The following is a 53,378-nucleotide window of genomic DNA, read 5'->3' on the forward strand; positions in this document are numbered from 1 at the left end:
TGATCTGCCTGATCTCCGGCGGCGGCTCGGCCCTGCTGCCGCTGCCGGGGGAGGGCGTCAGCCTGGAGGATAAGCAGGCCATCAACCGGGCCCTGCTCAAGTCCGGCGCCACCATCTCGGAGATGAACTGCGTGCGCCGCCACCTCTCGGCCATCAAGGGCGGGCGCCTGGCGGCGGCCTGCCACCCGGCCCGGGTGCTCAATCTGCTGATCTCCGACGTGCCCGGCGACAACCCCATGGACATCGCCTCCGGCCCCACCGTGGCCGACCCCACCACCTGCGCCGATGCGCTGGAGATCGTCCGCCGCTACGCCATCGACCTGCCGGCTGGCGCCCGCGCCCTGCTGGAGAGCGGCCGGGGTGAGACGGTGAAGCCGGGCGACCCGCGCCTGGAGGGCGTCGAGACCCACCTGATCGCCACCCCCCAGATGGCCCTGGAGGCCGCCGCCGAGGTGGCCCGTGTGGCCGGCATCACCCCCGTGCTGCTGGGCGACAGCATCGAGGGCGAGGCCCGTGACGTGGGCAAGGTGATGGCCGCCATCGCCCTGCAGGTCAAGCGCCACGGCCAGCCGGTGGCGGCACCCTGCGTGCTGCTCTCCGGCGGCGAAACCACCGTCACCGTGCGCGGCAACGGCCGCGGCGGGCGCAACGTGGAGTTCCTGCTGTCCCTGGCCGTGGCCCTGGACGGCGCCGCCGGCATCCACGCCGTGGCCGGCGACACCGATGGGGTGGACGGCCTGGAGGAGGTCGCCGGTGCGCTGATCGCCCCCGACACCCTGTCCCGCGCCTGGGCGAAGGGCATTCGCCCCCGGGACAGCCTCGACAACAACGACGGCCACGGCTTCTTCGAGGCCCTGGGCGACAGCCTCGTCACGGGGCCGACCCTCACCAACGTCAACGACTTCCGCGCCATCCTGATTAGCTGACGCAGCCGTGGGCTTGAATTCACTCGACCAGAACACGCCCCATCAACCTCTCACCCGGAGACCGCCATGGGCCGCTACGCCGAACTGCGCTGGCCGAAAAGGGCAGCTTCGCCGCCGCCGCCCTGATCGAGCAGGTCTCTCCAGTCGTCATGGGGCGCCGCCACGTGGCCCCCCACGGCCCCGGCTTCCAGGCCCTGCACCCGGACATCAAGCTGTCCTTCGACCTCACCGACAGCGTGGTGGACCTGGTGCGCGAAGGCTACGACATGGGCATCCGCATCGGCGAATTCACCGACCCCAACTACGTGGCCGTGCGCCTCTACCCTAACTTGAACCAGACTCACCCAATCACCCCACCAACTCATACCCCGTACTCCGCCCACCCCCCGCAGCCTTCCGCAGCACCCCCAATTCCAGCAACTGCGTGATATTCCGCAATGCCGTGTCCGGCGATCACTTGGCGATGGCCGCCCATTTGCTGCTGGTGAGCTTGCCGTCGAACCCGTCGAGCAGCTTGATTTGACGCTCGTTCAGGCGCACCTCCACCCAGCGTTGCCAGAAGCGAGCTTTCAGCAGCACGTCATCCAGGGTGGTCTGGGCGCTGGCAATGGCTTGACCCAGGGTGTTCAGGAACCACGTCAGCCAGCCGGTCACGTCCAGCGTGCCTTTCTGGGTCCGTTCGAGCACTGCGTAGTAGTCCTTGCGCTCCCGCTGGATCTGCGCGGACAGGCTGTAGAAGCGTTGGGGGCTGCCATCGGCGCGGGCCAGGAAGTGGTCGCCCACGGCGCGGGCGATGCGTCCGTTGCCGTCGTCAAAGGGGTGCAGGGTGACGAACCAGAGGTGTGCCAGCCCGGCCTTGATGAGTGTGGGTTCGCCGGTTTCGGCATTGGCCCAGGTCAGAAAGCGCTCGATTTCGGCGGGAAGCCTGTCGGCGGGTGGGGCTTGAAAGTGGTCCTTCCGCCTGATTCCATGCCCGGAGACGACCTGCATGGGGCCATCGGCATCGGTGCGCCACTGGCTTTTGGCGATCCGGGTCATGCCGGAGTAGCCAGTCGGGCCAGTCGTCGTCCTGCCAGATGTAGAGGTTTTCTCCGCTGTTCATGCGGAGATTAAACGCCCGATTCTCCGCAGCGGCAAGTGATTCTCCGTGTTGCGTGCGGTGAATGTGCCTGCCTTTTCCAGCGCCGTCTTCATGGGGGGGAAGGGGTAGGGACTGTGGGGGCGACTTCAGTCGCCCGCGGACTTTGATCAAGGGTGTGCCGGTGATCAATGCGTGGATGGGCGACTGAAGTCGCCCCTACAAGTCGCCCCTATGAGTCGACTCTGTGGAGAGGCCGCGTCGATCGTCAGACGACGCGTCAAACGGAGGAAATCAGGATGAACTCGACCCCGTAAGGGAGTCGAGTCGGTTGTGCTCAAGGGCAGGCCTGGCCTCAGTCCGGTTTGCGCGCCACCATGCCGATCAGGGCGGAGCGGCCGCGGTGGCCGCTGCCTTCGGCGATGTCTTCCTCGTACTCGACGAGTTCTTCTATCACCCAGTCGGCGAAGGCGTCATGCAGGGTCTCCGGGGTGTACAGGTTTTCGATGGCGGAGGGGCCGCCGGTGCGGTATTCGTGCTGCTTCGGGGTGTAGCCCTGCAGCAGGATGCGGCCGCCGGGGCGGGTGAGCTGCTTCATCACCTCGAACTGGCGCTCACGCCATTCCGGCCCGACGAACTGGATGAAGATGCCCACCACCCAGTCGAAGGCATCGTGCAATTCGGCGGGCGGCCAGCCGGGGGCGAGCATGTCCACCTGCATGAAGCGCACGTCCATCTTGCGCCCCGCGGCCAGGCGCCGGGCCTTCTCGACGGCGACGGCGGAGATCTCGATGGCGGTCACATCCAGACCCTGCTCGGCCAGCCACACCGAGTTGCGGCCTTCCCCGTCGGCGACCGACAGGGCGGTGCGGCCACTCTCCAGCAGGGTCGCCCGGTGGGCAAGAAATCGGTTCGGCTCGGTGCCGAACAGGTATTCCTCGCCGGCATCCCGATAGCGGGTGCTCCACAGTGTCTCCTGACTCATGGGTTGATCCTCATTGTTCATTGGGCGTGAGCTCCCTCTCCGGGAGCGTGATTGACATCCGGATACCCCGCCAAAGGCAGGACATCCGGGTGTAGGGACAGGGGCGCGAGCGCTCGGTTCAGAAAATCGATCACCTCGGCCATGACGCTGTCGAGCTCGCTGCAGTCATCGTGGCCGCCTGGCAGGAGGAACAGGCTCACCGCTTCGCTCTTGCGACCGGCATGGATGGCCCGCGCGTCGTCGGCGGGAACCACCTGGTCGTCGGTGCCGTGGATCAGCAGCACCGGGCAGTGGATCAGGCCGATGGTGTGGCCGGGGGCGATGTCGTCGAAGCGCCGGCCGATGGTGCGCTGCACGTACCACAGGATGTAGGCGCCCAGGGGAAAGTGGGGAATGTGCATCGATCGCAGCCAGCGCCGCATCATGGTGGCGGGGTGGGCGAAGGCGGCCAGGCTCACCACGCCCGCCACGGAGGGGGTTCGGGAGGCCATCAGCAGCGCCGCCCCGGCGCCAACCGAGTGGCCGATGACGCCGAGCCGACGGGCATCCACCTCGGGGCGGGCCTGCAGCCAATTCACCGCGCTGGTGAGGTCTTCGGCAAAACGCGGCAGGGAGGCGAAGCTGTCGCCGTCACTGCGCCCGTGGCAGCGCGCGTCGAAGAACAGAATTGCGAAGCCTGCCTCGTGCAGCGGGCGGGCCAGGGGCAGCATCATCTGCGCATTGCCGCCCCAGCCATGGAGCACCGCCACGGCCGGGGCCCGCGGGTCTGCGGGGATGAACCAGCCGAAGAGGGACTTGCCCCCGGCGCCCGGAATGGTCACGGCTTCCCAGGGCAGGCCGTCGGGCGCCGCCGTCTCCACCACCCGCGGCGCAGCCAGGCCTTTTCGGATCAGCAGGTTGAGCCCGAGCACCGCGAGCACGGCAAGGGCAGGGAGCAGGATGGGGGCCAGGGGCATCGGGGTGAGGGCGTCTTCAGGGTGTGGCGATGTGTGTGCAACTTCATCTGCCGCGGCGCTGCCGGCTTTCGCGAATAGATGGATATCAATATAATTTTACCCATGAACGCGACTTCCCCCGCCACCCTTTCAGACGGCGCACCCACCGATACGCTCGCCTTTGCCGTCCTCAAGCAGTTTCGCCTGATCTACGGTTCGGTCAAGCAGCATTTTCGTGAAGTCGAAAATAGCTGCGGTGTGTCGGGGTCGCAATTGTGGCTGCTCCACGAGATCGCCCACACCCCGGGCGTGGGGGTGTCGGCCTTGGCCGAGCGTCTGTCCATCCACCAGTCCACCTGCAGTCAGCTGGTGGATAAGCTCGAAACCCGCGGGCTGGTGAGCAAGCAGCGGCGCCAGGATGATCAGCGCCGGGTGGGCCTGCTACTCACCGACAAGGCCGCCGCCGTCCTTGTCGCCGCCCCCGGGCCGGTGGAGGGCGTGCTGCCCCAGGCCCTGCAGGGCCTGCCCGATGACACCCTGCAGCAGCTCCACGCCAGCCTGGCCGACGTCATCGCCCAGCTGATGGTCCGCGACGAGCGCAGCGCCGACAGGCCCCTCGCCGACCTCTAGCCGGTCTCCACTCACTCCGCCGGAGTGCGTTTTCCGCCAACCCGGTTGCACATCCTGCCGATCTGCAGCGGGGGCCGCCGGGGCATGGTGTTGCGCCGCTACACTGGCCGCACAACAACACCTGGAGACAGCCATGAGCACCCTTCCCGTCAGCCGCTACCCCGTTCCCGAACTCGCCAACCTGCCCGCCGACATCCGCGACAAGATCCTCGCCGTGCAGGAGAAGGCTGGCTTCGTGCCCAACGTCTTCCTCACCCTGGCCCACCGGCCGGCCGAGTTCCGCGCCTTCTTCGCCTACCACGATGCCCTCATGGAAAAGGATGAAGGCCTCACCAAGGCCGAGCGCGAGATGATCGTGGTGGCCACCTCCGGCGCCAACAACTGCCTGTACTGCGTGGTCGCCCACGGCGCCATCCTGCGCATCCGCGCCAAGAACCCCCGGGTTGCCGACCAGCTGGCCACCAACTACCGCAAGGCCGAGATCACCCCGCGCCAGCGCGCCATGCTCGACTTCGCCATGAAGCTCGCCCTGGATTCGGGCGCTGTCGGTGACGAAGACATCGCCGCCGTGAAGGCCCACGGCTTCGACGACGAGGCGGTGTGGGACATCGGCGCCATCACCGCCTTCTTCGCCATGAGCAACCGCCTGGCCAACCTCACCGGCATGCGGCCGAACGATGAGTTCTTCCTGATGGGGCGGCTGCCGAAGGGCTGAGGGCGCGGCCAACCGGAGAGCCCGGTGTAAATGGATGTCGTGTTTGAGGCCAAGAACCTGCGCCGTATGGCGCGGCTTGCCCAGGTCTCTTCGCTGCCGAAATTGTCGCGTCACTGATGCGACAATTGGGCTGTACTCACTTCCTGTGACTGCTGCCGCTCAAGGCGGAACGGGAGCAGCGCCTGCATGGGGCGCTGGTAAATGGCCGAGCCGAAGGCCCCCCTGGCGTGCGGTAAAATTCGGGCTGCACCGTCACAACACACCAGCCCCTTCGTCTTCGCTTGCCCGACCATGCCTCCGTCGTCCCGCACCCGCGCCCTTTCCCCCAGCCTGGTCCTCACGAGCAGTGCGCCGCTCAGCAAGGAGCAGAAGGCGTTCAATACCCTGATCAAGAAGATCGACGCCCGGCGCGCCGAACTGACCGACTGGGGTCAGGAGATCGTGCAGTTCAGACAGCGGTATGTCAGCGATCTGTTGCCCCTGCAGGACGAGGAAGCGGATCAGCACATCCAGCTCGCCCGACGCCTGGACCTCGCCCATGGGCAGAAGGGGGTGACGAAGGGCGAGAAGCGCAAGCTGTCCGTCTTGATTACCCAGCTTGCCCAGTTCATCCTCGGTCGCAGGGAGGATGACGAGGTCAAGGCCTTGTACAACCGGCACAGCCAGTCCGACTTCGATGAGGAGGAGGCTGAACAGTTGGACGGCATGAAGTCCATGCTGGAGGAGATGCTGGGTGTGGAGCTCGGCGACGATGTCGACCTGAGCTCACCGGATGAGGTGGTACGGCGGATACAGCAGCAGTTTGAGGCCCAGGGAGAAGCCGGGCAGGCCGAGCCCAAGCCACGCAAGAAGACCGCCAAACAACTGGCGCGGGAGGCGCATCAGGAGGCGGAAGAGAAGCAGATGAGCCAGTCGATCCGGGAGGTCTATCGCAAGCTGGCCAGCGCGCTGCACCCCGACCGGGAGCCGGACCCCATTGAGCGCGAGCGCAAGACCGCGCTGATGCAGCGGGCCAATGAGGCCTACGAGAAAGGCAATCTGCTGCAACTGCTTGAACTGCAGCTCCAGCTCGAACACATTGACCAGGCCCACCTGGCGACGCTTGGAGGGGAGCGGCTCAAGCACTACATCAAGATCCTGAAGGGTCAGCTGGAAGAGCTGGAGATGGAGATCCTGCACGTCGAGCATGGCTTCATCGCCGAGTTTGGCCTGTCGCCCTTCGAGAAGATCCGCCCGAAAGACCTCATGGCAATTCTGCAGGCCGACTTGGCGCAGTGTGAGTGCAGCATCCGGCAGGCCAAGGCCGACCTGGACATGACCAACGATCCGAAGCAGCTCAAGGCGTGGCTCAAGACGGTCTCCTTGCGCCAGCAGCGTGCCCCGGATTTCGACTTCTTCTGAGGCTGGATGCTGGCGGAAAGGGGGGACGGGCGCTGCCGGTGGATCCTCTCCCTGGCTCCCTAGACGGCAAGAAAAGATGAACCACTCTCCTTCTTCACCCACTCTTCGTCACTCTTGACGTGCTTTTCGGCCCTCTGGGCGAGCTTGATGGCAATGGCGATTGACCGTTCGACGAGCGCATCTTCGTTGGCCGCGCTCAGTTCAACCTTCTGGATCAAGCCGGCGAAGATGGTGGCGGACATGCTCGCCACGACCGATTCGCTATGTTGCAGATGCAGGAATTCTTCATTGGCCATGGGTGATTCTCCGGTTTGATTGAAAGACGGCTGACGCTGCCACAGTATGCGCCTTGACTGCAAGCTCGCCGGTGCGTTGCAGGCGCGTGCTCAAGCGGCGCTGAAGTCCCGTATCATTTTTCGATGGACTCCGTGATCCCGAATTTCACGCGCCCCCTGAGGCAGCGTCACGCCGTGCTCGGAGCGCTCGCCGCGGCGCTGCTGGCGGGCTGTGCCTCGGCGCCGCCCTTGCCCCATCGCGTCGACGCGGATCCGCAGTTGCGGCTGCCCGCTGTGCACGGGGCAGGGCAGGACCGGCGCGGACGTTTCCGGGAATTCTTCTGCGCTGTGCTGGACGCTCGCAAGGATGCGCTGCCGGACCACCGGGCCTGCGATCTGGCCTTGACCCGGCTTGAGCCGGAGCCCCCGGGTACGGGCGTGGGGGTTGAACTGGGGGCGGTGCAGCGCAAGCTCACGCTGCTCTTCGTGCCCGGTGTCGGCTGGGACTGCTTTGCGGACTGGCTGGCCATGGAGGACACGATTCCCCGGCATCTGGGGCAATTCGGGTTCGACATGCATACGGTGCCCATCGACGGTCTTGGCAGCAGCGCATCCAATGCCACGCGGATCCGGGATTCCGTTCTGGCGATGCCCCGGGATGAGTCAGGGCCTCACCTGGTATTGATGGGCTACTCCAAGGGGGCGGTCGATATCCAGGTGGCCCTTGACCGCCACCCGGAGATTCACCACCGGGTGGCGGCCGTGGTCAGTCTGGCGGGTGTCATCGGTGGTTCGCCCCTGGCGGAAGCGATGGGCGAAGACGAACTCGACTTGCTGCAGTATTTTCCCGGCGCCCGTTGCGCCCCGGTGGATGGCGGCGTGATCAACGACATCCGGCCGGCGACGCGCCGGGCCTGGCTGGACAGCCATCCCCTGCCGCCCGGGATTGCCTACTATTCGCTGATCACCGTCCCGGCACCCGGGCAGGTTTCGCGCTTGCTGCGCAGCAGCTACAGGACGCTGGCGCTGACCGATGCAAACAACGACAGCCAGGTGATTCTCGCCGATCAATACCTGCCCGGCAGTGCCCTGCTCGGCTTGCTCAATGCCGATCACTGGGCTGTCGCGGTGCCGATCGCCCGCACCCACGGCATGATCGGTACGCTTCTGGTCAATCGTAACGCCTATCCCCGCGAGGCCTTGTACGAGGCCCTCATGCGCCTGATTGCCGAAGACGTGCATCAGGCTGGCACGCGCCTGGCGCGTTGAACCCCGAAACGGGCCTGAAGCCTTGTGGGCGGGGGATGGCGAAGTCGCCCTAGTGCATGCCCTCACGGGCGTCTGCGTCGCCCATGGCGACCCGCTTCCCGATGGCCACCAGCCGCGCCGGATCGGTGCCGGCCAGGTCGATGCTGAGCGTGAGCACCCCCACGCCGGCGTGGGCTTCCCGTGCCAGGGTCAGGATCAGGGACTTGATCAGCATGGCTTCGTCGTGGATGCCTTCGGGAGGGGCGACGGCCTCGCGGGGGCCACGGGGTTGGTGGAGGGTGATGCGCATGGCGGATCCCGCGGGGGCGATGAAGACGGGCCCAGCCTAGCGGATGGCCCGTGACCGTGCTTGACCCGGGCCGCCACTGAGCATGACATTTTGCGCCAGGGCCGGCAGTCTGCGGTTTAGCTGCCGGGGGACTGGCGGTATTCGGAGGGTGCCTTGCCGTTCCAGCGTTTGAAGGCGCGGGTAAACGCGCTCTGTTCGGAAAAGCCGAGAAGGAAGGTGATTTCGGTGACGCTTTTTCGCGGGTCGTCCAGATAGCGCAGGGCAAGCTCATAGCGGGTCTTCTCGAGGAGTCCGCGGTAGCTGAGCCCCAGGGCGGCCAGTTTGCGTTGCAGGGTCCGGGTGCTGAGGCCGAGGGATTCGGCCAGTCTGGTGTCGCTGGGTTCGCCCGAGGTCAGCTCGTGCAGCAGGTGTGCCCGGCAGCGGCTTTCCAGGTCGTCGTTCCGCAGCGTTGCCAATTCCGAGGCCAGGATGGCGTCACAGGTGGTGGCGAGCTCCCGGTTCGAGGTGGGGAGGGGACGGTCCGCGACCGGCCAGGAGAGCAGGATGCTGTCGTGGGTTTCGCCAAACCGGACCGGACCGCCGAAGAAGTCTTCGTAGGGCCGGATGGCGGCCGGCGTCGGCCGGCGCAGGGTGACCAGGGCCGGCGCCAGATCGGTGCCATCATTGGTCCGGCACAGGGAAACAATCAGTGACAGTCCGAAGTCGGCCATGACCCATCCGGTCAGGGTGTCGCCGCGCCCGTGGTCATAGATGAACTGCAGGCCCTCGGGTGTTTCAACGCAGCGGCTCGACATGCGCTGCCCCAGGGTCTTGGTGTAGCGGGCCATGCGTTTCAGGGCCGTGCGCAGGGAGCCGCTGGACAGCCAGGCATAGCCCAATGTACCGAGATGGGAGGGGTGCCAGCATTCGGCGGCCCCCAGTGCAAAGGCGGGGTCGGGTATGCACCGGGCCGCTTTCTCGAATGCCGAGTCCAGAAGTGCGCTGGGCAGTCGCGTCCGTGCGTCGGGGAGCGTTGTCGAGGGGATGCCGAGTTCCCGGGCAAAGTGTGCCGGATCGATACCGTGGCGTTCGATCAGGCGCAAACCAACCAGACCGAAGGATGCGAGGAAGGTCTCTGTCGCCATGCGCGCTCGGGATGAAAGGGGGTTGGCACGAATCATCGGGCCAGCGGCAGGTTTATTCAAGCACCCCCGGCCCCGGGGGCGACCACCAGGGGCATTTCTTCACACGGATCAAGGTTTTTCGTTGTGGTCGGCACTAGCATCGGCCCACAACTAAAACCCCGAGCCGATCATGGATGTTTCCCGCCGTCGCTTTCTGGGTGGTCGCACGCCCGGGCCGGTGCCTTTCCGTCCGCCCTGGAGTGTTTCCGAGGCCCTCTTTCTCGATCGCTGCACCCGCTGCGACGACTGCCTGAAGGTGTGTCCCACCGGTCTCCTGCAGCGGGGTCCGGCGGGCTTTCCCGTTGCCGATTTCAGCGAGGCCGCGTGCACCCTGTGTGGTGACTGCGCCCGCGCCTGCGCCACGGGTGCCATCGGCCGCGACACCACGCTCCGTCCATGGCTTTTCGGCATTGCCATCAGCGAAGGCTGTCTGGCCGCCCAGAACGTTGAATGCCGCGTCTGCGGCGAGCTTTGCGATGCCTCGGCGATCCGCTTTCGGCCCCGTATCGGCGGCGCGCCCCTGCCCGAGGTGGACAACACCCTGTGCACCGGCTGCGGTGCCTGCATCGCCCCCTGTCCCGTCACCGTGATCCAGCGTGTGGCCCTCAACCCAGCTCCGGAGCTTCCATGAACATCGTCAGTCTCGTTCTGCGCATCAAACCGGAGACCCGTGCCGAGGCAGAGGCCGCCCTGTGCGCCTATCCCGGTGTCGAGTGCCACGGCATGTCCGATGACGGCAAGCTCGTCGTCACCGTCGAGGATGCCGAGGGGGCGGCCATGTCCGACACCCTGATCGCCCTGCATCGGGTGCCCCAGGTGCTGGCTGCGACCCTGGCCTACGAGCACACCGACACCATGCTTTCCGATTCCCTGCCCGAAACGCTCCCCCAAGCCACGCAATCCACGAATTCCCCCTGCGAGGAGGCTCAATCATGACCATCAACCGACGCGATTTCATCAAGACCCAGGCCATTGCCACGGCCGCCGCCACGGCCGGCATTGCCGTGCCCGCCCTCGCTGCCAAGGAGGCGGAGCCCGCCGGAAACGCCACCGCCGTGCGCTGGGACAAGGCCGCCTGCCGCTTCTGTGGTACCGGCTGTTCGGTGCTGGTGGGGGTGCAGAACGGCCGCGTGGTGGCCACCCAGGGTGATCCGGATTCCCAGGTCAACCGCGGCCTCAACTGCATCAAGGGCTATTTCCTGTCCAAGATCATGTATGGCGAAGACCGCCTGACCCGGCCGCTGCTGCGCATGAAGGATGGCAAGTACAGCAAGGACGGCGAGTTCACCCCGATCAGCTGGAATGCCGCCTTCGACATCATGGCCGAGAAGTGGAAGGAGGCGCTGAAGACCACCGGCCCGGGCTCCATCGCCATGTTCGGTTCCGGCCAATGGACCATCTGGGAGGGCTATGCCGCTGCCAAGCTGATGAAGGCCGGCTTCCGCTCCAACAACCTCGACCCCAACGCCCGCCACTGCATGGCCTCCGCCGTGGCCGGCTTCATGCGCACCTTTGGCATCGACGAGCCGATGGGCTGCTACGACGACATCGAGCAGGCCGATGCCTTCGTGCTGTGGGGCTCCAATATGGCGGAGATGCACCCCATCCTGTGGACCCGCATCACCGACCGCCGCCTGACCAAGACCGACACCCAGGTGCACGTGCTGTCCACCTTCGAGCACCGCAGCTTCGAGCTGGCCGACAACGGCATGATCTTCGCGCCGCAGACCGACCTGGCCATCCTCAACTACATCTGCAACTACATCATCCAGAGCGGCAAGGTTAACCAGGAGTTCGTGAAGAAAAACGTGAACTTCAAGATCGGCGAGACCGACATCGGCTTCGGCCTGCGTCCCGCCCACGCTCTGGAAAAGGATGCCAAGTTCAACGGCTACCCCGGCGCCGAAGGCAAGCCCAAGAACAACCCCAACGATGCCCGCCCGAGCACCTTCGAGGAGTTCAAGAAGTTCGTCTCCGAATACACCGTCGAGAAGGTATCCAAACTCTCCGGCGTGCCGGTCGACCGCCTCAAGAAGCTCGCCGAGGTGTATGCCGACCCGAAGAAGAAGGTGGTCAGCTTCTGGACCATGGGCTTCAACCAGCACACCCGTGGCACCTGGGTGAACAACATGATCTACAACGTCCACCTGCTGGTGGGCAAGATCTCCACCCCGGGCTCCGGCCCCTTCTCCCTCACCGGCCAGCCGTCGGCCTGCGGCACCGCCCGCGAAGTGGGCACCTTTGCCCACCGCCTGCCCGCCGACATGGTGGTGACCAACCCCGAACACCGTCACCACACCGAGGAGCTCTGGCAACTGCCGGACGGCACCATCTCCGACAAGATCGGCCTCCACGCCGTGGCCCAGAGCCGCGCCCTGAAGGACGGCAAGCTCAAGTGCTACTGGACCAGCACCACCAACAACATGCAGGCCGGACCCAACGTCAACCAGGAGATCTACCCGGGTTGGCGCAACCCAGCCGCCTTCGTGGTGGTGTCGGACGTGTACCCCACCGTGTCGGCCCTGGCCGCCGACCTGATCCTGCCTTCCGCCATGTGGACCGAGAAGGAAGGCGCCTTCGGCAACGCCGAGCGCCGCACCCAGTTCTGGCGCCAGCAGGTCAAGGCGCCCGGCGAGGCCAGGTCCGATCTGTGGCAGTACATGGAGTTCTCCAAGCGCTTCAAGATGGAGGAGGTGTGGCCGGCCGAGCTGCTCGCCAAGAAGCCCGATTACAAGGGCAAGACCTTGTACGACGTGCTCTACGCCAACAAGGTGGTGAACAAGTTTCCCAAGACCGATCTGGTCAAGGCCAATGACCACGCCATCAAGAATTACACCAACGATGAATCGGAGGCCTTCGGCTACTACGTGCAGAAGGGCCTGTTCGAGGAATACGCCCTGTTCGGCCGCGGCCATGGCCACGACCTGGCCCAGTTCGATGTCTATCACAAGGCCCGCGGTCTGCGCTGGCCGGTGGTGGATGGCAAGGAAACCCTGTGGCGCTTCCGCGAGGGCTATGACCCCTACGTGAAGGCCGGTGAGGGCGTGAAGTTCTACGGTCACAAGGACGGCAAGGCGGTGATCTTTGCGCTGCCCTACCAGGATCCGCCCGAGAAGCCCGATGCCGAGTTCGACCTGTGGCTGTGCACCGGCCGGGTGCTGGAGCACTGGCACACCGGCAGCATGACCCGCCGCGTGCCCGAGTTGCACAAGGCGGTGCCCGAGGCCCAGGTCTTCATGCACCCGGACGATGCCAAGAAGCGCGGCCTGCAGCGCGGCATGCAGGTCAAGGTGCTGTCCCGGCGCGGCGAGATGCTGGCCCGCATTGAAACCAAGGGTCGCAACAAACCCCCGGTCGGCCTGATCTTCGTGCCCTTCTTCGATGAATCGAAGCTGGTCAACAAGCTCACCCTCGACGCCACCTGCCCGATCTCGAAAGAGACGGACTACAAGAAGTGCGCCGTGAAGGTGGTTCGCGCCTAAGCAGGATCGCCAGGAGATCATCGTGGACAGCGGCAGGAAGCCCGCCCGCAGCCCGTCCGACGCCCCCCCGGCGTCGGCGGCGCGGCGCAAGTTCATCAACAGTGTGGCTGCCGCTGCCGGCGGTGGCTGCCTGTTGGCGCTGGGTGCGGGGCTCTACTCGCGCAGTGCCGCGGCCCTGCCGGCCCAGGCCCTGCGTCCGCCCGGCGCCCTGCCGGAGCACGACTTTCTGGCGGCCTGCGTGCGCTGCGGCCTGTGCGTGCGCGACTGCCCGTATGACACCCTGAAGCTGTCCGACCTGGGCGATCCGGTGGCTACCGGCACGCCCTATTTCCATGCGCGCCAGGTGCCCTGCGAGATGTGCGAGGACATCCCCTGCGTCAAGGCTTGCCCCACCGGCGCACTGGACCGGGCGCTCACCGACATCAACAAGGCACAGATGGGCCTCGCCGCCCTCGTGGACCACGAGAGCTGCCTCAACTTCCTCGGTTTGCGCTGCGATGTGTGCTACCGGGTGTGCCCGGTGATCGACAAGGCCATCACCCTCGAAACCCAGCACAACCCCCGCTCCGACCGCCACGCCATGCTGCTGCCCACCGTCCATTCGGACGCGTGCACCGGCTGCGGCAAGTGCGAGAAGTCCTGCGTACTGCCCGTGGCGGCCATCAAGGTCTTCCCCCGCGTGCTGGCCCAGGGCGCGCTGCCCGCCCACTACCGCAAGGGCTGGGAAGAAAAGGCCCGCCACGGCGGCTCGCTGATCGGCGAGCAGGTGGAGATGCCGGTGCGCGGATTCGACGGCCCCACGGCCGGTCGTTCGGCCACCGAAACGGTGGTGGCGCCCCATGCCCCGGCCCCGGACATTCCGGTGGCGCCCAGTGTGCCGGCAGCCCCGCCGCCCAAGGGGGCGGGCGGGCTCAATTCGAAATGGAAGCCGTAACCATGGCGACCACCACCCTCAACGCAAAGCCCCAAGCGGCCTGCGCCCCGGCCCGCAGCCTGTGGCAGCGCCAGCGCTGGCTGATCCTGCGGCGCAGCAGCCAGGTGCTGATCCTGCTCGCCTTCCTCACGGGCCCGTGGTTCGGCCTGTGGATCGCCAAGGGCAACCTGTCCTCGTCCCTGACCCTGGGCGTGCTGCCCCTGACCGACCCGCTGCTGGTGCTGCAGACCCTGCTCACCGGTCATGTGCCTTACTCCTCAGCGCTGATCGGCGCAGCCATCGTGCTGGGCTTCTACCTGCTGGTGGGAGGGCGGGTGTTCTGTAGCTGGGCCTGCCCGGTGAACGTGGTTACCGATGCCGCGGCATGGACGCGCCGCCGCCTGGGCATCAAGACCGGGCGGGTGCCCGATGCAGCCACCCGCTACTGGCTGCTGGGTGGCCTGCTGGTCGCCGCCGCCGTCACCGGCACCCTGGCGTGGGAGTGGGTCAATCCCGTTTCGCTGCTGCACCGGGGCCTGATCTTCGGCATGGGCGGCGGGCTCTTCGTGATCGGCGGCATCTTCATCTACGACCTGCTGGTGGCGAGTCGGGGCTGGTGCGGTCACCTGTGCCCCATGGGCGCCTTCTACGGGCTGCTCGGCAAGAAGGCCTTGCTGCGTGTTGCTGCCCCCAATCGCAAGGCCTGCGATGACTGCATGGATTGCTTTGCCGTGTGCCCCGAACCCCAGGTGATCCGCCCCGCCCTCAAGCGGGTGGGGCAGGAAAGCCCCCTGATCCTGGCCGCAGACTGCACCACCTGCGGCCGCTGCATCGACGTGTGCGACAAACAGGTTTTCAAGATGACTCATAGGTTCGACCAAAGGAGCGAGTGATGAACAAGCCGACCTTCAATTCCACCCGCCTGCGGGCTGCCGCACTGGCCATGACCTTGTCCATGAGCCTGGCACAGACCTTCCTCGCCCCCGCCGCCGCCATGGCCGCCACCGAAGCGCCCGTCAAGCTGCAGAGCCTGCGTGGCGCCGAGATCAATGCCAGCGATCCGGAAGGCGATGGCACCCGCTACGGTCGTGACCAGCAGCCGCTGCCGCGGGACTTCGTGCAGCAGCCGCCGCTGATTCCCCACACCATCAAGGGCTACACCGTCACCAAGAACTTCAACAAATGCCTGGACTGCCACGCCTGGGCGCGGGCCAAGGAAAGCGGTGCCACCAAGATTTCGGTGACCCACTTCAAGGATAGGGAAGGTCAGGAGCTGTCCAGCGTGTCGCCGCGCCGCTATTTCTGCAACCAGTGCCACGTACCCCAGAGCGATGCCAAGCCGCTGGTGGGCAATACCTTCAAGCCCGGCACCGGCATGCGCTGACCGACAGATCACGGGAGTCCGGATAAATGGAAACCAACAACAAGGGCTTTATCGGCCGCATCCGATCACTCGGCTGGGGCTTCGCCGCCATGCTGTTCATCGGCGGCATCCTGTTCTGGGGCGCTTTCAACACCGCCATGGAATGGACCAACCGGGAGGCGTTCTGCATCTCCTGTCATGAGATGAAGGACAACGTCTACGAGGAGTACCGCAACACCATCCACGCCTCCAACCGCTCCGGCGTGCGGGCCACCTGCCCCGACTGCCATGTGCCGAAGGAGTGGGGGCCCAAGATCATCCGCAAGATCCAGGCCTCCAATGAGGTTCTTCACAAGGTGCTGGGCACCATCGACACCCCCGAAAAATTCAATGCCAAGCGGCTTGAGTTGGCCAAGCATGAATGGGAGCGCATGAAGAAGACGGATTCCCGCGAGTGCCGCAACTGCCACAACTTTGACAGCTTCGACTACGCGGAGCAGGGCCGCCGCTCGTCCAGGATGCACCAGACCGGTCTCAACGAAGGCAAGACCTGCATTGACTGCCACAAGGGCATTGCCCACCAGCTACCCGAGGTGGAGCAGGCCATCGGTGCACCCAAGGGCGGTGCCGCGCCGGAGGAGTTCCACCCGGTGACACCGAAGCCCGAAGAGGCCCGCCCGGACACGGACAAGGCAGCCAAGGGCTGAACCCGGAGCAGGGGGGGCAGAACGCCGGGCCGTAAAGCCCGGTATGGGGAGCGGATGGGCCGCAATTGCGGCCCATCCGCTTTTTGCTGTGCACAACCTGGCGCTGCCGGTCGGCGTTTTTCAGGGGGCGCTTCCGTCGTCCGCGTGCACGGGCGTGCGTCGGGCCATTGCCAGCACGGCCAGACCGGCTCCGAGCAGAACCAGCGTGCCTGGCGTGGGAAGGCCGGCGGGTGGCGTGGCGTCGATCCGCACGCCCACGTCCAGATAGTCATAGTAGTTTTCGCCCAAATCCTGCCAGCCACCGCCGGAGTGCTGGGCATACTCGTCCATCGGGTTCGGTGCCTTGCCCGGGTGGATACCCTTGATTCCGCCATCCGGCTCGAAGGATACCCAGTAGGTTCCGGGGTCGATCATCCAGTCGAGGCCGAACACGCCGTACCAATCGAGGCCGCTTGCCCCGGGGAGCGCATGTGATCGGCTGAAGAGGACGTCGCCCGGAATGTTGCCGCCATCCCGATGCAAGCGGATCGTCACCGATCCCGACGGACTCTCGATGTTCGAGTAGTAGCCCTCAACAGACTGAATGACCTGCTGTGATCCCACCGAGAATTCCCCTGCGAAGTACTGAGCCGTCTCAAACGACCAGGGTTGCCCATTCGTACCGGCCCCCGTATCGACGATGAGGGCGGCGGCGGCCGGCAAGGCGGCCAGGGCTGCGAACAAGGCTGAGCAATATTTCAAGGTGCGCATGTAAATCCTCCCGGGAGCGAAGTGCAGGGCCGCCGTGGAAGCAGATGGCGCGCTGCGGGGCACAGTATAAGGTTGCTCCGTCAAGGCCTTACCCACCTTCTGGCCGCCGGCTCGGCGGATGACCGGGCACGCATTTTTCTTGGTTTCCTTGTGCTGTTCGGTACGACCGGAATATGTCACAAACTGTAACGGTTTCGCCCTGCCCCCGCGCGCCGTCCCGGCTGAACTGTCTCATCCTGAGTCACTGATGGTTCATGCCACTTCAATTACGTGTAAAGGGTGGTTAAATGAGATTGCGTTCTATACGGCACACCATCTCGGCTGTCGCGGGTACCTGTTTGCTGGTTGCGGTGGCGGCTACGGTCGGTTTTGGGGTTTATTCTGCTGGCGACACCCAGGCCCTGGTCAGTGAACGGGTCAGCAATCAGGTGCAGGAGAGCACGCTGGTGAGTCTGAAAGGGGTCGCCGGGACGCAGGCGGGGATCATCCAGGCCAAGTTCGATCTTGCCCTGGATGCTGCACGAACGATGGCTCACGTTTTCGAGCTGGGCAAGCGGGAGAACGGCCTCTCCATGGGGCGCAGCCAGATCAATGCGGTTCTCCTCAATGTGCTGCAGCACAACCCTGAATTCAACGGAACCTATTCATGCTGGGAGGCGGATGCCCTCGATGGTCGTGACGAGCAGTTCCGAACAGGGCGGGATGGCAACAATGCGCGCACCGGTCGATTCACGCCCTATTGGAACCGGGACGCGAAAGGCAACATAGCCGTCCAGCCCCTGGTCGAGTACGACACCATGGACAAGCATCCGAACGGGGTGCTCAAGGGCGGCTGGTATATCGGCCCCCGGGATACAGGCAAGGAGAGTGTGCTTGATCCTTTCCCCTATATCGTCCAGGGCAAGCAAGTGTGGCTGACGACGCTGTCCGTGCCGATCGTGGTGAATGGCAAGTTCCTTGGGGTGGCCGGGACGGACTACAACCTCGATTTCGTGCAGGAGCTCTCGCTGCAGGCGGACCGTGGCCTCTTCGGCGGTAAGGCTGAGGTCATCATTGTCAGCAACATGGGCTTGATCGTGGCTGACAGCGAGAAGCCCGAGTTGATCGGCAAGCCCCTTGCCGAGGCGGTGCCCGGCGCTATCGCCACGACGCTCTTGAGCGAGATACAGGGGGGGCGATCCATGGCGTCCCTTGATGAGGCGAGCGGGCAGATCACGGCGTTGGCGCCAATCGCCCTTGGCCGCACGGGCAAGCCCTGGTCAGTGATGATCAAGGTCCACAAGGATGTGGTACTCGCCGATGCCTATGCCTTGGATCGGGATCTGGCTGATCGCTCGCGTAGCGCGGTGTGGTGGCAGGTGGTGGTGGGGCTGATCGTGGCGTGTGCCGGAACGAGCTTCCTGTGGTTTGCTGCAGGTTCCCTGAGCCGTCCGATCCAGGAGGCCGAGCGTTTGGCCAACATCATTCGCCTGGGGGATTTTTCCCGGCGCATGGCCTACCAGAATGATGACGAAGTGGGCAGGCTTGCCGTCGCTCTGAACGAGATGGCTGCGCGGCTGCAGTTGCAGGCGGGCATTGCCGACCGGATTTCCCAGGGTGACCTTGATATCCAGATCGAGTTGGCTTCGGAGAGTGATCAGCTAGGTATAGCGTTGCAGCGCATGGTGGACAATCTGAACGACGTCGTCAGCCGTTTGCAGCGCGGATCGAAGGAAATCACCACCAGTGCCGAGCAGGTTTCGGATCTGAGCCAGGGCCTGTCGGAGGGGGCTGCGGCTTCCGCCGCTTCGGTAACGGAAATCGGGGCAACCGTGCAGCAGATGGCTGCGAACACCAAGCAGAATGCCCAGAATGCCGGTACGGCTGATGATCTGTCCCAGTCGGCAAAGGCTGTCGCCGTAAGCGTCAGCGAACACATGCAGCAGATGGTCCGCTCCATGGGCGAGATTGAGCAGGCTGGCGCAAGCATCACCGAGATCATCCGGGTGATCGACGAGATCACTGAGCAGACCAATCTGCTGGCACTGAACGCGGCCATTGAAGCGGCGCGGGCCGGCGAGCAGGGGCGGGGCTTTGCCGTTGTTGCCGATGAGGTGCGCAACCTTGCCAACCGCAGCGCCGAGGCGGCCAAGAAGGCAGCCACCCTGATCGAAGGCTCCGCGGAGAAGACCCGCCAGGGGGCCGCCATTGCCAATACGACGGCGAGCGCACTGACCGAGATTCTGAGTTCCACGACCCGTGTTTCCACCTTGTTGTCGGAGATCTCGGCCGCTTCCCGGCAACAGGCTACCGGCTTCTCCGAGGTTGCGGTGGGGCTGGATCAGATTGACGGGGTCACCCAGCGCAACAGCGGGGATGCGGAAGTCTGCGCCAACGCATCGGTTGTGCTCAGACAGCAGGCGGCGACACTGCTCGGACTGACCGGGCGTTTTCGCGTCCGTCGCGGAGGCGGCATGGGCGCATAGATGCAAACGTCCTGACGTCTCTCCTGCGTGCCAGATGGCGTGGCTCGGAGTAAGCTCACTGTCGTGATGTGGGCAGTGAGGCCGAAAGTCTGGGGTGCGTATGGTTGAGATGGAGAGCGGGGGCGCGAGGACGGGAATGGCGCGACAGGCCATGCTGCAGCGGGCCATTCTCGACAGCATGCCCGACGGTATCCTGGCCGTGGACCCGGAACGGAGAATCGTTTCGGTGAACGAACGCTTCTTTACCGTATGGGGCATTCCCCAGCCGGTCGGCGCGCTGGAGGCCCTGTCAGGTACCCCGGCGGCCGCGCTGGTGGAGCAGACCCTGCTGCGGGTGGCCGATCCTGAGTGCTTCGCGGCCCGGGTCGGCCAACTCCATGCGGACCCGTGGCGGGAGGACATCAGCGATATTCTCCTGCTGGACGGCCGTACCCTGAGGTGCCACTCCGCGCCACTGGGCCATGAAGGGGGGGAGCACCCGGGGCGGGTGTGGTACTTCCGCGACGTCTCCGACATCATCCAGTTCCAGGTGGCCCAGGCCGACAGCGAACGGCGCTATCGCACGGCCTTCCAGACGACCCTGGACGCCATTGCCGTGACGACCCTGGCGAATGGTGTGTATCTGGACGTCAATCAGGCCTTCCTCGACATCACCGGATATGCCCGGGATGAGCTTATCGGCCGCAGTTCGCTGGATCTGGGCATCTGGGCGGATCCGGATGACCGTCGGCGCTTCAGCGAGAAGCTGCGTGCCAACCATGCCCGGTTGCAGTTCGAAGCGCGCTTCTGCAAGAAGAATGGAGAGATTTTCTGGGGCATGTTCTCCGTATCGCCGATGGAGTTCAACGGCGTGCCCTGCCTGCTCTCGATCACCCGCGACATCACCCTCAGCAAGGCCGCCCAGGAAGAACTGGCGCGCCACAGGGACCGCCTGGAGCAACTGGTGGATGCCCGCACTGCCGAATTGTCCCGGGCCAAGGAGGCGGCCGAGGCTGCCAACGTGGCCAAGAGCGCCTTTCTGGCCAACATGAGTCACGAGATCAGGACGCCGATCAATGCCATCACCGGGATGGCCTATCTCATCCGGCGAGGTGGCCTGAGCGATCAGCAGCGGGCGCAGCTCGACAAGCTGGTGGGGGCGGGAGAGCATCTGCTCAACATCGTCAATGCCGTGCTGGAGCTTTCCAAGATCGAGGCCGGAAAGGCTGTCCTGGCCGAGTCCCCCGTGCGGCTCAGTGTCATCGCCGACAACGTCGTATCCATGCTGCAGGGCCGTGCCCAGGCCCGGCACCTCCGGCTGAGTGCGGTACTGGAGGCGCTGCCGGACGATCTGGTCGGTGACCCGACGGCCGTGCAGCAGGCCTTGCTCAACTACGCCACCAATGCCGTGAAGTTTACCGAGTCGGGCAGCGTGACACTGCGTATCGGCCTGCTCGAAGCCACCGCTGACAGCGCGCTGCTACGCTTCGAGGTCGAAGACACCGGGGTGGGAATTGCTGCCGAGGCCTTGCCACGCCTGTTCGCCCCCTTTGAGCAGGCCGACAACACCATGACCCGCAAGCATGGGGGCACCGGGCTTGGCCTGGCGATCACGCGCAAGCTTGCCGAGCAGATGGGCGGCACGGCCGGGGCCGAAAGCACGATGGGGTGCGGCAGCACGTTCTGGTTCACGGCCCGTTTCGTGCGCCGGCGCATCGTCGAGCCAGCGCGTCCCTCGTCCCAGCCCAGCCAGGCGGAAGCCGCCCTGGCGCGGGACTACACCGGGCGTCGGATCCTGTTGGTGGAAGATGAACCCATCAACCGGGAGATCGCCTCGACAATGCTGGCCTATGCCGGTCTCACGGTGGACTGCGCCGAAGATGGGCTCCAGGCCCTCGAGAGGGTCGGCAGCCAGGCCTATGACCTGATCCTGATGGATGTGCAGATGCCCAACATGGATGGTCTTGAGGCCACCCGGCGGATACGCGGCTTGCCCGGCGGCAGGGCGGTACCCATCATCGCCATGACCGCCAATGCCTTCAGTGAGGATCGTGCCTGCTGTCTTGAGGCCGGCATGGACGATTTTGTTGCCAAGCCCGTCAATCCGGAAGTGCTCTTTGCTGCCGTCCTGCACTGGCTGAAGGCGCCCCCCGTCAGCCACTGACGTGGCGGCCGGGCCACCTGCCCGGCCACCTTGACCGCAGTCAAGGACGTCACCCCCCCCGATCCGGAACATCCGCCCCAAGCTGCGCCGTGCAGCGAAGCCATCCAGGGAGGTTCCATGAGCGGGACATTCACAAAATCCATGGCGCGAAACATCTTCTATGGGGGCACCGTTTTCTTTGCGCTCCTGTTCCTCGCGCTGACCTTCGACTCGATGCAGGCCATTCCCAAGCGGGACAACCACGCCAACCTCACGCCGTCGGTCATTGCCGGCAAGAAGGTGTGGGAGGTTAACAACTGCATCGGTTGCCACACCCTGATGGGTGAGGGCGCCTACTTCGCCCCGGAACTGGGCAACGTCTACAAGCGCCGCGGGCCTGAGTTCATCAAGGCCTGGATCCAGTCCCAGCCCACGGGCACCCCGGGTCGTCGGCAGATGCCCAACTTCCATCTGACGGAACAGCAGCTCAATGACCTCGTCGAGTTCCTCAAGTACTCGTCCGAGATCAACACTGCCAACTGGCCGCCCAACATCGAAGGCTGATCGTCGATCAGAAAGGGAGCTAAAACCATGCAATATTCCTCTCAGGCGGTCGCGAAGCCCTACTTCATCGCGGCCATCGGGCTCTTCACCGGGCAGGTGCTGTTCGGGCTCATCATGGGCCTGCAGTACGTGATCGGGGACTTCCTGTTTCCCGCCATCCCGTTCAACGTTGCGCGGATGGTCCACACCAACCTCCTGATCGTGTGGCTGCTGTTCGGCTTCATGGGCGCGGCCTACTACATGATTCCGGAGGAAACCGAAACCGAGCTGTATTCGCCAAAACTGGCGCTGCTCATGTTCTGGGTCTTCCTGGTAGCCGGTGCTGCCACCATCCTCGGCTACCTGCTGGTGCCCTACGCCACCCTGGCCAAGTTCACCGGTAACGACATCCTCGAGACCATGGGCCGGGAGTTTCTCGAGCAACCCCTGCTGACCAAGATCGGCATCGTCGTGGTCGCTCTGGTATTCCTGTTCAACCTCACCATGACCCTGCTCAAGGGCCGCAAGACGTCGATCTCGCTGGTGCTGATGATCGGTCTGTGGGGCTTGGCGGTGTTCTTCCTGTTCTCCTTCTACAACCCGCACAACCTCGTGCTCGACAAGTACTTCTGGTGGTGGGTTGTGCACCTCTGGGTCGAAGGCGTGTGGGAACTGATCCTTGGCTCCCTGCTGGCCTTCGTGCTGATCAAGGTGACCGGTGTCGACCGGGAAGTGATCGAGAAGTGGCTGTACGTCATCATCACCATGACTCTGGTCACCGGCATCATCGGGACCGGTCACCACTACTTCTGGATCGGTACGCCGGAATACTGGCAGTGGTGGGGTTCCGTGTTCTCCGCCCTGGAGCCGATCCCCTTCTTTGCCATGACCGTGTTTGCCTTCAACATGGTGAACCGCCGCCGCCGCGAACATCCCAACAAGGCCGCCACCCTGTGGGCCCTCGGTACCGGTGTGATGTCCTTCCTGGGGGCTGGCGTGTGGGGCTTCCTGCACACCCTGGCGCCGGTGAACTACTACACCCACGGCACGCAGATCACCGCCGCCCACGGTCACATGGCCTTCTACGGCGCCTATGCGATGGTCGTGCTGTGCATCATCAGTTACGCCATGCCCATCCTGCGCGGCCGTGCGGCCAACAGCGAGAAGTCCCAGGTGCTGGAGATGTGGTCCTTCTGGCTGATGACCATCGCCATGGTGTTCATCACCCTGTTCCTGACCGCCGCCGGCATCCTGCAGGTGTGGCTGCAGCGTTACAGCAGCACCCCGATCCCCTTCATGGCAGCCCAGGATCAGGTTGCGATCTTCTACTGGCTGCGTGAAGGCGCCGGCGTGATGTTCCTGATCGGCCTGCTGATCTACATCGCCAGCTTCTTCGTCAGTGGCGAGACCAAGGCCAAGGCCGCCTGAAACACCCGTTAGCCGCAACACCCTCAAGCCCGGCGCTATGCCGGGCTTGTTGTTTGTGGGGGGCTGGAAGTGCAGGTGATCAACCGTCGGTGTGGCCTCTCTTGTAGAGGCGACTTCAGTCGCCTATCGGGCGTCGATCACAGACATGCCCCTGATCGGAGCACCGACTTGGTGCCCTGCAGGGCGAGAGTGGGCCAGGCTTGGGCGCGTCTGGCGCCGGTGCAGGGGTTTTACCGGGGTTTTCGCCCGGCACAGGATTTGCTGCGGGTGCACATCCGCCCGCCAGAGGCGTGTGTCACCTTTCAGAGAGCCCCCATGCCAGGAAGCCCCCGTTCCGGTTCCGTTCGTATCGCGCCCGCTTTGTCCCTGGGTGCCCTGATCCTGCCCTTCACGGCCCTGGCCGACGGAGGGGCTGCCGCCCGCGCGGCGGATTCCGGCCACACGGCCTGGGTGCTGGTGGCCACCGCCCTGGTGCTGCTGATGACCTTGCCGGGGCTCGCGTTGTTCTACGGTGGCATGGTGCGGCGCAAGAACGTGCTCGCCACCATGACCCAGACCATCGCCATCGCGGCGGTGGTGACCCTGACCTGGTGCGCCATCGGCTACAGCCTCGCGATGCGTCCGGGGTCTGCTTTCGTGGGCGGGCTGGACCGCCTGTTTCTCGACGGACTGAGCCTGAACGCCTTGAGCGGCGGGGTTCCGGAGTCGGTGTTCGCCATGTTCCAGCTCAGCTTCGCCATCATCACCACGGCGCTGGTGCCGGGAGCCTTTGCCGAGCGCATGAAGTTTGCCGCGGTGCTGCTGTTTGCAGCCCTGTGGTCGGTGCTGGTGTATGCCCCGGTGGCCCATTGGGTGTGGGCGCCGGACGGTTGGCTGGCCGTGCTGGGGGCGCTGGATTACGCCGGCGGCACGGTGGTGCATATCAACGCGGGCGTGGCGGGGCTGGTATGTGCCCTGTATGTCGGCCCGCGCAGCGGCTACGGGCGTCAGCCCATGACGCCCTACAACCTGGCGCTGACCCTGACCGGGGCCGCTCTGTTGTGGGTGGGCTGGTTCGGGTTCAATGCCGGCTCGGGCCTCGCCGCCGATGGCCGGGCGGGCATGGCGATGCTGGCCACCCAGTTGGCGGCGGCTACGGCAGCGGTGGCTTGGATGGGCACCGAATGGCTGGTGCGCGGCCGCCCCAGCGCCCTCGGGCTGGTTTCCGGGGCGGTGGGGGGCCTGGTGGCGGTGACGCCGGCCTCGGGCTTCATCACGCCCGGCTCGGCCTTGCTGATCGGTGCGCTGGCCGGCGTGGGCTGCTACCTCGGCGCCACGGTGCTGAAGCGCCTGCTGCGCTGCGATGACGCCCTCGATGCCTTCGGCATCCACGGCGTCGGCGGCATTATCGGGGCTCTGTTCACCGGCTGGCTGGCCAGCCCGGCCATCGGCGGCGTGCACGGCGACACCCTGGCCCAGCTCGCCGGCATCGGCGCCACCCTGGTGTACAGCGGCGGAATGACCCTGATCGTGCTGATGGTGATCGACCGGCTGGTGGGCCTGCGTGTCGGCGAGCGCACCGAAAGTGAAGGGCTCGACCTGAGCGAACACGGCGAGGCCATCGCCTGAGCGCCATTTCCGGCAAACCGAACCCAAGGGAGTTTTCCATGGAATCCGATTCAGTCATCTACGGCCTGCTCGGGCGGATCCACCTGCTGATGCGGCGGGTCAGCAACCGCATCACCGATGTGGAATACATGCGCGTGAACAAGGACTACGCCCGCGAGGTGGTGCGCCTGGCCATGGCCACCGGCAACCCCGAACTGGCCGAGCTGAGCGCCCGCCTGCGTCTGGCGATGGAGCTTGACGCGCCCGCGTCCGAGGCTGCCCTGACCACCGAGCGCAGCGGGCCGGGCCTGCTGGAGCGCCTGCGCACCGCCCGCCCGGAGGCTACCCACCCGACCCAGCGCTACGTCGGCTCCCTGCGCTGAGCGCGTGTGAAATCAACCCAAGAACCGCAGTTCGAGGTGTCGCCTGAACCTAATTTCCTCCGTTTGACGCGTCATCTGACGGTCGATATGGTCTCTCCTGCAGGGGCGACTTCAGTCGCCCACCCACGCGTCGATCACAGGCATGCCCTTGATCGACGTCCGCGGGCGACTGAAGTCGCCCCCACAGTTCCTCACGCCACCCTCATGCCGCAGTTGCAAGGGCCCGATTTCGCCTTCAGGGCGGTAGCACGTAGCCCAGTTCGTCGGCGGCGAGGGCTTCGATCCAGCCCAGTTGCCGCTCCAGCACCGCGACCGTGGCTTCGGACGCGTCGCCCCGGCGTGCGTCCAGGCGCCGGCGCAGCTCGTCGTCCGGTGCGGAGCAGGCCAGGATGCCAAAGCCCGCACCGCGAGTGAGGGCGATGTTCCGGAACGTGTCCCGCTCGGCCCGCTTCAGGAAGGCCGCATCGATGATTACCGACCAGCCGGCATCGAGCATGTCTGCGGCTGCTTCGGCCAGATGGGCGAAGGTGAGCCGGGTGGCCTCCGCCGTATAGATTCCGCCGTTTTGCGTATCGGGCCGGCTGTGGGCCAGGGCCGGCAGGCCGTGGAGGCGCTTGCGTTCCACGTCGGAGCGCAGGCGCAGGGTCGCCGCAGCCGGGTCGGCCATCAGCAGGGCGGTGCTGCGCACCGTCTTGCCCGAGCCGGACAGGCCATGGGTGATGGTCAGGCGCGGCGCCGGCGGCGTGGTCAGGCGTTCGGCCAGGTCCAGGTAGCTCGCCACCCCCTCCGGTTTGCCCGACAGAGCGGCCACCTTGGCCCGCACCATGGCCTTATACACCGCGTAGAAGCGCAGCACCGGTATGGCACCCACATCCCCCGATTCGCCGAGCCAGGCGCTCAGCAGCCAGGCGGCCAGGTCGGGGCGGCGGTGGTCGAGGAGATCCATCCAGGTGAAGGCCAGCTCGGAGGCCACATCGATCCAGCGCAGGGCGGGGTTGAACTCGATGCAGTCGAAGGGCACGACCTGCCCGTCGAGGAGCACCAGGTTGCCCAGGTGCAGGTCGCCGTGGCATTCGCGGATGAAGCCTGCGGCCTTGCGGGCGGCAAACACCCCGTGCCGACGGTCGAACTCGCTCTGTGTCCAGCCTTGCAGGCGTGCCAGACGGCTGGCCTCGGCCGGCTGCAGGGTGAGCAGCGTGGTGAAATTGTCGAGGGCCGGCGCCAGGATTTCGGTGGGCTCCCCCCAGGGGCTGCGTGCATCGGCCACGGCGGCGCCCCGGTGAAAGGCGTGGAGGGTCCGGGCCAGGCTGTCGAGGGCGTCGGGACCGAGCGCGCCCCGGTCACAGACGTGATCCAGGCGCTGACTCTCGGCAAAACGCCGCATCTTCACGGCGCACTCGCCGCTGTCGTCCACCTCCTCCAGGCCCAGGTAGAGCCCCGGGGCCAGGCGCCGGTTGAGGCGCAGCTCTTCATGGCAGCAGAAGCGGCGCTGCTCGGCCGTGCCGTAGTCGAGGAAGGGCAGGCTCAGGGGTTTCTTGAGTTTCCAGACGAAGCCGTCAGTCAGGAGGACCCAGGAAATGTGGGTCTCGATGAGTTCGGCGCCGAGGCGGGCCTGGAAGCGCGCCAGCCAGTCGGGCAGGGGGGCAGATGCGCTCATGCCACCCACCCGTAGCGGACGATGTGGAAGAAGATGGGGGCGGAGAAGCTGATCGAATCCACCCGGTCGAGCATGCCGCCGTGGCCTTCAATCATGGCGCCCCAGTCCTTCACGCCCCGGTCGCGCTTGATGGCCGACAGCACGAAGCCGCCGAAGAAGCCCATCACGTTGATGACCAGGGCGATCAGCCCGGCCTCCAGGGGCGTGAAGGGGGTGATCCACCACAGGGCGGCGCCGACGGCGGTTGAGGTGAGCACGCCACCCACCAGGCCTTCCACGGTCTTCGACGGGGAGATGGCCGGCGACACCTTGCGCTTGCCGATGAGCTTGCCCCACACGTACTGGAAGACGTCGCTGGATTGTACGGTGAGGATCAGGAAGACGATCAGCAACATGTTGCGTCCGGCGTAGCCGGCGATCTCCAGGGTGAGCAGGGCCGGTACGTGGGACAGGCAATACACGCAGATCATCAGCCCCCACTGGACCTTGGCCGCCCGTTCCAGGAAGCGCGTGGTGTCGGCCCCCAGGGAGGAGGAGATGGGCAGCAGCAGGAAGGCGTAGACCGGGATCAGGATGGAGAACAGGCCGTACCAGTGGGTGGCGATGAGCCAGTACTGGGCGGGCAGGAAGACGAAGAAGCTCCACAGCAGGGCGCGGTGGTCGCCCAGCCGGGTGTGGGTGAGGGAGATGAACTCCCGCAGACACTGGAAGGAGATGAAGGCGAACAGGGCGATCACGCCCCACGGGCCGATCCAGATGGCCGCGCCGATCAGCGCGATCATGGCCCACCAGGCCTTGATGCGGGCGTTGAGGTTGTCGATGACACCGTGGGGCTCACCCCGGGCGACCCGGTACTTGAGACCGGCGCCGATCAGGCTGAACACGGCCAGCAGGCCGAAGATGCCGCCGAAGACGGCGATGAGGTCGTGGGATGCGTTCATGGGCTCAGTCGGCGGGTGGGGCCAGGTCAAGGAGCGCGGTGCGGGCGCGGGCAAGGAAGGCATCGCGGCTCTCCCCGTCGATGGGGGCCAGGGGCGGGCCGAAGCTCAGGGTGCACAACAGCGGCACCGGGATCAGGCTGCCCTTGGGCATCACCCGGCCCAGGTTCTCGATCCATACGGGGATCAGCTCGGCCTCGGGGTGGGCCTTGGCCAGGTGGTGCAGGCCGCTCTTGAAGGGCAGCAGGCCATCGCCCATGTTGCGGGTGCCCTCGGGAAAGAGGATCAGGGATTCACCGGCGGACAGGGCTTCGCCCATCTGCTCTACCGGGTTGGGGCCGTTGCGCCCGGGCCGGCGGTCGATGCACACGCCGCGGAACACCCGGTTGATCAGGAAACGGCGCAGGGGCGTGGTCAGCCAGTAGTCGGCGCCCGCCACCGGCCGGGTGCGGCGGCGCAGGGGCGGCGGCAGGGACGCCCAGATCAGCACGAAATCCCCGTGGCTGCGGTGGTTGGCGAAGTACACCCGCGGGCGGGCGTCGGGCTCGCTGCCCAGCCACAGGGCGCGGACACCGGTGAGGGCGCGGGCAAAGCCGCACAGGGCGGAGGCGAGGAGGCGGTCGACAAACATCGGGTTTCCCGGATTCAGCCCGCGGCCATGGCCGCGAGCAGGGTCAGGCCCTGGAGGGCCAGGGCAAGGGCCTGGCGGCGCAGCAGGCCCAGGGCGCCGCGCACCCGCTCGGCCAGGGGCCGAGGAGTGCGGGCGGGCTGGCCGAAAGCGCTGCCCAGGGCCTGATCGAAGGCCTGCAGGTCGGCATCCACATCGACCGCAGCGGGGGCGCTCCAGCACTGGGCCCAGTGAGTGAACAGCGCTGCATCCAGGCCGCTGCGCACGGCATGGTAGGCCTGTATGGCGCCGGCCACCAGGCTCAGGGCGAGGCAGGCGATGCGGGCCGGGCCGCCGGGGGCCAGCAGCAGGGTGGCGAGGGCTGGCAGCAGCAGGGCCAGACTGAGCAGATGCAGGCTGCGCCCCTGGGCCAGGGCGGCGGCGGCAAGGGCGGCGCTGGCTGCCGCGTCGCGGGTGTCGTCAGGCGCCACCGGTGAGCTCCGCTGGCGGGCTGACCCGGGCCAGGGCCTGGCGGTGCTGCGGGCCCAGCACGACCCGGGGGCGGGTCTGCTGCAGGATCGCCAGCGCCGCATCCACCGAGCTTGCCCGGCCCGTGGCCAGCAACCAGGCGGCCACCGCGCTGGCGCTGCGCGAGTAGCCCAGGGCGCAGCACACCAGCACCGGGCCGTGCTGGCGCAGGCGCTCGATGGCGGCGGCGGCCTTTTCCAGCCGGGCGCTGTCGGGAGGGACCAGATCGAGCCAGGGCAATTGCATGTAGGCCCAGTTGCCCTTTGGCGCCGGGAGCTCGGCGGTGAGATCGAGCAGAGCCCGAAAGCCGTCGGCCCGCATGGCCCCGCTGTCGGGTAGACGGCCCAGCCACACGCCGTCGGCGATCAGCCCAGGGGCCGGGGAATTACGGGTCCACAGGCGCGAGTTGAGCCAGGCGCCCAGGGTGTAGGGGGCCAGCAGCAGGGCGGCACCCAGGGCATGGCGGCCCGCGTGTTTCTGGAAGCCAGCCGGGCCGAGGAGGGCGTAGTTGAGGGCCACCAGGGCCAGGGCGATGCCCAGCCACACGAATACCAGCCCGCCGCCCCCGAGCAGGACCCCCAGGCCAGCCGCTGTCAGGGCGCCGCACAGGTAGGTGCCGGCCAGCCGGCGCCGTTCGGGGGACTGCGTCCAGCGGGCGGCGGAGAAGGGCGTGGGGCCTTCGTCCGGCCACAGCCACAGGCACAGCAGGCCCACCAGGGCACCGCTGGGAAGGTCGATGAAATGGTGCTGGTAGGTGGTGAGCACCGACACGGCGATCAGGGCGGCCCAGGCATCCACCAGCCAGCGCAGGGGGCCGCGGGTGGCGGTGGCAAAACGCACCCAGATGATGATGAGCAGGCTGATGTGCAGCGAGGGCGCCTGGTTGTAGGGCAGGTCGAAGCCAGCCAGGGCGTCGAAGAGGGCGCCAAAGAGGCCGTCGGCGTCGGGCCGGGCGAAGCTGAAGCGTAGCGGGAAGGCCAGGAAGCAGGCCACCGATACGAGCTGGGCCGTGAGCAGGCGCAGGGCGTGGCGATCCACCTGCAGGGCCGTGCGGCAGAGCAGAAAGGACAGGCCGTAGAACAGGTCGATGGACCAGTAGGGCAGGATGGTCCAGGGCAGGAAGGGGATGTGCTGCTCCCACTCGTACACCAGGGCATCGCTCACCTGCCAGCGGGCCGCCATGGAATTGGCGAAGCCGTAGCTGAGGAAGAAGAAGGGCCCCAGGAAGAGCAGCCAGGCGACGCCCCGTTGCCAAGGAATGGCGGTGGTGGGGCCGGCCGGGGTGTTCATGGGGCGCGTCGCCGGGCCAGGGACACGGTGAAGATGCCCCACTCGTCGATGCGCTGTTCGAGCTTGTCGAAGCCGGCCGCATCCACCAGCTGGTCCATCTCGGCCTGGCTGCGCCGGCGCATCACCCAGGCCTCGCCGCCCCGGTGGCTGGTGAGGGCGCGGGCGATGAGTTCCAGTTGGGGGTGCCAGGGCTGGCCGGTGTACAGCAGCAGGCCGCCGGGTTCGATGGCGTCGGCCATGCCGGCCAGGGAGCGGCTCACCATGGCGTTGTCGGGAAAGAGCTCGTAGAGGCCGGAGACGATGCCGATGGTGGGGCGGGGGAACACGCCGGCCACCGAGGCCCGGTCGAAGGCATCGCCCTTCTCGAAGCGGGCGATGGCCTCGAGGCCCTTCTCGCGGATCAGGGCAGCGCCGTCGCGCACGTTGATGTCGCTGAAGTCGCGCAGCAGGATGGACTCGGGGCGGCGGGGGGCTTCGCTCAGGGCTTCGAGCACGTAGCGGCCGTGGCCGGCGGCGATGTCCAGCACCCGTAGGGGGCGGCCCTCGGTGTGCAGGCGGCCGAGGGCCAGGCGCAGGAGCTCCTCCAGGTGGCGCTTGCGCTGGCGGATGCCGCGCCAGCCGATGGCGTCGAGGTAGTTGCGGTCGATGGCCCGGCCCAGGGGGCCGCTGCCGGTGGCGGTGTTGCGATAGACGTAGTCGAGGGTGCTGCCCGAGTCGAAGCCGGTGCGGTGGCCCAGGGCAATGCCCGCCGACAGGCAGCCGCCGAGCTTCATGCTGGCGCGGTAGGCGGCCCAGTAAAGCCCCCGTGGGCTGAGTGAGGAAAGGGGGCGGGCCAGGGCCTCGGATTCATCATGGGTGGCGCCGTGGCGGTCGGCATCGAGCAGGCTCACCGGTGCGGCGGGGTGGTCGAACTGGCGCAGGATGAAGTCGCGGGCCTTGTCGGTGGCGAGCTTGCGGTCCTGCTCGCCGAGGGTGTCGTGGTAGAAGCCGTCGAGGACGTGCTTCTCCTTGACTGCCGAGCCCAGCCCGTCGAAGAAGCGGTGCTGGGGGCCGTGATGGACCACCCAGTCGGCACCGGAGATGAGTAGCTGGGTGGGCAGGGTGATGGCCTGGGCGTCGGCGACGACCCGCTCGGCGGCTTCATACAGCCCGAGCAGGATGTTGACCGAGATGGCCCGGGCGATCAGCGGATCCTTGTTGTAGCTGCGCTGACGGGCCGGATCGTGGGTCAGGAACTTGGCCTTGACGTAGCTGTTTACGAAGAAGTTGCCGCGCAGTTTTTCGAGCAGGGCCAGGCCCGGGCGGGCAAAGGGCACGTAGAGTTTGACCTGGAAGGCCGGCGAGGCGAGCACCAGGCCGCGTATCCGCGGCGCGTAGTCGTGGGCCCAGGTGGCCACCAGTACCGCGCCGACGCTCTGGGCCAGCACGGCCAGGTCGGCGTGGGCGATGCCGTGGTGGTCACGGATGTGATCGACGAAGGTCTGTACGTCGCGTACCGAGGTGCCAAAGCTCGGCGAATGCCCGCGGGCGCCCGGCGAGTGGCCATGGCCGCGGGCGTCCCAGGCGAAGAAGTCGAAACCGGGCAGGTCCAGCTCGTCGGCCAGGTGGGCGATGCGGCCGGAGTGCTCGTGGCCCCGGTGGAACATCACCACGGCGCCCCGGCGGGGGGCTGTTGCGGGCCAGTGGCGGTAGAACAACTGCACTCCGTCGTGGGTTTCGAAATGATGTTCGGAGACCGGGCGGGGGGTGTTCATCGCTGACCTCAGGGGTTCGTGCGGGCCTGGCGGACGCCGCTACGGATGCGGTTGAAGGTGTTGAGCAGGATGGCCAGGGCCGCCACCGGCATGATCCAGAAGGCCGCCGCGGGCAGGCTGCCGGCCAGGCCCAGCCACAGGCCGAGGGCACCGAACAGGAAGGCCCGGTCGCTCTTGCCCATGGGGCCGTCGTACTGGCGGGGGGCGCCGACCATGGGGCCGAGTGCACCGGCCATCTCGGAGACGGCCGACAGGAAGATCACCGCCCCGACGCTACCCCAGCCGAAGGGGGCGACGGCCACGAAGGGCAGGTAGAGGGCGGCATCGGAGAGCACGTCGGACAGCTCGTTGAAGTAGGCTCCGAGGGGTGACTGCTGGCCGAACTCCCGGGCCAGCATGCCATCCACCGCGTTGAAGGCCATGCGCAGAAACATCCACAGGGGCAGCAGCAGGAAGGCGCCGCTGTTGCCGGCCTGGAGGAACAGCCCCAGGCCGAGGGCCAGGGAGATCAGCATGGCCGCCAGGGTGACCTGGTTGGCGGTGACGCCGGCTGCCGCCAGCCGGCCGACGATGGGGCGGAGGAGTGCCTGAAAGCGGGGTTTAAGCTGATAGATGCTGATCATCTTGCGCGTGGGGGATGCCGACCGGCAGATTTTGCCATGCATCCGGGCTGATGCTTCAGCCCTTCGTCGCTCCGCTCAGATGCCGGCCGATCTCGCCGAAGCCCGGGTTGTTGGGGAGCAGGGTGCCGTTGACCTCGATGATGGGTGTGCCGATGGCCCCGTTCCCCAGGCCCGCCCGCTGCAGGCGGTCGTTGAGGCGGGCCTCCGCGGCGGTGTCCTGATCGATGATGTACTCGCTGTAGAGCACACCCATGCTGTCGAACTGGCGCCGTTTTTCCGCACAGAAGCCGCAGGTGCTCAGGGAATACATGACGATGCGGTCGCGACCGGCGTCGTAGCGCGCGGCAAACGCCGCCTTCCCGGCTTCGGTTGTTTGGTTCAGGCCGGGCAGGGCCTCCAGGGCGGGCAATTGGCTGCCGACCACGCCGAAGGCGAAGAATGCAATCGCCCCGGTTATGGCCATGCCCCCCAGCAGCCCGATGGCCGACACCGGTCGGGCGGGCTCGCCCCAGGCATTACCGCCCTTCTGGCCGGGCACCACGAGCAGGAGCAGGGCCGCCACGGCGCCGACATAGGGGATCCAGGTGACCAGCGTCCACCACCCGCTTAGGCCCATATCATGGAGACGGAAGACGGTGCCGCGGGTGCCGTAAATCGCCAGTACAAGCAGGCCGAGGCCACCGATCAGCAGGCCGGGTGCGCCCAGGGTGAGGGCGACGACGGCCAGGACGAAGGTGCCGCCGAGAGCCAGCAGGCCGCTGAGCAGGAAGTTGCGCCGGCCGAAGCGACCGCGAAAGCCCAGTCCGAGGATGCCGCTTTCGGCGAGGGGGGGCGCCAGGTCGGCCCTGCCCTGGGGCCGGGCGGCCATCCCCTTCTCGGGGTCTGGCTGGCGTCGCTGGGCCTGCGAGGCGGTATAGCGCGGCATGTCGATGGCGCAGGCGCGGCACAGGGTGCGGCGGGGTTGCTGCTCACCGCAGGCCGGGCAGGTCATCAACTCGATGGGCGCCACCTCCGGCGCTGGCGCCGGGGACGCTGCCATGGGGGCTTGGGGGAGCGGGCGGGGCGATGGGAGGGGCGGCTCGATGGTGGCGCGCAGCCCGATGGCGGCCAGCCGCTGTTGATAACGCAGGGCATCGTCTGCCCCCAGGCCCTTGCGCAGGCTCACCCGCTGGCCGGAGAACACGCTGTCCATGGTTTCCGCCGTGCATTTGAGCAGGGCCTGGAGCTGGCGCCGACAGGTGATGACATCGTGACCGGGAAGAACTTCTCCGAAGAACAGGATGGAATGGACTTGGGGCACGGCCGGCTCCGGTTTTAGGGCGCTTGATTCTATGCCCATGGGGATGTGCGGGCAATGACAGGCGGGTGTTCCGGGTGTGACGGACTGGCTTCTCCCCGCGGGCGGGGAGTGCTATCTTCCAGGCCACTTCAGAGATTGCCCATGACCCCTGCCAGCCCCTTCGAACGCCGCCCCACCGACCTCAACGAGGCGGAGGCCCAGATTGCCGCGATCCTCGCCCTGCTCGCCACTGCCGGTGTGGCCCATCGCAAGCCGCCACCACCACCCACCACCTGCTGCGGCCGCGGCTGCAACGGCTGTGTCTGGGAGGGCTATTACGCGGCCCTGGGTTGGTGGAAGGATGACGCGCGCGCGCTGCTTGACAGGCCCTCTGCCCGGGTTGCCGCCTGAGCTTGGCAATTTTCCCGAAAACCCCGTAAAATCCGTCGCTTGCCGAGGAGCGCTGCGACCTGCTGATCATGTGGGCCAGGCTCGGCAATCAACAACGGCGCTCGCAAACCTTCCAGCCGGGTTTGCCGCGCCGTTTGCTTTTGCATCCGTCGCCTCCGGCTGTGTTTCACGCACTCCGAGGTAGATCCATGCAAGCCGACCGCACGCCCGAACTCCAGTCCCTCCTGACCCACCGCATCCTGATCCTGGATGGCGCCATGGGCACCATGATCCAGCAGCACAAGCTGGGCGAGGCCGACTATCGGGGTGCCCGCTTTGCGGATCACCCGAAAGACCTCAAGGGCAACAACGACCTGCTGGTGCTGACCCGCCCGGACGTGGTCGGTGGCATCCATCGGGCCTACCTGGAGGCCGGTGCGGACATCATCGAGACCTGCACCTTCAACGCCACCCGCGTCTCCCAGGCCGACTACCAGCTCTCCGACCTGGCCTACGAGCTCAACGTGGAGGGCGCCCGCCTGGTGCGCCAGTTGTGCGACGAGTTCACCGCCGCCAACCCGGCCAAGCCGCGCTTCTGCGCCGGCGTGCTCGGACCCACCTCGCGCACCCTGTCCATCTCGCCGGACGTGAATGACCCGGGTTTCCGCAACGTCAGCTTCGATGCCCTGGTGGACGATTACTACGATTCCGCCAAGGGTCTGATGGAGGGCGGCGCCGACATCATCCTGATCGAGACCATCTTCGACACCCTGAATGCCAAGGCCGCGGTATTTGCCGTCGAGAAGCTGTTTGCCGACCTTAATCGTCGCCTGCCGGTGATGATCTCCGGCACCATCACCGACGCCTCCGGCCGCACCCTGTCGGGCCAGACCGCCGAGGCCTTCTGGAACTCCCTGTCCCACTCGCAGCCCATCAGCTTCGGCCTCAACTGCGCCCTGGGCGCCAAGGAACTGCGCCAGTACGTGGACGAGCTGTCGAATGTCTGCGACACCTTCGTCTCGGCCCACCCCAACGCCGGCCTGCCCAACCCCCTGTCGCCCACCGGCTACGATGAAACCCCCGAGGAGCTGGCGGCGGAGATTGTCGAATGGGCCCGCAGCGGCCTGGTGAACATCGTCGGCGGCTGTTGTGGCACCTCGCCGGCCCACATCAAGGCGATTGCCGAGGCCGTGTCACTGGTCACTCCGCGCACCGTTCCTGGCATCGAGAAAAAGCTGCGCCTGTCGGGCCTGGAGCCCTTCAACGTCGGGCCGGAGTCCCTGTTTGTGAACGTCGGTGAGCGCACCAACGTCACCGGCTCCAAGGCCTTCGCCCGCATGATCCTCGAAGGCCGCTTCGACGACGCCCTGGCGGTGGCCCGCCAGCAGGTGGAGAACGGCGCCCAGATCATCGACATCAACATGGACGAGGCCATGCTCGACTCCATGGCGGCCATGGAGAAGTTCCTCAAACTGATCGCCTCCGAGCCGGACATCTCCCGCGTGCCCATCATGCTCGACTCGTCCAAGTGGAGCGTCATCGAGGCCGGCCTCAAGTGCATCCAGGGCAAGGGCGTGGTCAACTCCATCTCCATGAAGGAGGGCGAGGCCGAGTTCCTGCGTCAGGCGCGCCTGTGCCGCCAGTACGGTGCGGCGGTCATCGTCATGGCCTTCGACGAGAAGGGCCAGGCCGACACTTTTGCCCGCAAGACCGAGATCTGCAAGCGTGCCTACGATCTGCTGGTGGGTATCGGCTTCCCGCCGGAAGACATCATCTTCGACCCGAACATCTTCGCCATCGCTACCGGCATTGAGGAGCACGACAACTACGCCGTGGACTTCATCAACGCCGTGGCCTGGATCCGTGAAAACCTGCCCTACGCCAAGATCAGCGGTGGCGTCTCCAACGTGTCCTTCAGCTTCCGCGGCAACGACGCGGTGCGCGAGGCCATCCACACCGTCTTCCTGTACCACGCCATCAAGGCCGGCATGAGCATGGGCATCGTCAATGCCGGCATGCTCGGCGTTTACGATGATCTGGAGCCCGAGCTGCGGGCCAAGGTCGAGGACGTGGTGCTCAACGCCCACCCGGGTGCCGGCGAGGCCCTGGTGGACTTCGCCCAGACCGTGAAGGAGGGCAAGGCCAAGGATGCCGGTCCGGACCTCTCCTGGCGCGAGCAGCCCGTGGAGGCCCGCCTCAGCCATGCCCTGGTCAAGGGCATCACCGACTTCGTGGTGGCCGACACCGAGGAAGTCCGCGCCAAGCTGGAGGCCGAGGGCAAGCCGCCCTTGGCGGTGATCGAAGGCCCGCTGATGGCCGGCATGAACGTGGTCGGTGACCTCTTCGGCGCCGGCAAGATGTTCCTGCCCCAGGTGGTCAAATCGGCCCGGGTGATGAAGCAGGCCGTGGCCCACCTGATCCCCTACATCGAGGCCGAGAAGCTGCGCACCGGCGCCACCAGCAAGGGCAAGATCGTCATCGCCACGGTGAAGGGCGACGTGCACGACATCGGCAAGAACATCGTCGGCGTGGTGCTGGGCTGCAACGGCTACGACGTGGTGGACCTGGGGGTGATGGTGCCCTGCGACAGGATCCTCAACGCCGCCCGCGAACACGGCGCCCAGGCGATCGGCCTGTCGGGCCTGATTACCCCGTCGCTGGAGGAGATGAGCCATGTGGCGTCCGAGATGCAGCGCCAGGGCTTCGATGTGCCGCTGCTAATCGGCGGCGCCACCACCAGCCGCGCCCATACGGCAATCAAGATTGCGCCCCATTACGACAAGCCGGTGATCTACGTGCCCGACGCCTCCCGTGCCGTGGGCGTGGTCACCAGCCTGCTGTCCGAGGGCCAGAGCGTCAGTTACGCCGCCGAGGTGGCCGCCGACTACGCCAAGCTGCGCGCCCAGCACGCCCAGAAGAAGGGCGTGACCCTGGTGAAGCTGGCCGACGCCCGCGCCAACGCCTTCAAGTGGAACGCCGATCCGGCCTATGTGCCGCCGGTGCCCGCCCAGCTAGGCATCCAGGCCTTCGACATCGACCTGGCCGAGTTGGTGGATTACATCGACTGGGGGCCCTTCTTCCAGACCTGGGACCTGGCCGGCAGCTACCCCAAGATCCTCCACGACGAGATCGTCGGCGAGACCGCCCGGGAGCTGAAATCCGACGCCGAAGTGATGCTGGCCCGCATGGTCGCCGAGCAGGACACCAACCCTTGGATCAAGGCGAAGGCGGTGTTCGGCCTCTTCCCGGCCAACGCCGTGGGGGACGACATCGAGATCTACGCCGACGAATCGCGCCAGCAGGTGCTGATGAGTTGGCACGGCCTGCGTCAGCAGCATGAGCGCCCGGAGGGCAAGCCCAACTACTGCCTGGCCGACTTCGTGGCCGGCAAGGACAGCGGCGTGGCCGACTACGTGGGCGCCTTTGCCGTCACCGCCGGCCTGGGCATCGAAGGCCGCCTGGCCGCCTACGAGCGGACCCACGACGACTACCATTCGATCATGCTTAAGGCCCTGGCCGACCGTTTCGCCGAGGCCGCCGCCGAATGGCTGCACGCCCGGGTGCGCAAGGAGTTCTGGGCCTACACCCCGGCCGAGACCCTGAGCTGCGACGAGCTGATCAAGGAGGCCTACCGGGGCATCCGCCCGGCCCCCGGCTACCCGGCCTGCCCGGACCACACCGTCAAGGGCGATCTTTTCAAGCTGCTCGACGCCCCCGCCCGGGCCGACATGCACCTCACCGAGAGCTTCGCCATGACCCCGGCGGCCGCGGTGAGCGGCTTCTACCTCGCCCACCCGGACAGCCACTACTTTGCGGTCAGCAAGATCGGCCGCGACCAGTTGGAAGACTGGGCCGGACGCAGCGGGATGAGCGTGGCCGAAGCGGAGAAGTGGCTGGCGCCCTTGCTGTGAGCGCGTTCTCAAATAGTCGAAGATCGGTCCTGTGACGTGAAGGGCGGGGAGGGTTGTTTCGCTCCCTGCCCTTCATGCGCTGCGGATGACGCTCAGGGCTTCGTCCCGCTCTTTCCGTCGATCTTGGGTAGGCTCTCGTCCGCAGTGCGCGCGGCCATGTCGTAGTAACGGCACGACGCATTGGCTATGCGCAGGGCGTCGATGCGATTCAACAGTTTCTCTTCGTAGTCCTTTTCGCCGCTGATCGGCTGGGGCAGGCGCCGGTATGCTTCCAGGTCGCTGCGGATCGTCTCGGAGAGTTGCTTTAGCGCTTCGCGGGTGTCCTCGGGTGTATCGCTGTTTTCTCGGAAAGTTTGCTGGAGCGGGTTGGCCAGTCCTGCCAAGCCACTGGCCAGCGCTGCACCGTGCGGACAGGTCGCGATGGTTCCGATGACGCCGATCAAACCGCCAGCGATTGAAATCCGCTCGGCCCGGATCGTCTGCTTTTCGAGCTTGCTGCGTAGCACCCCGGTGCGCCCGTCGCACTGTTGGAGTAGCTGATCGAAGGCTTTGTTGATGGAGTCGATACTGTTCTGGAGCGCGGGTGCTTGATCTGCTGGCGCGGGAGCTCTGGCGCCTCTGGCGGCGGCCGGGGGCATCAAATTACGGTTTCGGCTCGCTTGGTCAAGCAGCGAGGAGATGGCGGCGTCGTCATAGGCCAGTGCGCTGCTGAACTGGAGTACGGAGAGTAGTGCGGCCAGAAGCAGTTTCTTTATGGTGCCTCCCGGTGGGACGGAAATCACATCTTGCTGTCGCGGGGCTGCGTTGTCCGCGCAGATCACTTCCCCGGCCCGGGATACATCTCCTTCATCTTGACAATGTCCTTGGGCGAGAGCGTCGCGTTGGTGTTGGTGGGGCCGCGGCCGTCGGCGAACAGGCGTCCGTCGAAGGCGTAGAGCATGATGGAGGCGTCATCGAAGTCCGTGGCGGAGGTGCCGTCCATGGGGTACTTGCGGAGCACGTTGCGGTCGATGTCGTCGGGGCTCCAGAAGTTCGGGGGGCCCTGGAAGTACTTGAGCACGGCTTCCCGGTTCCAGACCCGGGAGAATTTGGGCGACTGGTGTTCGTGGATGCAGCCAAGGGCATGTCCGAATTCATGCAGCACCACGCGGGAATACTCGGTATCGTCGGTGTTGTCGCGCAGCCAGCCGTAGTTCATGGTGGGTTGGTGCGGGGGGAAGTAGGCGGCGTTGAGGGCGTCACGCCCGACCGCTGACCACGAGCCTGCGTCGGCGTAGAAGGAGATCCGGATCTCGGCGGCGCCGCTGGTGACGAACTTGAGCTTCACGTTGACGGTCTTTTCCCACTGCAAGGCAACGGCTTTGACCTTCTTCTGCATCTTCGGCGAACCGTCGAGAAAGCGGCAGCGCAGGACGGTGCCCGGTGCCCAACGCTTGGTCAGGCGCACGGCCATGCGCGCCTTGCCCATGACTTCCGCGTCCGTCAGGGGCTTGGGCGAGGCGTCCACCAGGGCGCTGCGCAGGCTGCGCCGTGCATGCAGCTCGGGGTCCAGTTCGTCGGGAATGATGCGTTCAAAGCAGATGCGCATCGGCCCCTCGTCCGGTGCGGCTGTTTGTACGGTGTCGGGCTTGCCTTTCGCTTGCTTGGCCATGCTGTCATCCCTGTTTGGTTGCGCCTGAAGACATGGGGATATGTATTCAGGTTTAGCAGAGGGCATGCAGCATGCAAGGGCCGCGTGTGGTCCCTCGGGTTCAGCGTCCGAAGGTGGCCCGCACCACCTCCAGCAGCGCGTCAGCCACGTCGGCATCATCGGTCAGGCTCTCCACCAGCGCCGAGCGGCAGGCCTCCACCGGGTCCAGCCCGACCTTCACCAGCTTGGCTGCGTACACCAGCAGGCGGGTGGACACCACTTCCTCCAGGTCCACGTCCTTCAGGCTGCGCAGGCGCCCGGCGATGGACACGAGCTGCCGGGCGAGCATCGGGTCGCAGGCAGCTTCGCCTTGCAGGATGGATTCTTCCCGGGCTGCGGCGGGGAAGTCGAAGCGCAGGCTGATGAAGCGCTGCCGCGTGGAGGGCTTGAGGCCCTTCAGGAAGTTCTGGTAACCCGGGTTGTAGGACATCACCAGCATGAAGCTGTCGGGGGCGTGGAGGAGTTCGCCGGTGCGTTCGATGGGCAGCACGCGGCGGTCGTCGGCGAGGGGGTGGATCACCACGGTGGTGTCGCGGCGGGCTTCGACCACTTCATCCAGGTAGCAGATGCCGCCGCGGCGCACGGCGCGGGTCAGGGGGCCGTCGCTCCATACGGTCTGCCCATCACCCAGCAGGTGCCGCCCTACCAGATCGGCGGCGGTGAGGTCGTCGTGGCAGGCCACGGTGTACAGGGGCAGGCCGAGGCGCGCGGCCATGTGGGCGACGAAGCGGGTCTTGCCGACGCCGGTGGGGCCTTTGATGAGCAGGGGAAGGCGGTTCTTCCAGGCTTGCTCGAAGACCTCCACTTCGTTGCCGGCGGCCTCGTAGAAGGGAATCTCGGTGGTCATGGGGGCGTTCATGTGAGGGCAATCCAGTAGGCGGTGGCGATGAGGGCCGAGACCAGGAGCAGCCAGCCGATCAGGAGGCCGCGCCAGAAGAATTTGACCCCGCGCAGGCCCATGAAGTCGAGCACCACGAGGCGCCCCTTGACGAAGCTGATGGCCAGCAGGGTGAGCATGGCCGGGGGGCCGGCGATGCCCAGGTGCTTGCCCACCTCGCCGATGGTCCAGGTGGCGAGGGTGGCCACCAGCAGGATGGCCCACACGGTGTTGAGCTGTCGGGTGTTCATCGCATCACATAGACCAGCGGAAAGAGGACGATCCACACCAGGTCTACCATGTGCCAGTAGGCCGCACCGCTTTCGATGCCGTTCATGTCGGCCGGCCCGTAGGCGCCCTGGCGGGTTTTCACCCACAGGGCCACCAGGATCACCATGCCGAGGATGACGTGCATGAAGTGGAAGAAGGTGAGGGACAGGTAAAACATGTAGAAGGTGTTGGTGGACAGGTTGATGCCCGCCTCGAACTTGGCGGCGTACTCAATGCCTTTCACCACCAGGAAGCCGGCGCCGCAGGCGACGCCCCCCAGCAGCCAGCGCGCGCCGGTGGCGGAGCGGGCCCGACCGACGGCCTCGACCGCTCGTGCCACGCAGGCACTGCCGGAGATCAGCAGCACCGTGTTGAGGGCGCCGGCCTGCCGGTCCAGGGTCTGCTGCATGGTGTCGAAGAGGGCGACGTTGAGTGCCCGGGCGAAGGCATAGGCGGCAAAGAACACGCCGAAGGCCAGCAGTTCGGCAAGGATGAAGAACCAGATCGCCAGATCGCCCGGCGGTGCGGTGGCGGGGCCGGGGGAGGCGGGTGCGGGAACAGATGCGGGGTCCATCGTCGGAGTGTCGCCGGGGTCGGTTCGGCTCACCTTGATCTGCCCCAAGTTCTGCGGTTCGGGCGAGCGATGGTCCGCCCTCAAGTTTTGCGACTTTGCCGCGTTACTACCACTTTAGTTATAACAATAGTCAGGCGGGGACAATGCGGATTCTGTTGGTGGATGACTCCCGGGCGGTGGCGTCGGTGATCGGGGCGCGACTGACGACCATCGGTCACGAGGTCATCGTTGCCGAGAATGGCGAGGTCGCAGTGGCACGTTTCCGGGATGCCCGACCGGATCTGCTACTGATGGACATCGAGATGCCGGTGATGAATGGCTTTGAGGCGGCCGAGCGGATTCGTGCCCTGGAAGCCAATGAAGACTGCGCGTGGACGCCGATCATCTTCCTCACCGCCTCCGATACCCCGGAAAATCTGGTGACAGCCATCGAGGCCGGAGGGGATGACTTCATCGCCAAGTCGGTGCCCGAGGTGGTGCTCGAGGCCAAGATGAAGGCGATGGCGCGTATTGCATCCCTGCGGGCCGAATTGGCCCGGGCCAACCGCAAGCTCGCGTCCCTGGCCAATTGCGATGGCCTGACCGGCCTGTACAACCGGCGCCACATGGACACGCGCCTGGATGCGCTGTGGGCCCAAGCGACGCGTACAGGTGCTCCCTTTGGTTTGCTGATGCTCGACGTGGACAACTTCAAACTTTACAACGATCACTACGGCCATCAGGCCGGTGACGACTGTTTGCGGGCGATTGCCCGCATCCTTGCAGACGTTTGCGAGAAGGCCAATGGGGCAGGCCTGGCCCAGGGCGCCTTTGCGGCCCGCTATGGGGGGGAGGAGTTCTCCATGATCCTTCCGTCCGTGTCGCAGGATGCGTGTGCCCGGGTGGCCGGGGCGGCGGTGGCGGCCGTGCGGGGCGTGGCCATTCCCCATGCCCGGAATGCGGATCTTGGGGTGGTGACCCTTTCCCTCGGCGGCACCCGGACGGCCCGCGCCGAAGGGAGCCTGGTGCCACTCTTCCGCGCAGCGGACGGCAAGCTCTATGAGGCCAAGCGCCTGGGGCGGAATCGGGCCGAACTGGGTTGAGCGTTGGGGCGCGAGCGTTGACGCCTGCCTTCAGTAGATGAAGGGAATCAGTTTTCGCACCCGTCGGCGGTAGTCGGCGTAAGCGGGGAAGCGGGCCAGCAGCCATACTTCCTCGCGTCGTGACTTGAGGTCGAAAAAGGCGAACAGCAGGCAGGCCCAGGCCAGCGCCAGCCAGCCCTGCACAAAGAACGCCCAGCCGAACCCGGCACAGATCAGGCCGCAATAGATCGGGTGGCGCACCCACCCATAAAGCCCGCTCTCAACCAGTTCGCAGTTGTCCCGGGGGTGGGGCAGGGGGGTGAGATTGCGGCCGAGGCCGATGGCGGCTGCCACGGCGCAGACCAACCCGGCCACCAGCAAGGCCAGCCCGAAGGCTTTGGCAGGGCCTGCCAACGGGGCAGGCCAGGGCGGCAGCGTGCCCTCGCCCGTGGGGCCGAAAATGAGCAGGCCGAACAGCAGCCCCTGCATGGCCACATAGCCTTCACCACGCTGCCCTTTCCACCAGGGTGCGCGCTTCATGGCGAGGGCCTTCCGGTGAGACGAGGGGGCCGCGGGCGGGTCATGGGCAGTGTCTGGCCGAAATGGAGGGCCATCCTCCCACGGGGTCCGCCCCGGGTAAAGGGCGGGCGGCTTCACCGGGGGCTTGCGGGGTGCTCCTCAGCCCACCACGAATCCGGGAATGTCGATGCGTACTGCCGGCCGATCAAGCACCACAGCCACGCACGCGGCAAACTTGCGCGCCCATTCGCCGCCCTGGGCGAAGCGCTGTTCGCCGCCATATTTGGCGACGTTGAGGATGACATCGAGGATGAGCACCTTGCCGACCGGATTGCTGGGTGTGCACTCGAGGGCGTCAAATTCGTCCTGCAGCCATTCCCTGGCGGCGTCCTTGGACAAGGTGCTTACATCCTCGGCATGGACGTTGAATTCGTATTCCCGGTCAGCCCGGAACACGACGGTGAGGTGGTGCATGCGTGTCTCCTCTTTATATTTTTGCCCTGATCTCCGCATTTTTCGGTGCCCGGCGGCCGGAATCAAGTAACCGATTGTTATCATCGGGCGCTTGTTCCAATGACACCTCCCCATGACTGCTTCTCCCTGGCGTGCCCTCGCCAACCGCCGCATGCTCATCTGTGTGCTGACCGGCTTCTCCTCGGGCCTGCCCCTCTATCTGCTGCTCAACCTGTTGCCCGCCTGGCTGAAGACCGAAGGGCTGTCCCTGAAGGCCATCGGTGCCTTTGCGCTGATCCAGTTCCCCTATACTTGGAAGTTCATCTGGTCGCCCTTCCTGGATCGTTACGCCCTGCCCCTGCTGGGGCGCCGCCGGGGCTGGATGGGGGCCACCCAGCTACTGTTGCTGGGGTCCATCGCCTGGCTTGGCACCCTCTCACCCACCGTCGATCTGGGGCAGGTCATCGGTCTGACGGCGCTGATTGCCTTCCTGTCGGCCACCCAGGACATCGTGCTGGATGCCTATCGTCGCGAGTTGCTGCCGGAGATCGAACTGGGCATCGGCAATGCCATCCATGTGAATGCGTACAAGCTGGCCGGACTGGTGCCCGGTTCCCTGTCCCTGGTGCTGGCCGACCATCTGCCGTGGGCGCAGGTCTTTCTGGTGACCGCCCTGTTCATGGCGCCCGGCCTGGTCATGACCCTGATGGTGAAGGAACCCGTCACCGCAGCAGGGGCGCCGCGCACGCTGCGGGATGCGGTGGTCGAGCCCTTTCGCGAGTTCTTTGGCCGCCACGGCGTTCGGTCGGCCCTGGTGGTGCTGGCCTTCATCTTTCTCTACAAGCTTGGTGACTCCCTGTGCACGGCGCTGGCCACGCCCTTTTACCTGGACATGGGTTTCTCCAAGACCGAGATTGGTCTGATCGCCAAGAACGCCGGCCTGTGGCCGAGTGTGATCGGCGGTCTGCTGGGGGGGCTGTGGATGGTCAAGCTGGGCATCAACCGGGCCCTGTGGGTTTTCGGTGTGGTGCAGTGGGTGGCCATCTATGGCTTTGCCTGGCTGGCCTGGCTGGGGCCTGCCGAGTCCGACAGCGCCCGCCTGGGGGTTCTGGCCGTGGTCATCGGACTTGAGGCGCTGGGGGTGGGGCTCGGAACCACCGCCTTCGTGGCTTACATGGCCCGCACCACGCATCCTGCCTATACCGCCACTCAGCTCGCCTTGTTCACCAGCCTGATGGCGGTGCCGCGCACCTTCATCAATGCCTCGGCCGGCTGGCTGGTGGAGGCCATGGGTTGGTACAACTTTTTCCTGTTGTGTGGCGTCCTGGCCGTTCCGGGCATGCTCCTGCTGTTCAAGGTGGCGCCCTGGCACGAGCGCCCGGAAGGCAGTGCCTGATCCTTTTTCGTCCTGCATCCTGTGCCCATGACACCCCTCGAGACCGCCGCCCGTACCCTTTCCGACACCTTGGACCGTCTGCGCTTTGCGCCGCCGGTGTCCCATGTTTATAACCCGCTGACCTATGCCTGGGCGCCCAATGCCGCCTATCTCCGGCGCTACGGGCAGGGGCAGAAGCGGGTGGTTTTCGTGGGCATGAATCCGGGGCCCTTCGGAATGGTCCAGACGGGGGTGCCCTTTGGCGAGATCGCCGCCGTGCGCGACTGGATGGGTATCGAAGCAGAGGTGCTGAAGCCCGCGGTCCAGAATCCCAAGCGCCCCATCGAGGGGTTCGCCTGTGACCGCTCGGAGGTGAGTGGTCGGCGTCTTTGGGGGCTCTTTGCCGAGCGTTTCGGCACTGCCGAGGCCTTCTTTTCCGAGCATTTCGTGGTTAACTACTGCCCCCTTGCGTTCTTCGAAGGGGGGCGCAATCTCACGCCCGACAAGCTGCCAGCGGGTGAGCAGGCGCCCCTGCTGGCGGCCTGTGACCGGCATCTGCGTCAGGTGGTGGAATGCCTCCGACCCGAGTGGGTGATCGGTGTGGGGGCGTGGGCCGAGCAGCGTGCCCGTCTGGCCCTGGCCGGCCTGCCCTTGCAGGTGGGGCGGGTGCTCCATCCCAGCCCGGCAAGCCCTGCGGCCAATCGGGGCTGGAGCGAGGCAGCGACCCGTCAGCTCGCGGAGCAGGGTGTCTGGTAATCGCAGCCCTCTGATCGCAGCCCGGGTGGGCCTTCGTTACTGAATCACTTCGTTCCGGCGCACTCCCCGACGCTTGCGTCCACCTGCCGGGCCATCTCCAACATGGTGTCGCGGGATGCCGTGGCGGCGTCGAGCATGGCCTTCATCACGTCGATCATCACTCTTGTTCCTGCGGCCGTGGTCGGGGTCTTCTCCACGACCGGGGCGCCGCTAGGTTGCGGGCTCCCGGAGCCGGCATCAAGCACACCGGAGAGCCCTTGCTGGTTTTCGGCGATCACTTCGTTGAAGTCGATGGCGTAGCCGACTGCCTGCTGGATGAGTTGATGAGCCATCTCCGACTGGGTTGCGCACAGGGCCGGCACGCCCTGGGCCGCCATCATGGCCTTGATGCCCGAGACGTTGCTCTCCATGATGGAGCGGGTGGCCTTCAGGTTGAGGGAAATGAGCCGCTGGGCGCACACGAAGCTGCCTTCATAGAGCGCCTGCAAGGTCTTGATGTTGTCCTGGCCCCGTGGGGCGAGCAACTGCTGAAGCGTGAACATGGGTGCATCTCCTTGGCGACGAACCGGGATCGTGAAGCAAGTCGGGCGCGGTCGAGGCCCGATGTCACCGGCTCAGGGGAACACCATAAACGCTCGCCGGCAGCCCGGGCTTGCGTACCGTCAAGAATGTGCATGATCGGGGCGTAGGCATGGGCTGCCGTTCGGAGCAGCGACCACAAGAAAAAGCCCCTGCGTTTCAGGCAGGGGCTCTTGTGACGACCGTTCAGTAACGGCGCGGTGCCGGTGACGGCGCCCCACCGGGACGGGCCGGCAGGTGGCGGAAGGTGATGCGACCCTTGGAAAGATCGTAGGGCGACATTTCGAGGGTGACTTCGTCACCGGCGATGATGCGGATGTGGTTCTTCTTGAGCTTGCCACCGGAGTAGGCAATCAGGGTGTGACCGTTGTCGAGGGTGACGCGGTAACGACCGTCAGGCAGCACTTCGGTGACGCTGCCGTGCATTTCAATCAGTTCTTCCTTGGCCATGTCGGGCTCCTTTTGGGTGGCCGGGCGGCGTCCCTGCGTGGGGCGTGTCGGCCGCGGCCCGCCACCGCCTTGGTGGGCCAGTTTGCGCCGCAGCCGCAAGGGGCGATGGCGATTTAATGTCGGCGCTTGGTTCGGCGGGCCGGCGACGGGTGCCCGCGAACAGGATCGCAGGCGAAGATGAAAGGCGTTTTACTCACGGCAGCAGGGCTGCTCCCCTGCATACCAAAAAACAAGGCCACCGCGTTGGGTGGCCTTGTCTCTGCAATCTTGGTGGGTTGTGAGTGGCTCGAACACTCGACCTACGGATTAAGAGTCCGCTGCTCTACCAACTGAGCTAACAACCCATTCTTTCAGGAGCCGGTATTTTAGCCCCACCACAGTCTGGTGGGTCGGGCGAGATTCGAACTCGCGACCAACGGATTAAAAGTCCGCTGCTCTACCGACTGAGCTACCGACCCCCCGGAAGAGACGCGCATTATAGCCCTGCTATATCGTACGTCAAGCGTTTTGTAACTGAACCCTGATGGACAGGCTTGCACCGGCCGCGATGGCCAGGACGGTGAGGACTGCACCGAGGGCTAGGGTGGACAGGCCACTGAGACCCTGACCGATGGTGCAGCCAAGGGCGGTGACACCGCCGAAACCCATCAGCGTGGCGCCGATGAGGTGGCGAGCCAGATCGGGAGCATCGCGGAAGCCCTCGATGCGGAAGCTCCGTGTGAGCAGGGCGGCCAGCAGGGAGCCGGCGACTACGCCGAGGCTGAGGGCGATGCCCAGGCTGACGCTGCGGCTCTTGTCGGTCCATAGCATCAGCAGATCGAGGGTATAGGCCAGGGGGGCAACGAAGCTGAGGGATTCCATGCGCCCGCTGTTCGTGGCCAAGAAGGCCGGCTCAAGGGTTTCGGGGTCTTCAGGCAGGAAACCAAGGTGCCCGCTCAGATACCAGCCTGCCACGATGGTGGCGCCGATGGCCACGCTGCCCAATAGGGGTGCGGGGCGCCACATCTCGCGGCTCGAAAGGGCAAACAGGCCCAGGCCGCCTGCAGCAATGCCGCCGCAGGCCAGCCACGCACTGCGTGGGTCCAGTGCGAAGCGTGTGGCGATGAGGCTGGGAAGATCCTGGTGGCTGTCGAGGGTGATCGCCACCGGATCCAGCCAGGCACTGCGCCAGCCGCCAAACAGGCCCCGTAGGGTCATGTAGGCGGACAGGCCGAGGAAGACGAAGACCACCAGCGATTTGAGGTTGCCGCTTCCGAGGCGTACCAGGGTCTTGGCGCCGCAACCCGACGCCAGGGTCATGCCGATGCCAAACAGCAGCCCCCCGACAATGTGGGAAAGCCAGATCAGCCGGGTGCCGGTGTAGATGGACCCATGCACGTCGATCAGGCCGCCCATCTGCAGGGCCGTGGTGCCGGCCACCGCCGAGGCGGCGGCCAGGGCCCACATGCGCAGGCGGGTCCAGTCTTCCATGATGTGGATGTCGGCAATGGCCCCCATGGTGCAGAAGTTGCTGCGCTGGGCGGCATAGCCGAACACCCCCCCGATGCCGAAGGCGAGCCATGCGAGGGTGGCGATGTCGAGGGGGAGGCGGGCATCCATGGGGGCTCCCCAAGTCAGCGGTAGGGCGTTGGATCGGCCACGCCGGCGGCCTCGAAGCCGGCCCGGCGCAGGCGGCAGGCGTCGCACAGGCCGCAGGCCCGGCCGTCGTCGTCGGCCTGGTAGCAGGACACGGTGAGGCCGTAGTCCACCCCCAGGGCGGTGCCGCGGCGGATGATGTCGGCCTTCGACAGGTCGATCAGCGGGGCGTGGATGTGCAGTTTGTGGCCCTCCACGCCAGCCTTGGTGGCCAGATTGGCCATGGTTTCAAAGGCACTGATGAAGGCCGGGCGGCAATCCGGATAGCCGGAATAATCCACCGCGTTGACGCCCACGTAGATGTGGTCGGCCCCGAGCACCTCGGCCCAGGCCAGGGCGATCGACAGCATGATGGTGTTGCGGGCGGGGACGTAGGTGATCGGGATGCCACCTTCCAGGCCTTCGATGGGTACCGCCAGGGCGGGGTCGGTGAGGGCCGAGCCACCGAACTGACCCAGGTCCACGTGGGCGACCCGGTGGGCGGTGGCCCCGAGGGCCTTGGCCACGCGCTGGGCGGCAGCGAGCTCGGCAGCGTGGCGCTGACCATACTCGACCGACAGAGCGTAGGCGTCGAAGCCTTCGGCGCGGGCTATCGCCAGGCAGGTGGCGGAATCCAGCCCGCCCGAGAGCAGGACGAGGGCGCGGGGGCGTGGGGTAGTCATGATTTCTCCGGGATTTCGGAAAATAGTAACGTCGACCGGCGGTCGACGGGGCACGACAGCGGGCCGGATTCAGCGGCCGGGCTCGTTGCCCCAGATGATCTTGTGAAGCTGGACCTGCATGCGTACCGGCAAGCGGTCACGGAGGATCCAAGCCGCCAGGTCGGCAGGCCTTAGCTGGCCCTGTACCGGCGCCAGCAGCACCGGGCAGCGCTCGGTGAGGCCGTATTCGGCGATCCGGGCCTTGGCCCATTCGTAGTCGGCCTCGTTGGCCAGCACCAGCTTGAGTTCGTCGCGCAGGGTCAGCAGGGGAATGTTGGCCAGCAGATTGCGGGCTTCCTCGCCGGAGCCCGGCGCCTTGAGGTCCATGATGCGCGACACGCGCGGGTCTACGCCGGCGATGTCGATGGCGCCGCTGGTTTCCAGGGAGACCGAGTAGCCGGCGTCGCAAAGGGCGGTCAGCAGGGGCAGGCAGTTCTTCTGGGACAGCGGCTCGCCACCGGTGACGCAGACGGTCTGGCAGTGGTGCGAGGCTACTTCGGCCAGGATGTCGTCGAGGCTGCGGGTGGCGCCACCCGTGAACGAGTATTCGGTGTCGCACCAACTGCAGCGCAGCGGGCAGCCGGTAAGGCGAACGAAGACGGTGGGCAGACCGGCCCGGGACGTTTCACCCTGGAGGGAGTGGAAGATCTCGGTGATGCGGAGGGTGGGGAGGCGACCAGTAGAAGGCATGGGGGAATGGCGTGGCCCGCCCCGGCCCGCGGATGCGGTCGGGGCGGGTGGGGCGCTACTTCTTCAGGCGTTGCCGGGCAATCTGCGCGGCGGAACTGCTCGGGTAGCGGGAGATCAGCTTTTCGAGGCTGCGGGTGGCGCCAACGTTGTCATTGCGGGCTTGCTGGGTACTGGCCAAACCAAGGAGGGCATCGGGTGCCCGGCTGTCTTCCGGCCACTGGCTGGCTACCTTGCCGTAGTGCTCGGCAGCGCCGATGTTGTCCTTCTGTTGATAGAGGGCACTGGCGGCCCAGAAGTGGGCGCTGGGCAGGAAGCTGCTGCTTGGGTACGCCTTGGTGAAGGCGATGAAGCTAACCGCGGCTTCCTTGTACTTGCCGCCACGTAGCTGCGTGAGGGCCGCTTCGTAGTCGCGGCTCTCTGCCGCAGGATCGGCCGCTGCCGCCGGAGCGGCCTGGGGCTGCACCTCTGTGGCGGCTGCGGCGGGCGCCTCGATCTTGCGCAGGCGGTTGTCGAGATCGACGTAGAAGTCCTTCTGCCGCTTGTTGGCATTGACCAGATCGTTGCTGAGCACTTCGTTCTCCCCGCGCAGGCGGGCGATCTCGGCTTTCAACTGTTCGATCTGGTTGGCAAGCTCGAGCTGGGCCCGGGCGCTTGCCTCCAGCTTGTCAAGACGGCTGCCCGTCTCGTTGCGCAGCGCATTGATGCGCGCCCTGGCCTCTTCGTCATCAAACAGGCCGGCCTGGGCCGCCGGGGCGACGCACAGCCCGGCCAGCAGTGCGGCCATCAAGCGGGGCAGAAGGCGCTGGACCATCAGAACTCACCCGAATAGAGCATGTCGCCGCGACGGTTGGCGGACCAGCAGGCTTCGCTGGCATCGCTGCAGCTAGGCTTCTCTTCGCCGAGGCTGACGGATTCGAGCTGGGACTCGGATACGCCCAGCAGGGTCAGTGCCTTCTTGACTGCGTCGGAGCGCTTCTGGCCGAGGGCCAGGTTGTACTCGCGGCTGCCGCGCTCGTCGGTGTTGCCCTGGATCAGCATCTTCACGGACGGGTGGCTGGTCAGGAACTTGGCGTGGGCTTCAACCAGCGAACGGTACTCGTCCTTGATCACGTAGCTGTCGTAGTCGAACAGCACGCTGCGCTTGGACAGGATGTTCTTGGGATCCTTGAGCTCGGGGTAGGCGCTCTTGCCGCCGGCGCCGTTGGCGTCGACCGGCACGACGCGGTTGCTGTCCACGCCGGAGCTGGCTGCACCGCTGGGACGGTCTTCGACGGTGGCGCCGGACTGGCCTTCGGTGGAGGGGGACGAGGAACAGGCGGCCAGCAGGCCGACGGTGATCAGGGACAGGGTGATGCGGGTGTACTTCATGGTGTGGGCTCCGGGAGCAATCGCAAGGGGCGGGGTGGAAAAGAGTGTAGGTTTTATAGGTGTCAGTTGCGTGGTTGCGGACCCCAGGCGGGTTCGCGCACGTCACCGGATTGTACCGACAGACGCTGCTTGACACGACCGTCGGAAGACACGGCCGCCAGCACGCCACGGCCGCCCACTTCGGTGGCGTAGAGCACCATGCGTCCGTTGGGGGCGAAACTGGGCGATTCGTCCTTGGCCGAATCGGTGAGGATCTGGGTCTGTCGGGAGTTCAGGTCGAGCAGGGTGACCTGGAAGCGCCCACCATTGCGGGCGACGTACACAAGGCTCTTGCCGTCCGGCGAGGGGCGCGGGCTGACGTTGTAGCTCCCTTCGAAGCTCACCCGCTGGGCATCGCCGCCACCGGCGGGTACGCGGTAGATCTGCGGGCTGCCGCCCCGGTCCGAGGTGAAGTAGATCCAGCCGTCGGTGGACCAGGCCGGTTCCGTGTCGATACCCGACGATGAGGCCAGGCGCTGCACGCCGGAACCATCGGCGTTCACCGAGTACAGTTGGGACTGGCCGTCCTTGGTCAGCACGACGGCCAGGCGGCGGCCATCCGGCGACCAGGCGGGGGCGGAGTTGGAGCCCTTGAAGTTGGCGGCCACGTTGCGCTGGCCGGTGGCCAGGGAGTGGACATAGACCACCGGTTTCTTGGCTTCGAAGGACACATAGGCGAGGCGACTGCCGTCCGGCGACCAGGCCGGCGAGATGATCGGCTCCTTGGAGGCGAGTGCGGTCTGGGCGTTGCTGCCGTCGGCGTCGGCGATCTGCAGCTCATAGCGCTGCCCGGACTTGAGCACGTAGGCAATGCGGGTTGAGAACACGCCGGGCTCGCCGGTGAGCTTCTCGTAAATGAAGTCGGCGATGCGGTGGCCGGTGGTGCGGTACTGGTTGGGCGCCATCACCATGGCCTGGCCACCCAGGCTGACCTGCTTGGCGGCATCGAAGAGGCGGAACTGCACCTGGTAGCGGCCGCTGCCGGACGGCGCGACGGTGCCCACGGCGAAGGCATCGGCACCCCGCGAGCGGACTCGGCCGAAGTCTGGCGGGGCGTCGGCGCCCATGGGGGAGGGGCCAAGCTCGACCATCTTGAACAGGCCGCTGCGCTCCAGGTCGGCACGCACCACGTCGGTGACGGCACGGGGAAGTGTCTGCTCGCCTTCGAAGCTGGCGATGGCCACCGGCATGCGGTTGGTACCGGCACCGGTGATCTCGATGGAAAGCTGGGCCTGGGCCAGGGAGGACGCAAGGGCCAGCGCGCAGGCGGTGGCGGTACCGCGCAGGAAGGTCAGGATGCGTGGGTTCATGGGGGTGGTTTCACCGTGGGTTTAGTCGCGGAGCGGGTAGAACTTCAGCTCCAGCGTGCGGTTGAATAGCTCCGGTTTGTCCGGTTTGGGTAGCGGACTGGACTTCTGGATGGCCCGCTCAATGGCGGCGTCGAGCTGGGCATTACCGGTTGAACGTTTGAGGCGCACCTCGATCACCGAGCCGTCGGGAAGCTGGTCCACGTAGAAGATGGCAAACGGATCCCCGCTGACACCCGGCGGCAGTACGATGTTGCCCTTCACCTTGGCGCGGATCTTCTCCACATAGGCTTCCTGGGCCTTGCTGCGTGCTGCGCTGGCTTTGGCCCCGGCAACCCGGGCAAGTTCCTCCTGGAGCTGCTTGGACTGGCTGACGTTCTCCGAGTCCCGCGCCATCAGCTCGCGCATGCGGCGGTCTTCCAGCTCCCTGGCCTTTTCGGCATCGGCCTTGGCATTCTTGTCGGTCTTGACGGGCTTTTCCACCGGCTTGACCGGCTTCTCGACCTTCACCGGTTCAGGCTTCGCCTTGGGCTCGGGTTTGGGTTTCGGCTCCGGTTTGGGTTCCGGCTTGGGAGGTTTTTCCACCTCCTTGACCGGTTTTGGCTGCGGCTTCTTGGGCTCCGGGGCCTTGATGGCGATGTCCGGGTG

54 protein-coding genes, 2 tRNA genes, 1 pseudogene and 1 riboswitch are annotated in these 53,378 nt (G+C 66.2%); of the genes and pseudogenes, 24 read left to right on the forward strand and 33 right to left on the reverse strand.

Translation table 11 applies throughout. The annotated features are described in order from the left end of the window. Both J0L98_RS08200 and J0L98_RS08205 read left to right on the forward strand, forming a co-directional pair. On the forward strand, positions 1-926 hold a 926-nt coding region (locus J0L98_RS08200; protein ID WP_296411185.1), incomplete at its 5' end, for a glycerate kinase. Between the two features lie 41 nt (positions 927-967). Further along, positions 968-1,255: pseudogene (locus J0L98_RS08205) on the forward strand (LysR substrate-binding domain-containing protein); the annotation flags it as partial. A gap of 124 nt (positions 1,256-1,379) precedes the next feature. Here the strand turns inward: J0L98_RS08205 and J0L98_RS08210 are convergent. The 3 genes from J0L98_RS08210 to J0L98_RS08220 all read right to left on the reverse strand — a co-directional run bounded on the left by J0L98_RS08210 (position 1,380) and on the right by J0L98_RS08220 (position 3,945). After that, positions 1,380-1,964 (reverse strand): Fic family protein, encoded by a 585-nt coding sequence (locus tag J0L98_RS08210; RefSeq protein ID WP_296411187.1) that lies wholly within the window; start codon positions 1,962-1,964, stop codon positions 1,380-1,382. A gap of 395 nt (positions 1,965-2,359) precedes the next feature. Continuing rightward, positions 2,360-2,989 carry a class I SAM-dependent methyltransferase gene (locus tag J0L98_RS08215; protein WP_296411188.1) on the reverse strand — a complete coding sequence of 210 codons (630 nt, stop codon included), beginning with the start codon at positions 2,987-2,989 and terminating at the stop codon, positions 2,360-2,362. Between the two features lie 17 nt (positions 2,990-3,006). After that, a complete protein-coding gene (locus J0L98_RS08220; protein ID WP_296411190.1) occupies positions 3,007-3,945 on the reverse strand; it encodes an alpha/beta fold hydrolase in 939 nt (312 codons plus the stop codon). A 102-nt stretch (positions 3,946-4,047) separates the two neighbouring features. Here J0L98_RS08220 and J0L98_RS08225 point away from each other — a divergent pair, with 102 nt between their 5' ends. The 3 genes from J0L98_RS08225 (at position 4,048) to J0L98_RS08235 (ending at position 6,670) form a co-directional block, all read left to right on the forward strand. Further along, positions 4,048-4,554 (forward strand): MarR family winged helix-turn-helix transcriptional regulator, encoded by a 507-nt coding sequence (locus tag J0L98_RS08225; RefSeq protein ID WP_296411191.1) that lies wholly within the window; start codon positions 4,048-4,050, stop codon positions 4,552-4,554. Between the two features lie 133 nt (positions 4,555-4,687). Further along, the gene (locus J0L98_RS08230; RefSeq protein WP_296411192.1) at positions 4,688-5,269 is read left to right on the forward strand and encodes a peroxidase-related enzyme; all 582 of its coding nucleotides are present in this window, start codon (positions 4,688-4,690) and stop codon (positions 5,267-5,269) included. Between the two features lie 291 nt (positions 5,270-5,560). Next, complete coding sequence (locus J0L98_RS08235) at positions 5,561-6,670, forward strand: J domain-containing protein (RefSeq protein WP_296411193.1); 1,110 nt, start codon at positions 5,561-5,563, stop codon at positions 6,668-6,670. 59 nt (positions 6,671-6,729) lie between these two features. Here the strand turns inward: J0L98_RS08235 and J0L98_RS08240 are convergent, their stop codons facing one another. Further along, positions 6,730-6,966: a hypothetical protein gene (locus tag J0L98_RS08240; protein ID WP_296411194.1), complete on the reverse strand. Its 237-nt coding sequence runs from the start codon at positions 6,964-6,966 to the stop codon at positions 6,730-6,732. A gap of 123 nt (positions 6,967-7,089) precedes the next feature. On the opposite strand from J0L98_RS08240, the gene J0L98_RS08245 reads away from it, so the two are divergent. Next, on the forward strand, positions 7,090-8,214 hold the full coding sequence (locus J0L98_RS08245; protein ID WP_296411195.1) for a hypothetical protein: 1,125 nt from the start codon (positions 7,090-7,092) through the stop codon (positions 8,212-8,214). A 49-nt stretch (positions 8,215-8,263) separates the two neighbouring features. Here J0L98_RS08245 and J0L98_RS08250 read toward each other — a convergent pair whose 3' ends face one another. Together J0L98_RS08250 and J0L98_RS08255 are read right to left on the reverse strand one after the other, a co-directional pair. Next, the gene (locus J0L98_RS08250) at positions 8,264-8,503 is read right to left on the reverse strand and encodes a hypothetical protein (protein WP_296411196.1); all 240 of its coding nucleotides are present in this window, start codon (positions 8,501-8,503) and stop codon (positions 8,264-8,266) included. A gap of 116 nt (positions 8,504-8,619) precedes the next feature. After that, positions 8,620-9,627: an AraC family transcriptional regulator gene (locus J0L98_RS08255; protein WP_296411197.1), complete on the reverse strand. Its 1,008-nt coding sequence runs from the start codon at positions 9,625-9,627 to the stop codon at positions 8,620-8,622. A gap of 169 nt (positions 9,628-9,796) precedes the next feature. Here J0L98_RS08255 and napF point away from each other — a divergent pair, with 169 nt between their 5' ends. Genes napF through J0L98_RS08290 form a run of 7 tightly spaced genes read left to right on the forward strand, consistent with a single transcriptional unit; the run spans position 9,797 to position 16,131 of the window. Further along, positions 9,797-10,297, forward strand: a complete 501-nt coding sequence (gene napF / locus J0L98_RS08260) for a ferredoxin-type protein NapF (protein WP_296411198.1) — start codon at positions 9,797-9,799, stop codon at positions 10,295-10,297. Then, positions 10,294-10,602 (forward strand): chaperone NapD, encoded by a 309-nt coding sequence (locus J0L98_RS08265; protein ID WP_296411199.1) that lies wholly within the window; start codon positions 10,294-10,296, stop codon positions 10,600-10,602. The genes napF and J0L98_RS08265 overlap by 4 nt, the downstream gene beginning before the upstream one ends. Continuing rightward, positions 10,599-13,148 carry a nitrate reductase catalytic subunit NapA gene (gene napA, locus J0L98_RS08270; protein WP_296411200.1) on the forward strand — a complete coding sequence of 850 codons (2,550 nt, stop codon included), beginning with the start codon at positions 10,599-10,601 and terminating at the stop codon, positions 13,146-13,148. Before J0L98_RS08265 ends, napA begins: the two co-directional genes overlap by 4 nt. Before the next feature lie 22 nt (positions 13,149-13,170). Next, positions 13,171-14,082, forward strand: a complete 912-nt coding sequence (gene napG, locus J0L98_RS08275) for a ferredoxin-type protein NapG (protein WP_296411201.1) — start codon at positions 13,171-13,173, stop codon at positions 14,080-14,082. A gap of 2 nt (positions 14,083-14,084) precedes the next feature. Continuing rightward, positions 14,085-14,954, forward strand: coding sequence for a quinol dehydrogenase ferredoxin subunit NapH (gene napH / locus J0L98_RS08280; RefSeq protein WP_296411202.1), 870 nt, complete (start codon positions 14,085-14,087; stop codon positions 14,952-14,954). Next, positions 14,954-15,445 (forward strand): nitrate reductase cytochrome c-type subunit, encoded by a 492-nt coding sequence (locus J0L98_RS08285; RefSeq protein ID WP_296411203.1) that lies wholly within the window; start codon positions 14,954-14,956, stop codon positions 15,443-15,445. The genes napH and J0L98_RS08285 overlap by 1 nt, the downstream gene beginning before the upstream one ends. Before the next feature lie 26 nt (positions 15,446-15,471). Continuing rightward, complete coding sequence (locus J0L98_RS08290) at positions 15,472-16,131, forward strand: NapC/NirT family cytochrome c (protein WP_296411204.1); 660 nt, start codon at positions 15,472-15,474, stop codon at positions 16,129-16,131. A gap of 120 nt (positions 16,132-16,251) precedes the next feature. Here the strand turns inward: J0L98_RS08290 and J0L98_RS08295 are convergent, their stop codons facing one another. Beyond that, on the reverse strand, positions 16,252-16,881 hold the full coding sequence (locus J0L98_RS08295; protein WP_296411205.1) for a hypothetical protein: 630 nt from the start codon (positions 16,879-16,881) through the stop codon (positions 16,252-16,254). Positions 16,882-17,168: 287 nt separating this feature from the next. Here J0L98_RS08295 and J0L98_RS08300 point away from each other — a divergent pair, with 287 nt between their 5' ends. From J0L98_RS08300 to J0L98_RS08325, 6 genes are all read left to right on the forward strand, one after another. Beyond that, positions 17,169-19,346 carry a methyl-accepting chemotaxis protein gene (locus tag J0L98_RS08300; RefSeq protein ID WP_296411207.1) on the forward strand — a complete coding sequence of 726 codons (2,178 nt, stop codon included), beginning with the start codon at positions 17,169-17,171 and terminating at the stop codon, positions 19,344-19,346. Positions 19,347-19,482: 136 nt separating this feature from the next. Continuing rightward, positions 19,483-21,489, forward strand: a complete 2,007-nt coding sequence (locus tag J0L98_RS08305; RefSeq protein ID WP_296411208.1) for a response regulator — start codon at positions 19,483-19,485, stop codon at positions 21,487-21,489. Between the two features lie 117 nt (positions 21,490-21,606). Next, positions 21,607-22,032: a cytochrome c gene (locus tag J0L98_RS08310; protein ID WP_296408308.1), complete on the forward strand. Its 426-nt coding sequence runs from the start codon at positions 21,607-21,609 to the stop codon at positions 22,030-22,032. Positions 22,033-22,059: 27 nt separating this feature from the next. Beyond that, entirely contained in the window at positions 22,060-23,439 is a 1,380-nt protein-coding gene (locus J0L98_RS08315; protein WP_296411209.1) for a cbb3-type cytochrome c oxidase subunit I, read from the forward strand. A 315-nt stretch (positions 23,440-23,754) separates the two neighbouring features. After that, positions 23,755-25,047, forward strand: a complete 1,293-nt coding sequence (locus J0L98_RS08320) for an ammonium transporter (protein WP_296411210.1) — start codon at positions 23,755-23,757, stop codon at positions 25,045-25,047. Positions 25,048-25,085: 38 nt separating this feature from the next. Next, entirely contained in the window at positions 25,086-25,409 is a 324-nt protein-coding gene (locus J0L98_RS08325) for a hypothetical protein (RefSeq protein WP_296411211.1), read from the forward strand. A gap of 235 nt (positions 25,410-25,644) precedes the next feature. Here the strand turns inward: J0L98_RS08325 and J0L98_RS08330 are convergent, their stop codons facing one another. Genes J0L98_RS08330 through J0L98_RS08365 form a run of 8 tightly spaced genes read right to left on the reverse strand, consistent with a single transcriptional unit; the run spans position 25,645 to position 34,106 of the window. Then, positions 25,645-27,066 (reverse strand): bifunctional aminoglycoside phosphotransferase/ATP-binding protein, encoded by a 1,422-nt coding sequence (locus J0L98_RS08330; protein WP_296411212.1) that lies wholly within the window; start codon positions 27,064-27,066, stop codon positions 25,645-25,647. Next, positions 27,063-28,007: a phosphatidate cytidylyltransferase gene (locus J0L98_RS08335; protein WP_296411213.1), complete on the reverse strand. Its 945-nt coding sequence runs from the start codon at positions 28,005-28,007 to the stop codon at positions 27,063-27,065. Before J0L98_RS08335 ends, J0L98_RS08330 begins: the two co-directional genes overlap by 4 nt. Before the next feature lie 4 nt (positions 28,008-28,011). After that, a complete protein-coding gene (locus tag J0L98_RS08340) occupies positions 28,012-28,635 on the reverse strand; it encodes a lysophospholipid acyltransferase family protein (RefSeq protein WP_296411214.1) in 624 nt (207 codons plus the stop codon). Positions 28,636-28,649: 14 nt separating this feature from the next. Further along, positions 28,650-29,102 carry a hypothetical protein gene (locus J0L98_RS08345; RefSeq protein ID WP_296411215.1) on the reverse strand — a complete coding sequence of 151 codons (453 nt, stop codon included), beginning with the start codon at positions 29,100-29,102 and terminating at the stop codon, positions 28,650-28,652. Then, positions 29,092-30,429, reverse strand: a complete 1,338-nt coding sequence (locus tag J0L98_RS08350) for a phosphatase PAP2/dual specificity phosphatase family protein (protein ID WP_296411216.1) — start codon at positions 30,427-30,429, stop codon at positions 29,092-29,094. The genes J0L98_RS08345 and J0L98_RS08350 overlap by 11 nt, the downstream gene beginning before the upstream one ends. Next, positions 30,426-32,183 carry a bifunctional alpha/beta hydrolase/class I SAM-dependent methyltransferase gene (locus J0L98_RS08355; protein WP_296411217.1) on the reverse strand — a complete coding sequence of 586 codons (1,758 nt, stop codon included), beginning with the start codon at positions 32,181-32,183 and terminating at the stop codon, positions 30,426-30,428. Before J0L98_RS08355 ends, J0L98_RS08350 begins: the two co-directional genes overlap by 4 nt. An 8-nt stretch (positions 32,184-32,191) precedes the next feature. Continuing rightward, positions 32,192-32,806 carry a CDP-alcohol phosphatidyltransferase family protein gene (locus J0L98_RS08360; RefSeq protein ID WP_296411218.1) on the reverse strand — a complete coding sequence of 205 codons (615 nt, stop codon included), beginning with the start codon at positions 32,804-32,806 and terminating at the stop codon, positions 32,192-32,194. Between the two features lie 55 nt (positions 32,807-32,861). Next, the gene (locus J0L98_RS08365) at positions 32,862-34,106 is read right to left on the reverse strand and encodes a DUF805 domain-containing protein (protein WP_296411219.1); all 1,245 of its coding nucleotides are present in this window, start codon (positions 34,104-34,106) and stop codon (positions 32,862-32,864) included. Positions 34,107-34,247: 141 nt separating this feature from the next. Here J0L98_RS08365 and J0L98_RS08370 point away from each other — a divergent pair, with 141 nt between their 5' ends. Together J0L98_RS08370 and metH are read left to right on the forward strand one after the other, a co-directional pair. After that, positions 34,248-34,496, forward strand: coding sequence for an oxidoreductase-like domain-containing protein (locus J0L98_RS08370; protein ID WP_296411220.1), 249 nt, complete (start codon positions 34,248-34,250; stop codon positions 34,494-34,496). Between the two features lie 38 nt (positions 34,497-34,534). Beyond that, positions 34,535-34,606: riboswitch (S-adenosyl-L-homocysteine riboswitch) on the forward strand. A gap of 78 nt (positions 34,607-34,684) precedes the next feature. Continuing rightward, the gene (gene metH, locus J0L98_RS08375) at positions 34,685-38,386 is read left to right on the forward strand and encodes a methionine synthase (protein WP_296411221.1); all 3,702 of its coding nucleotides are present in this window, start codon (positions 34,685-34,687) and stop codon (positions 38,384-38,386) included. Between the two features lie 92 nt (positions 38,387-38,478). Here the strand turns inward: metH and J0L98_RS08380 are convergent, their stop codons facing one another. The 5 genes from J0L98_RS08380 to J0L98_RS08400 form a co-directional block, all read right to left on the reverse strand. Further along, complete coding sequence (locus tag J0L98_RS08380; protein WP_296411222.1) at positions 38,479-39,168, reverse strand: hypothetical protein; 690 nt, start codon at positions 39,166-39,168, stop codon at positions 38,479-38,481. A gap of 35 nt (positions 39,169-39,203) precedes the next feature. Continuing rightward, a complete protein-coding gene (locus J0L98_RS08385; protein ID WP_296411223.1) occupies positions 39,204-40,037 on the reverse strand; it encodes a matrixin family metalloprotease in 834 nt (277 codons plus the stop codon). Positions 40,038-40,137: 100 nt separating this feature from the next. Next, complete coding sequence (locus J0L98_RS08390) at positions 40,138-40,935, reverse strand: CbbQ/NirQ/NorQ/GpvN family protein (protein ID WP_296411224.1); 798 nt, start codon at positions 40,933-40,935, stop codon at positions 40,138-40,140. Then, positions 40,932-41,204 (reverse strand): cytochrome C oxidase subunit IV family protein, encoded by a 273-nt coding sequence (locus J0L98_RS08395; protein ID WP_296411225.1) that lies wholly within the window; start codon positions 41,202-41,204, stop codon positions 40,932-40,934. The genes J0L98_RS08390 and J0L98_RS08395 overlap by 4 nt, the downstream gene beginning before the upstream one ends. Next, positions 41,201-41,797: a cytochrome c oxidase subunit 3 family protein gene (locus J0L98_RS08400; RefSeq protein ID WP_296411241.1), complete on the reverse strand. Its 597-nt coding sequence runs from the start codon at positions 41,795-41,797 to the stop codon at positions 41,201-41,203. The genes J0L98_RS08395 and J0L98_RS08400 overlap by 4 nt, the downstream gene beginning before the upstream one ends. 143 nt (positions 41,798-41,940) lie before the next feature. Here J0L98_RS08400 and J0L98_RS08405 point away from each other — a divergent pair, with 143 nt between their 5' ends. Beyond that, positions 41,941-42,879 carry a diguanylate cyclase gene (locus tag J0L98_RS08405; RefSeq protein ID WP_296411226.1) on the forward strand — a complete coding sequence of 313 codons (939 nt, stop codon included), beginning with the start codon at positions 41,941-41,943 and terminating at the stop codon, positions 42,877-42,879. Positions 42,880-42,909: 30 nt separating this feature from the next. On the opposite strand, the gene J0L98_RS08410 is transcribed toward J0L98_RS08405, so the two are convergent. Next, positions 42,910-43,398, reverse strand: coding sequence for an isoprenylcysteine carboxylmethyltransferase family protein (locus J0L98_RS08410; RefSeq protein ID WP_296411227.1), 489 nt, complete (start codon positions 43,396-43,398; stop codon positions 42,910-42,912). A 138-nt stretch (positions 43,399-43,536) separates the two neighbouring features. Next, a complete protein-coding gene (locus J0L98_RS08415) occupies positions 43,537-43,851 on the reverse strand; it encodes a hypothetical protein (protein WP_296411228.1) in 315 nt (104 codons plus the stop codon). Positions 43,852-43,963: 112 nt separating this feature from the next. On the opposite strand from J0L98_RS08415, the gene J0L98_RS08420 reads away from it, so the two are divergent. Together J0L98_RS08420 and J0L98_RS08425 are read left to right on the forward strand one after the other, a co-directional pair. Further along, positions 43,964-45,226: an AmpG family muropeptide MFS transporter gene (locus tag J0L98_RS08420; protein WP_296411230.1), complete on the forward strand. Its 1,263-nt coding sequence runs from the start codon at positions 43,964-43,966 to the stop codon at positions 45,224-45,226. Positions 45,227-45,253: 27 nt separating this feature from the next. After that, a complete protein-coding gene (locus tag J0L98_RS08425; RefSeq protein WP_296411231.1) occupies positions 45,254-45,961 on the forward strand; it encodes a uracil-DNA glycosylase family protein in 708 nt (235 codons plus the stop codon). A 44-nt stretch (positions 45,962-46,005) separates the two neighbouring features. On the opposite strand, the gene J0L98_RS08430 is transcribed toward J0L98_RS08425, so the two are convergent. The 11 genes from J0L98_RS08430 to J0L98_RS08480 all read right to left on the reverse strand — a co-directional run. Then, positions 46,006-46,503, reverse strand: coding sequence for a phasin family protein (locus tag J0L98_RS08430; protein WP_296411233.1), 498 nt, complete (start codon positions 46,501-46,503; stop codon positions 46,006-46,008). A 223-nt stretch (positions 46,504-46,726) separates the two neighbouring features. Continuing rightward, positions 46,727-46,990, reverse strand: coding sequence for a translation initiation factor IF-1 (gene infA / locus J0L98_RS08435; protein WP_296409047.1), 264 nt, complete (start codon positions 46,988-46,990; stop codon positions 46,727-46,729). A 268-nt stretch (positions 46,991-47,258) separates the two neighbouring features. Continuing rightward, positions 47,259-47,334, reverse strand: a tRNA-Lys gene (locus J0L98_RS08440). A 38-nt stretch (positions 47,335-47,372) separates the two neighbouring features. Further along, positions 47,373-47,448, reverse strand: a tRNA-Lys gene (locus J0L98_RS08445). Between the two features lie 40 nt (positions 47,449-47,488). Next, positions 47,489-48,589, reverse strand: a complete 1,101-nt coding sequence (locus J0L98_RS08450) for a YeeE/YedE family protein (RefSeq protein ID WP_296411234.1) — start codon at positions 48,587-48,589, stop codon at positions 47,489-47,491. 14 nt (positions 48,590-48,603) lie between these two features. Next, positions 48,604-49,287 (reverse strand): 7-cyano-7-deazaguanine synthase QueC, encoded by a 684-nt coding sequence (gene queC, locus J0L98_RS08455; protein WP_296411235.1) that lies wholly within the window; start codon positions 49,285-49,287, stop codon positions 48,604-48,606. A 69-nt stretch (positions 49,288-49,356) separates the two neighbouring features. After that, complete coding sequence (queE, locus tag J0L98_RS08460; RefSeq protein ID WP_296411236.1) at positions 49,357-50,016, reverse strand: 7-carboxy-7-deazaguanine synthase QueE; 660 nt, start codon at positions 50,014-50,016, stop codon at positions 49,357-49,359. 55 nt (positions 50,017-50,071) lie between these two features. Continuing rightward, positions 50,072-50,827: a tol-pal system protein YbgF gene (gene ybgF / locus J0L98_RS08465; protein WP_296411237.1), complete on the reverse strand. Its 756-nt coding sequence runs from the start codon at positions 50,825-50,827 to the stop codon at positions 50,072-50,074. Beyond that, positions 50,827-51,384 carry a peptidoglycan-associated lipoprotein Pal gene (gene pal, locus J0L98_RS08470; RefSeq protein WP_296411238.1) on the reverse strand — a complete coding sequence of 186 codons (558 nt, stop codon included), beginning with the start codon at positions 51,382-51,384 and terminating at the stop codon, positions 50,827-50,829. The genes ybgF and pal overlap by 1 nt, the downstream gene beginning before the upstream one ends. Before the next feature lie 62 nt (positions 51,385-51,446). Next, positions 51,447-52,733, reverse strand: a complete 1,287-nt coding sequence (tolB, locus tag J0L98_RS08475; protein WP_296411239.1) for a Tol-Pal system beta propeller repeat protein TolB — start codon at positions 52,731-52,733, stop codon at positions 51,447-51,449. A gap of 21 nt (positions 52,734-52,754) precedes the next feature. Then, positions 52,755-53,378 (reverse strand): TonB family protein (locus J0L98_RS08480; protein WP_296411240.1); only part of this gene is annotated, 624 nt, incomplete at its 5' end.

Source organism: Zoogloea sp., from assembly GCF_017302315.1.
Taxonomy (GTDB): Bacteria; Pseudomonadota; Gammaproteobacteria; order Burkholderiales; family Rhodocyclaceae; genus Zoogloea.

Coding starts and splice junctions, on each gene's coding strand:
- J0L98_RS08285 (WP_296411203.1), top strand. CDS start 14,954: ATGAACAAGCCGACCTTCAATTCCACCCGCCTGCGGGCTGCCGCACTG.
- J0L98_RS08300 (WP_296411207.1), top strand. CDS start 17,169: ATGAGATTGCGTTCTATACGGCACACCATCTCGGCTGTCGCGGGTACC.
- napA (WP_296411200.1), top strand. CDS start 10,599: ATGACCATCAACCGACGCGATTTCATCAAGACCCAGGCCATTGCCACG.
- pal (WP_296411238.1), bottom strand. CDS start 51,384: ATGAAGTACACCCGCATCACCCTGTCCCTGATCACCGTCGGCCTGCTG.
- J0L98_RS08370 (WP_296411220.1), top strand. CDS start 34,248: ATGACCCCTGCCAGCCCCTTCGAACGCCGCCCCACCGACCTCAACGAG.
- J0L98_RS08315 (WP_296411209.1), top strand. CDS start 22,060: ATGCAATATTCCTCTCAGGCGGTCGCGAAGCCCTACTTCATCGCGGCC.
- J0L98_RS08400 (WP_296411241.1), bottom strand. CDS start 41,797: ATGGACCCCGCATCTGTTCCCGCACCCGCCTCCCCCGGCCCCGCCACC.
- J0L98_RS08295 (WP_296411205.1), bottom strand. CDS start 16,881: ATGCGCACCTTGAAATATTGCTCAGCCTTGTTCGCAGCCCTGGCCGCC.
- J0L98_RS08425 (WP_296411231.1), top strand. CDS start 45,254: ATGACACCCCTCGAGACCGCCGCCCGTACCCTTTCCGACACCTTGGAC.
- J0L98_RS08420 (WP_296411230.1), top strand. CDS start 43,964: ATGACTGCTTCTCCCTGGCGTGCCCTCGCCAACCGCCGCATGCTCATC.
- J0L98_RS08245 (WP_296411195.1), top strand. CDS start 7,090: ATGGACTCCGTGATCCCGAATTTCACGCGCCCCCTGAGGCAGCGTCAC.
- J0L98_RS08235 (WP_296411193.1), top strand. CDS start 5,561: ATGCCTCCGTCGTCCCGCACCCGCGCCCTTTCCCCCAGCCTGGTCCTC.
- J0L98_RS08320 (WP_296411210.1), top strand. CDS start 23,755: ATGCCAGGAAGCCCCCGTTCCGGTTCCGTTCGTATCGCGCCCGCTTTG.
- J0L98_RS08350 (WP_296411216.1), bottom strand. CDS start 30,429: ATGAACACCCCGGCCGGCCCCACCACCGCCATTCCTTGGCAACGGGGC.
- J0L98_RS08220 (WP_296411190.1), bottom strand. CDS start 3,945: ATGCCCCTGGCCCCCATCCTGCTCCCTGCCCTTGCCGTGCTCGCGGTG.
- J0L98_RS08335 (WP_296411213.1), bottom strand. CDS start 28,007: ATGAACGCATCCCACGACCTCATCGCCGTCTTCGGCGGCATCTTCGGC.
- J0L98_RS08395 (WP_296411225.1), bottom strand. CDS start 41,204: ATGAACACCCGACAGCTCAACACCGTGTGGGCCATCCTGCTGGTGGCC.
- J0L98_RS08305 (WP_296411208.1), top strand. CDS start 19,483: ATGGCGCGACAGGCCATGCTGCAGCGGGCCATTCTCGACAGCATGCCC.
- napF (WP_296411198.1), top strand. CDS start 9,797: ATGGATGTTTCCCGCCGTCGCTTTCTGGGTGGTCGCACGCCCGGGCCG.
- J0L98_RS08385 (WP_296411223.1), bottom strand. CDS start 40,037: ATGGCCAAGCAAGCGAAAGGCAAGCCCGACACCGTACAAACAGCCGCA.
- J0L98_RS08430 (WP_296411233.1), bottom strand. CDS start 46,503: ATGTTCACGCTTCAGCAGTTGCTCGCCCCACGGGGCCAGGACAACATC.
- J0L98_RS08340 (WP_296411214.1), bottom strand. CDS start 28,635: ATGTTTGTCGACCGCCTCCTCGCCTCCGCCCTGTGCGGCTTTGCCCGC.
- napH (WP_296411202.1), top strand. CDS start 14,085: ATGGCGACCACCACCCTCAACGCAAAGCCCCAAGCGGCCTGCGCCCCG.
- J0L98_RS08255 (WP_296411197.1), bottom strand. CDS start 9,627: ATGGCGACAGAGACCTTCCTCGCATCCTTCGGTCTGGTTGGTTTGCGC.
- J0L98_RS08390 (WP_296411224.1), bottom strand. CDS start 40,935: ATGAACGCCCCCATGACCACCGAGATTCCCTTCTACGAGGCCGCCGGC.
- queC (WP_296411235.1), bottom strand. CDS start 49,287: ATGACTACCCCACGCCCCCGCGCCCTCGTCCTGCTCTCGGGCGGGCTG.
- J0L98_RS08325 (WP_296411211.1), top strand. CDS start 25,086: ATGGAATCCGATTCAGTCATCTACGGCCTGCTCGGGCGGATCCACCTG.
- J0L98_RS08230 (WP_296411192.1), top strand. CDS start 4,688: ATGAGCACCCTTCCCGTCAGCCGCTACCCCGTTCCCGAACTCGCCAAC.
- J0L98_RS08360 (WP_296411218.1), bottom strand. CDS start 32,806: ATGATCAGCATCTATCAGCTTAAACCCCGCTTTCAGGCACTCCTCCGC.
- J0L98_RS08355 (WP_296411217.1), bottom strand. CDS start 32,183: ATGAACACCCCCCGCCCGGTCTCCGAACATCATTTCGAAACCCACGAC.
- J0L98_RS08450 (WP_296411234.1), bottom strand. CDS start 48,589: ATGGATGCCCGCCTCCCCCTCGACATCGCCACCCTCGCATGGCTCGCC.
- J0L98_RS08250 (WP_296411196.1), bottom strand. CDS start 8,503: ATGCGCATCACCCTCCACCAACCCCGTGGCCCCCGCGAGGCCGTCGCC.
- ybgF (WP_296411237.1), bottom strand. CDS start 50,827: ATGGTCCAGCGCCTTCTGCCCCGCTTGATGGCCGCACTGCTGGCCGGG.
- metH (WP_296411221.1), top strand. CDS start 34,685: ATGCAAGCCGACCGCACGCCCGAACTCCAGTCCCTCCTGACCCACCGC.
- J0L98_RS08240 (WP_296411194.1), bottom strand. CDS start 6,966: ATGGCCAATGAAGAATTCCTGCATCTGCAACATAGCGAATCGGTCGTG.
- queE (WP_296411236.1), bottom strand. CDS start 50,016: ATGCCTTCTACTGGTCGCCTCCCCACCCTCCGCATCACCGAGATCTTC.
- tolB (WP_296411239.1), bottom strand. CDS start 52,733: ATGAACCCACGCATCCTGACCTTCCTGCGCGGTACCGCCACCGCCTGC.
- J0L98_RS08415 (WP_296411228.1), bottom strand. CDS start 43,851: ATGCACCACCTCACCGTCGTGTTCCGGGCTGACCGGGAATACGAATTC.
- J0L98_RS08310 (WP_296408308.1), top strand. CDS start 21,607: ATGAGCGGGACATTCACAAAATCCATGGCGCGAAACATCTTCTATGGG.
- J0L98_RS08330 (WP_296411212.1), bottom strand. CDS start 27,066: ATGAGCGCATCTGCCCCCCTGCCCGACTGGCTGGCGCGCTTCCAGGCC.
- infA (WP_296409047.1), bottom strand. CDS start 46,990: ATGGCCAAGGAAGAACTGATTGAAATGCACGGCAGCGTCACCGAAGTG.
- J0L98_RS08410 (WP_296411227.1), bottom strand. CDS start 43,398: ATGAAGCGCGCACCCTGGTGGAAAGGGCAGCGTGGTGAAGGCTATGTG.
- J0L98_RS08405 (WP_296411226.1), top strand. CDS start 41,941: ATGCGGATTCTGTTGGTGGATGACTCCCGGGCGGTGGCGTCGGTGATC.
- J0L98_RS08225 (WP_296411191.1), top strand. CDS start 4,048: ATGAACGCGACTTCCCCCGCCACCCTTTCAGACGGCGCACCCACCGAT.
- J0L98_RS08215 (WP_296411188.1), bottom strand. CDS start 2,989: ATGAGTCAGGAGACACTGTGGAGCACCCGCTATCGGGATGCCGGCGAG.
- J0L98_RS08210 (WP_296411187.1), bottom strand. CDS start 1,964: ATGACCCGGATCGCCAAAAGCCAGTGGCGCACCGATGCCGATGGCCCC.
- J0L98_RS08290 (WP_296411204.1), top strand. CDS start 15,472: ATGGAAACCAACAACAAGGGCTTTATCGGCCGCATCCGATCACTCGGC.
- J0L98_RS08265 (WP_296411199.1), top strand. CDS start 10,294: ATGAACATCGTCAGTCTCGTTCTGCGCATCAAACCGGAGACCCGTGCC.